The organism is Escherichia sp. MOD1-EC6300, from assembly GCF_002965045.1.
Classification (GTDB): domain Bacteria; phylum Pseudomonadota; class Gammaproteobacteria; order Enterobacterales; family Enterobacteriaceae; genus Escherichia; species Escherichia coli_F.
In genome coordinates, this window is record NZ_PTRH01000026.1 from 1 (window position 1) to 40,704 (window position 40,704).

Below are 40,704 nucleotides of genomic sequence, written 5' to 3' on the forward strand. Positions count from 1 at the left end.
CATCCGTAGCTCAGCTGGATAGAGTACTCGGCTACGAACCGAGCGGTCGGAGGTTCGAATCCTCCCGGATGCACCATATTCTCCGAAATCTTCAGCAATGAAGATATCGAAGAGGTAGCGGAATTAACCGCAGGCACCAGGAAGGATAACGTTGCTTTAGCAACGGCCCGAAGGGCGAGCCGCAAGGCGAGTAATCCTCCCGGATGCACCATCTCTTATTTGATATGGCTTTAGTAGCGGTATCAATATCAGCAGTAAAGTAATTTCTCCCGATGCATCCGTAGCTCAGCTGGATAGAGTACTCGGCTACGAACCGAGCGGTCGGAGGTTCGAATCCTCCCGGATGCACCATATTCTCCGTAATCTTCAGCGATGATGGTATGGAAGAGGCGATGGTAATCACCGTCTGCTCCAGGGAGGATAACGTTGCGGCAGCAACGGCCCGAAGGGCGAACGCCAGTGAGTCATCCTCCCGGATGCACCATCTTCTGCAAAAAATCCCCTTCAAAAATATTTCATTTCTAAATAACTATTTTATCCATTTCCTGAATATTCTTCTCCTTCGCCATCAGCGACAAAATCAAGCAATTACGCTAAAGTAGCGTCATATTTTTCGACTTGCGAGAAGACCATGTACGAGCGTTATGCAGGTTTAATTTTTGATATGGATGGCACAATCCTGGATACGGAGCCTACGCACCGTAAAGCGTGGCGCGAAGTATTAGGGCACTACGGTCTTCAGTACGATGTTCAGGCGATGATTGCGCTTAATGGCTCGCCCACGTGGCGCATTGCTCAGGCGATTATTGAACTGAATCAGGCCGATCTCGACCCGCATGCGCTGGCGCGTGAAAAAACAGAAGCAGTCAGAAGCATGTTACTCGATAGCGTCGAACCACTCCCCCTTGTTGAAGTGGTGAAAAGCTGGCACGGACGTCGACCAATGGCTGTAGGAACGGGGAGTGAAAGCGCCATCGCTGAGGCACTGCTAACGCACCTGGGATTACGCCGTTATTTTGACGCCGTCGTTGCTGCCGATCACGTCAAACATCATAAACCTGCGCCAGACACATTTTTATTGTGCGCGCAGCGTATGGGCGTGCAACCAACGCAGTGTGTGGTCTTTGAAGATGCCGATTTCGGTATTCAGGCGGCCCGTGCTGCAGGCATGGACGCTGTGGATGTTCGCTTGCTGTGAGTGAAGCTTTATCGCTTTTCTCGTTGTTTGCCAGTAGTTTCCTCAGCGCTACACTATTACCCGGTAATTCCGAAGTCGTGCTGGTTGCAATGTTGCTTTCCGGGGTAAGTCATCCCTGGGTTTTAGTTTTAACAGCAACAATGGGTAATAGCCTTGGAGGGTTAACTAACGTTATCCTTGGGCGTTTCTTTCCATTGCGTAAAACATCGCGCTGGCAAGAGAAAGCTACCGGCTGGCTGAAACGCTATGGTGCAGTCACGCTATTATTAAGCTGGATGCCCGTGGTTGGCGATTTACTGTGTCTGTTAGCGGGATGGATGCGCATCTCCTGGGGGCCAGTAATCTTTTTTTTGTGCCTTGGTAAAGCGTTACGCTATGTTGCAGTTGCAGCAGCGACCGTTCAGGGCATGATGTGGTGGCACTAATTGTAGGCCTGCACACATGGTCACCATTACAGTTATGCTAATTAAAACGATTTTGACAGGCGGGAGGTCAATTTGATCCCGGACGTATCACAGGCGCTGGCCTGGCTGGAAAAACATCCTCAGGCGTTAAAGGGGATACAGCGTGGGCTGGAACGCGAAACTTTGCGTGTTAATGCTGATGGAACACTGGCAACAACAGGTCATCCTGAAGCATTAGGTTCCGCACTGACGCACAAATGGATTACTACCGATTTTGCGGAAGCATTGCTGGAATTCATTACACCAGTGGATGGTGATATTGAACATATGTTGACCTTTATGCGCGATCTGCATCGTTATACGGCGCGCAATATGGGAGATGAGCGGATGTGGCCGTTAAGTATGCCATGCTACATCGCAGAAGGTCAGGACATCGAACTGGCACAGTACGGCACTTCTAACACTGGACGCTTTAAAACGCTGTACCGTGAAGGGCTGAAAAATCGCTACGGCGCGCTGATGCAAACCATTTCCGGCGTGCACTACAATTTCTCTTTGCCAATGGCATTCTGGCAAGCGAAGTGTGGTGATATCTCGGGCGCTGATGCCAAAGAGAAAATTTCTGCGGGCTATTTCCGCGTTATCCGCAATTACTATCGTTTCGGTTGGGTCATTCCTTATCTGTTTGGCGCGTCTCCGGCGATTTGTTCTTCTTTCCTGCAAGGAAAACCAACGTCGCTGCCGTTTGAGAAAACTGAGTGCGGTATGTATTACCTGCCGTATGCGACCTCTCTTCGTTTGAGCGATCTTGGCTATACCAACAAATCGCAAAGCAATCTTGGTATCACCTTTAACGATCTCTACGAGTACGTAGCGGGCCTTAAACAGGCAATCAAAACGCCATCGGAAGAGTACGCAAAGATTGGTATTGAGAAAGACGGTAAGCGGTTGCAAATCAACAGCAATGTGCTGCAGATTGAAAACGAACTGTACGCGCCGATTCGTCCAAAACGTGTGACCCACAGCGGCGAGTCGCCTTCTGATGCGTTGTTACGTGGCGGCATTGAATATATTGAAGTGCGTTCGCTGGACATCAACCCGTTCTCGCCGATTGGTGTAGATGAACAACAGGTGCGATTCCTCGATCTGTTTATGGTCTGGTGTGCGCTGGCTGATGCACCGGAAATGAGCAGTAGCGAACTTGCCTGTACACGCGTTAACTGGAACCGGGTGATCCTCGAAGGTCGCAAACCGGGCCTGACGCTGGGTATCGGCTGCGAAACCGCGCAGTTCCCGTTGCCGCAGGTGGGGAAAGATTTGTTCCGCGATCTGAAACGCGTGGCGCAAACGCTGGATAGCATTAACGGCGGCGAAGCGTACCAGAAAGTGTGTGATGAACTGGTCGCCTGCTTCGATAATCCCGATCTGACTTTCTCTGCCCGTATCTTAAGGTCTATGATTGATACTGGTATTGGCGGAACAGGTAAAGCGTTTGCTGAAGCGTACCGTAATCTGCTGCGTGAAGAGCCGCTGGAAATTCTGCGTGAAGAGGATTTTGTAGCCGAGCGCGAGGCGTCTGTACGCCGTCAGCAGGAAATGGAAGCCGCTGATACCGAACCGTTTGCGGTGTGGCTGGAAAAACACGCCTGACAGAAAAGAAAAAGGCCACTCGTGAGTGGCCAAAATTTCATCTCTGAATTCAGGGATGATGATAACAAATGCGCGTCTTTCATATACTCAGACTCGCCTGGGAAGAAAGAGTTCAGAAAATTTTTAAAAAAATTACCGGAGGTGGCTAAATGCCGTTGTTAGATAGCTTCACAGTCGATCATACCCGGATGGAAGCGCCTGCAGTTCGGGTGGCGAAAACAATGAACACCCCGCATGGCGACGCAATCACCGTGTTCGATCTGCGCTTCTGCGTGCCGAACAAAGAAGTGATGCCAGAAAGAGGGATCCATACCCTGGAGCACCTGTTTGCTGGTTTTATGCGTAACCATCTTAACGGTAATGGCGTTGAGATTATCGATATCTCGCCAATGGGCTGCCGCACCGGTTTTTATATGAGTCTGATTGGTACGCCAGATGAGCAGCGTGTTGCTGATGCCTGGAAAGCGGCAATGGAAGACGTGCTGAAAGTGCAGGATCAGAATCAGATCCCGGAACTGAACGTCTACCAGTGTGGTACTTATCAGATGCATTCGTTGCAGGAAGCGCAGGATATTGCGCGTAATATCCTGGAACGTGACGTACGCATCAACAGCAACGAAGAGTTGGCGCTGCCGAAAGAAAAGTTGCAGGAATTGCACATCTAGTCAATTGAAGAGGCCGGGCAGGTGATATCACCGCCCGGTTTTTATTACCTGTCAGTCACCCGATATTCCACGCTATGTGCTTCATCAGGTTGAGGAACTTCCAGCCTTGAGGCCATCCGCATCACGACCGCTTCAGGAACGGCATACTCGCGCCTGGCATTTTGCTGCTTCCATTGCGCCCACGGTACTTCCAGATAAACGATTTTTACTCGTGCACCGTAAGCCGTAAACAGACTGATGAGCTGGCTACGCAACTGGCGGGTAATGTTCGTTGCATTCCAGATGAACGGCTTCTTCTGGCGTAAAAAAACGCGCGCTTCTTCTTTTGCCTGTTGCACAATACGCCCGGTGGCGGTTTTGTCGTCCGGACTGGCATTGATTCGCCGCCGCATATCATCAAGGCTGATAACGTTCACTCTCTGGCACTGTTCACTGATAAAGCGATCTTTGCCCATACCCGGTAAACCACACAGCAAAATAACCTCAAAAGATTCAGCCTCCCAGGGAACAAAATCAGGAGAACTTTGTTCATGGGTCAGGTAATGCCAGCGTGCGGAATCCGAAGCGAATGAACGCACTTTTCCCCAGCATTGTTGCTCCTGGCAAAATAGCTTGAACAGATCGATGCGTTCCAGCATTGATTGCTGATCATGACAATGGCGACCAAGCAGATCGGCACGAGCAAGCAAAGCGAGCAGACGCGTGTCGATACGCATTGCAGCCGTGAGCAGCAAACGCTCCGGTTCCGGACGTTCCAGTAACCATAGCGGTAACCCATGCAGACGCACCAGTGCAACAATTTGCTCGCGTAGCACGAACGGTGTCGGGATATCGCGCCATAAAATTTGTCGGGCCGTCAATTCACCCCGACGAGCATGACCAGGGGACTGAATACGTCCGTTTTCCTGCACGGTAGTACTGCGCTTTTCAACGTCATGCAATAACGCCGCCGCCCATAAAATTTCCTGCTGCTGAGCGGGGAGTTGCTGAAACTCAGCCATCGCAACGAGTGCGTTCAGCACCATTTCAGTATGCACACCAACGTCGCCTTCACCATGATGCTCCGGGTCTTGCGGCGTGTTATGCATATCCTCAACCCAGCTAAAACGCTGGCGTAGCGTCGACCAGCGTTTGTCGTCGGTAAGTTGCCAAATCATGACTGTTCTCCATAAGCGAACTCATGGGCCATCCGCGCCCGTCGCCAGTGGCGTTTCCAGTGCTCGGTGGTTTTGACATGATTTTTGCGTACATACTTGAAGACGTTATGCGAAAAGTCAGCGACGGAAAACGCATCACTATTCCGGCTGACAATGCCTTCCAGCGTACAGGGTTGCCCGGTTTGCGTATCCCAGGGATCGAACGCGCCGCGCGCATTGGTCAGCGCCAGAAAATCACGTTGCCAGCTTTTTTCATCATTCCCCGGCTGCGGGCCGGAGATTTCGGGAACGCAGGGGAAATCAAACAGAGCGGCGTAAAACTGCACCTCTTCCCAGCTCAGCCACATATCCTGGCAGCGAACGGCAAACAGATAAAAATCCTGCTCCAGGGCGCGATATTCAATCGAATGAACGGCATAAAGATTTTCACCAAACAACTCCAGATCGCCGAGATCGTTTTTCAGCGATTGCCAGCGTTGGCGAATTTTATAGGTCCATGCCGATTCCGTTGGCGCGGCATGGGAACGGGCAAACACGCCGAAGCGATTAAGACAGTTATTTTCGCCGTCGAGTTTTTCAGTATGTACCAACTGCGAAATTGCCTGCATATCTTGCCAGTAACTGGCGTTAATGCGGTCATCGCTGGTGGTGCCAGGGGAGAAGGGATAATGCCAGGTTCTCCCGTATTTACGTTGGATAATCATAATAATCCATTATTTTGTGTGTAATAAATGTACGCCCGCGTGGGTGCGAGTTATGGGGTTAAAAGAAAAATGTGAGTATCACCCGCGAAAGCGAGGGCGAAGAAAAAAGAGAGTTAACAACCTGAGCGAATGCTCAGAACCGATTAATGGTGAATGGAAGAGTTTGGGGCGGCGAAAAGATACACCGTTTGAGATGATAAAACAACCGTTTACAGAATGAGCAAATAAAAAGGGAGCCGCAGCTCCCTTTGACAACCTTAGTGCGCACCGCCTCCGCCGCCACCTGCGCCAAATGGCGGTTTAGCAAACCACACCAGCCCCAGCAGGACGAGGAATATCCCGGCTGACATCCAGAAGATCTCATTGGCGGAAATAATCAGCCCCTGATTAGTGATCTGCTGGGCAATCCAGCCTGATGCCTGTTGTTGCGTCATCCCCAGCCCTTCCAGTTGGCTGTACATCGCCTGAGCGTTCGGGTTAAACGGGTTTACCGACTCGGTTAACTGTGCGTGGTGCATCGACTCGCGGTTGGTCCACATAGTCGTCGTAATGGACGTGCCGATAGATCCCGCCAGCGTTCGCGTAAAGTTGGAGAGACTCGATGCCGCCGCCAGTCGTTCCGGTGGCAAACCGGACAGCGTAATGGTGGTCAGCGGCATAAAGAAGCAGGCCACCGCGAAGCCCTGGATAAACTGCGGCCAGGCCGACGCACCAAAATCCATACCCGGTTCAAAGGTATAGGCACGCCAGTAGAAGCAGACGGCATACATAATAAAGCTGAAGGTTACCAGCCGCCGCATATCCAGTTTATGCGCGAAGCGGCCGATAATCGGCGACAGGATCACCGGAATAATCCCTACCGGCGCAGAGGCAAGCCCCGCCCAGGTTGCTGTATAGCCGTAGACTTCTTGCAATAACTGCGGCAGCAGAACAATCGCGCCGAAGTAGAGCATATACGCGAGGCTGATACACAAGCAGCCGATGGTGAAGTTGCGCGACTTAAACAACGACAGATCGACTATAGGGTTATCGTCGGTCAGCTCCCAGACAATCAGGAAGCTGATAGCCACCACCGCCACCACGGTGAGGATGATAATTTCCTGTGATGAAAACCAGTCCAGCTCTTTACCCCGGTCGAGCATAATCTGCAGGCTGCCGATACCAATCACCAGCAGTGCCAGCCCCACGGCATCAATCCGCCGCCGTTCGGTGCGGGTTTCGCGTCCGCGCAGGGTTTGCAGTGTCATCAACACCACCGCCACGCCAATCGGCACGTTGATGAAGAATATCCAGCCCCAGTGGTAATTATCGCTGATATAACCGCCGAGGATCGGGCCGCAAATTGGCGCGACAATCACCGTCATCGACCACAACGCCAGCGCGATCGAGCGTTTGGCTGGCGGGTAGTTATTCAGCAATAGACTTTGCGAAAGCGGGATCAACGGCCCGGCGACAATTCCCTGAATCACGCGGAAGAAGATCAGCATATTCAGGCTGCTGGAGACACCACATGCCCACGATGCAATAGCGAAGGCGATGGTCGACCAGAGGAACAGCTTCACTTCCCCAACACGTTTTGCCAGCCAGCCGGTAAGCGGGATCGAGATGGCATTCGCCACCCCGAAAGAAGTGATTACCCACGTTCCCTGGCTGAGCGATGAGCCCAGGTTTCCGGCGATAGTGGGGATCGCTACGTTAGCAATGGTGGAGTCCAGCACCTGCATGAATGTCGCCAGTGACAGCGCAATTGTCATAATGACCAGTTGCGCGCCTTCCAGCGGTTTTTGCTGTTGCATCACACGCACCTCTGGATTAGCCAGCGTTAGCTTTTACGATATCGTCGATCAGTTTATTGACAGGTGCCAGGCTGATTTCACGCGCGGTACTTACCGCAACCGGTGTGGAACGTACTTTATTTGCCAGTACCTGACCGTCACGGTTAGTGGTATTGACGCTCACCAGCGTGGATAAACCGATACGCAGCGGGTATTGCTCCAGCTGTTTCTGGTCCAGTTCAATACGAACAGGCAGACGCTGAACGACTTTGATCCAGTTACCGGTAGCATTTTGCGCCGGAAGCAGTGAGAACGCGCTACCTGTGCCCATATCCAGACCAACCACTTTACCGGTGTATTTCACATCATCGCCGTAAATATCGGTGGTGATAGTGACCGGCTGACCGATACGCATATTGGCAATCTGCGTCTCTTTAAAGTTGGCATCCACCCACATATTGGTGGCTGGAACGACCGCCATCAGCGGCGTCGTTGGGCTAATTTGTGCCCCAGGCTGTACCGCGCGGCGGGAGACATAACCGGTCATCGGACTGACAATACGGGTACGCTCCAGCGCCAGCCAGGCGTTACGTACTTCGGTGGCAGCCTGTTGCACGGCAGGCTGATCTTCCAGTTTAGTCCCCAGAATCATCGCCTGATTGGCATTGTATTGTTGAATAGCGACGTCCAGTTGCGCCTGGGCACTGGTGACGGCGTCGCGGGCGTGTTGCAGCTCTTCGCGACCAATCAGGTTGGCATTGCCCAGCGGCACACGGCGGTTGTAGTCGCTTTGTGCTTTCGCGAGGGCGATTTTCTGCACCTCAATATTCGCCTGCAACTGCTTGCTGTTAATCATCAGCTGGTGGGTTTGGCGAACGCTGGAAGCCAGTGCCGTTTTGGCTTTTTCAAACGCCTGGCGAGCATCTGTCGGGTCGAGAGTGACCAGAACATCGCCTTCTTTTACAAAATCGGTGTTATCGGCCCAGACTTTCGTCACGCTGCCAGACACCTGAGACATAATTTGAATCTGATTCCCTGCCACGTATGCGTCATCGGTTTCTTCGAAATGACGCAGTACCAAAAACCAATAAATCCCTATCGCTACGGCAATAATTATAAAGAGCAAGGTGAGAAGGAGGAGCAGACGCTTACGTTTGCCGCTCTTCTTTACCGGTTGCTGCGGGGTTTGAGTCTCCGCATTTGCGCTCATATTGTTCTCCACGATCTTCTTAACTCATCGGCTGAGCCGACCTGCTTGCCAAAAAGGCCAGCATGTTGCGATGCTGGCCAGTCATTTTTTCTTTTATAAATCTGGATTTTTGAGCGAGATGACGCGTTAGCTCATCGCTTCGAGAACCACACCGTCTTGTTCCATCTGGTCGAGACGGGAGAGCAATTTGCGGGTGATTTGCTCGAGCTGATCTTTTTCTGTTGTGCTGAGCGCGGACCAGAGTTGATGCAGGCAATTATGCTGCGGTGGTAAAACCTCGCGCAAAAACTCGTGACCTTTTTCCGTTAATTGCAGATGCAGGCAGCGGCGATCGTTATCGCTTTCACGACGTTCGATCCAACCGCGTTTTTCCAGTTCATCGGCAATACGCGTCGCGTTGGTACGGGATGATCCAAGAGCACAACTCAATTCAGAAGGCTGAATACTGTGGTTTTCCTGAGACTCCAGCGTAATCAACGCCATAAACAACGTCTCGTTAATCCCCTGAGCCTTCAGCATTTTATTGCGGTTCTCCAGCAGCTTGCTTTGCATATGCATGCAAAGACGGGTCAGAAGGATCTCCTGATAAGGAAAATCTTCGTGGCGGCTGGCGCGAAATTTTAGCATTTGTTCAATGGGCGTAAACGAACTATCCATTTGGGTATGACCTCATTAATTTCAGCCGATATAGTAACGACAGTGACAAATAAAGTAAATGTATTGTTTTAGAAAAATGATTCTTGTGGGTTATATAATCGCCATCACTTTCCAGGCGAGCCCATAGGCCAGCGCACTAAGCAGTGTTGGGATGATAATGCTGCGTGTTTTATAGAAACTGGCACCCAGTACCGCGAAGCCGACCAGAGTGGGCACGAAACGGCGTGTATCGTGCATCACTTCTGGTGCGGTAGAGACAACCAGCAGAGCGCATATCGAGGCGATGCCAATGGTGTCGAGCAAAATACCTACCGCGCCACGTTTGGTTGGGCGGGCATTACCCACACGCAGGCGCAGCGGCAAATAGCGGAAGCAATAATTCGCCGCGCCAACCAGTAACCCAAGCAGCAGAACCTCATAGCTCATCGGGCGCTCCTTGCCAGAATGCCTGGATTAACGCAGTGAGGCAGCCACAGACAATGCCTGCCAGAATGGCGACGGGAATAGAAAATAGCGTTACGCCTGCAAGGGCACCAACTAACGCTGCGGTAACGCAAAGAGATTGTTTGCGCTGGAAAGAGGCGAGCAGGAAACTCATAAAGAGTGCCGGAAGCATAAAACCTAATGCTGCTTCAACGGCGGGATATCCTTGCAGCAAGCCGCTGCCGGAGAATGCCCCTATTACCGTACCAAATACCCACGATGACCATGAACTGAAGGCAATGCCGATCATCCAGTTCTCGCTCCAGCGGCGATTATTGCGTACCAGTTTTGCGGTTGCGGCGGCAAAAACCTCATCCGTCAGGCCAAACGCCCACAGGGCAGTTTTCGATTTTTGCAGACGCTGAATAATACGGCTACGCAGTGACGGGCCATACAAAACATGGCGAACATCCATTGCCATGACGGTCAGTGCAGCAACCCACAAACTACTCCCGGCTGCCAGCATCGCGGTAATGACGAACTGGCTCGCGCCTGCATAAATGATGCAGGAGAAAAAAACGCTTTCGAGAGGAGAGAATCCCAGACGGGTCGCATTCAGACCGAACGCAAAGGCCACCGGAATATAACTAATAACAATCGGTAAACTGTCTTTGCATCCTTCCATGAAGGTCGCCGAACCAGGAGCAGGCTGTGGAGTAGGGCTTTCCATAGAGTGTACGCTTAACGATTGTTAATATTATAAATAGACTGAATGAATATCTTAACCTTATCAGACTGATGGGCTTCTTAACACCCTTATAAGTGTAAAGCCACGAAAACGGTTGCTGATTGCTTAAATTGCGGCTTCCTGACGATGAAAACCTCGCCACCAGACCAGTAAGTTAACCAGGGCAATCGTCGCGCCAGCCAGACAAACGCCAGCCCAACCGCCATGTTGCCAGGCTGAGGCTGAAATTAGCGAACCGGCGGCACCGCCAATAAAGTAGCTGGTCATGTAACCTGCAGTCAGGCGATTACGCGCATCAGGGTGTATTCGATAAATTACCGTCTGGTTAGTGATATGCACGCCCTGCACGGTGAGATCCAGCACCAGGATGCCGATAATCAAGGCCAGTACGGAAGTGTGACCAAACCAGATCGCCAGCCATGAAAGTAACAGCAGCAGCAGACCGAAAGTTGTGGTGTGGTGCGATTTGCCCTTATCGGCAAAACCGCCCGCCGGACGAGCGCCCAACGCTCCGGCAGCTCCCGCGAGTCCAAACAGACCAATTACGCCATCGCTGTAATTAAAAGGCGGAGCGGCGAGCAAAAAGGCCATTGAGGTCCAGAGAATGCTGAAGTTGGCAAAGGTCAGGCAGCCCAGCAACGCGCGGGTGCGCAGAATTTTATCGCTGATAAACATGCTGAAAACGGAACCAAGCAACTGTGGGTAGTTGAGGTGGGTTTCTGATTTCATTTGTGGCAGACCACGCCATAATGCCAGCGCCATCAGTGCCATTAACACCGAGGCAACCCAAAAGACGGTGCGCCAGCCGCCGAGGTTTGCCAGCAACCCGGCAACGGTTCGTGCCAGCAAGATCCCCAACAGCAGCCCGCTCATAATGGTGCCGACCACTTTGCCGCGTTTGTCCGGTGAAGCCAGCGTCGCTGCCAGCGGAACCAGAATTTGTGCCACGACCGAGAATAAACCGGTTAATGCCGTACCGAGGATCATCATCGCCAGCGACTGACTGCTGGCGGTAATCAACATACCGCCCGCTGCCAGTAAGGTCATCGAGACAATCAGGCGGCGGCGTTCAAACACATCACCGAGGGGAACAAGAAACAGCAGACCTGCGGCATAGCCCAACTGCGCGGCGGTAACAATAAAGCCCGCCGAACTGGCGGAAAGGGAAAAGTTACGCGCGATGGTGTCGAGTAATGGCTGGGCGTAATAGTTACTGGCTACCGCCAGACCGGTGGCGATAGACATCAGCACGATCAGTGCCGGGCTAAGCTCATGATTAGGTTTAGTCATTATTTTTGTTCATCAGGTGATGATTAAGCTGGAAATCAATAATAGCGGATGTTGATGAATATGGGATGAAAGATAGATTGTTGAAATGTGCGGTGTGGTTTGTAGGCATGATAAGACGCGGCCGCATCGCATCAGGCATTGTGTACAGAGTGGCGGATGAGGCAAAAGCGCCTTATCCGCCCGAATAAAAATTACTTCTGCGCTGCCAGCGCCTCATTCACCCAGCCATCGAACTGCTGCTGGTGGGCTTTGATCCAGCCATCAACGTGTCCCTGAATATCGCCTTCTGAGGCTTTGCCGTCATGCATGATGGCGTTCTGGGCGTTAATGTCTGCCACCGGCAACTGCATAATGGCAAACAGTTTCGCTGCTGCCGGGTTTTTCTCGGCCCAGGCTTTGTTGGCAACGATATGCATGGTACTGACCGGGAAGCCGTAATTCGCGCCATTCGGCAGTTTGGTATCGGCATTTTTATCGCCCGGCAGTGCGGAGAACGGCACCTGCAACCAGACCACATCTTTCCCCGGTTTCAGTTCGTTACTCACCCAGTACGGCGTCCAGGTGTAGTAAAACACCGGCTTACCCTCTTTGTAACGACTGATGGTGTCAGCCATCATCGCTGCGTAGTTCCCCTGATTATGGGTTACGGTATTGGTCAGTCCATACGCGGCAAGCTGGTGGTTGATCGCACCTTCGCAGCCCCAGCCTGGGTTACAGCCGGTTAAATCCGCTTTACCGTCGCCGTTGGTATCGAACAGTTTGGCGATCTTCGGATCTTTCAGTTGCGCGATGTTGGTGATTTTGTACTGGTCGGCGGTTTTCTTATCGATCAGGTAACCCTGTGCCGCGCCGTTAACGAATACCCCTTCACGATAAAATTTCTTATCGCCACCGGCAGCTTCGTACATGTTGTCATGCAGCGGCGTCCAGTTCACGGCGGTGAAGGTTGCATCGCCGGAAGCAAGTGAGGTGTAGCCAACGTTGTAATCCACTTCGCTGGGTTTATTGACGGTATAACCTAATTTCTCCAGTGCACGACTGACCAGCAGCGTCTGGAAGGTTTCTTCAGTGATGGTGCTCTGAACTGGATTAACAGTAATACCTTTGCCCGGCAGATCGGCAGCAAAAGTTTGTGTAGAGATAAGCGTGGCAAACGCTGTCGCAAAAAGTACGCTATGTCGCATTGTTATTCCTTTTTTTGGCAGGGTGAAAATGCCCGGCGTCACCGGGCAAGTGCAGAGTTACTTAATGAATGGGCGGGTCAGCAGACCGACAGGGCCAGTGGTGTACCAGCGACGGTTGCCGCGACTGCGTGAGTCGCGCCCAACGGCCTGCGTCAGGCGGTCGAGGATAATGGCGAGGATCACAATCCCGACGCCGCCAACGGTGGCAAGCCCCATATCCAGACGACCGATACCGCGAAGTACCATCTGACCCAGCCCGCCGACGGCAATCATCGAGGCGATGACCACCATAGAAAGGGCCAGCATCAGCGTCTGGTTAACGCCCGCCATTATGGTCGGCATCGCCAGCGGTAACTGAACTTTGAACAGCATTTGACGCGGGCTGGCACCGAATGAGCGCGAGGCTTCAATTAAATCCGCCGGAACCTGATTAATACCAAGAATCGTCAGACGGATAATCGGCGGCAGAGCAAAGATTATAGTCACCACTACGCCCGGCACGTTGCCGATACCAAACAGCATGACGATTGGCACCAGATAAACAAACGCTGGCGTGGTCTGCATGGCATCAAGCAGTGGACGAATAATTTTCGCCGCTCGCGGACTTCTCGCCAGCCAGATCCCCAACGGCAAACCTATGACGATACAGAACAGCAGGGCGGTTAACACCAGCGCCAGGGTAACCATGGCCTGCGACCAGGCACCGATTGCGCCGATGGCAATCAGCGAAACCAGAGTCGCCACGCCCATTCCGACCCCGGAAATCTGCCAGGCGATGAGAGCGAAAACGATAATCGCCACCGGCGCGGGCATACCCAGCAGCAATTGCTGGAAACCGTTGAGGATGTAATCAACCGGAACGCGCACGCCCTGAAAGACGGGACGAAAATGGGTAACGACCCAGTCGATCCCTTCAGTGACCCAACTGTCGAGCGGGATTAGCGTTTTATGGAACGGATCGAGAATATTAAAATGCTCGACGTTTGGCGCAGGCGTACTGGTCAGCCAGTCAGCGCCACCGCCGTCAGTCGGTGCAGTCGCCGGTGTACCCCAGGCGTCTGCAGATTGTGCAGCACTGTCCGCCGCTGGCGTGGTATCCCACGGATTATTTTGATCAGCCATTATTTACCCCCTCACGATCTAAAGCGCGCAGCAGCATTCCTTTCGAAATGATGCCGACATACTGTTGGTCCTCGTCGACCACGGGCACCGCACAGGGCGCTTGTCCGACATGAGAGAGCAACTCGCTAAGAGGCGTTTGCGCATCGACTGCTAATGGCGCATCAATCAGCGCCGCATCAAGACCTTGCTGCTGCGTTAACGCGGTTTTAAGCGAATCGATAGACACAGCGCCGACAAACTTATTACCGCGTTCGATAACGTAGCCATATTCGCGGTCTTCATCCTGCAATAATTTCAATGCCGAACGTGGGCCGAAGCCAGGGGTTTTACGAATTAAGCCATTCGGTGTCCGACGGGCAATATCTTTCGCACTGAATACCTGACTAATATCAACGCCACGGAAGAAGGTACGGACATAATCATTCGCCGGATTATTGAGAATTTCATCCGGTGTGCCAACCTGCACCACTTCACCATTTTGCATAATGGCAATTCGGTCGCCAATACGCATCGCTTCGTCGAGATCGTGAGAAATAAAGACAATGGTACGTTGATGTTTCGCCTGTAATTTTACCAGCTCATCCTGCATCTCAGTGCGAATTAATGGATCAAGCGCCGAGAAGGCTTCGTCCATTAATAATATATCCGGATTAATTGCTAATGCGCGGGCTAATCCGACGCGTTGACGCATCCCACCAGAGAGTTCGTCCGGGTAGCTATGGGCATAATTTTCCAGCCCGACCTGACGCAGTGCATCAAGGGCTTTTTCCCGGCGTTCTTCGGCATTAATTCCGGCCAATTCCATACCGAATGCAGTATTGTCCAGCACGGTCATATGCGGCATTAAGGCAAAGGACTGGAAGACCATCGCAATCTTTTTTCTGCGCACCTCACGGAGTTCGGCGTCGGATATTTTGGCAATATCCACACCATCAATCAGCACTTGCCCGCGGGTGGGTTCAATCAGGCGATTGAGAAGGCGTACCATTGTGGATTTACCCGAACCGGATAATCCCATGATGACAAATATCTCGCCTTCTTCAATGGCCAGACTGGCGTCTTTTACGCCAAGCGATAGCCCGGTTTTTTCCAGAATTTGTTCTTTTGAAAGTCCTTGTTCGATATATTTGAACGCTCGCTGAGGATGCTCGCCAAATATTTTATAGAGATTTTTAATTTCTAATTTAATTGCCATGCAATAGAAAGATTCCTGTTATTTGTTTATGTCGATACATTACCCAATGGAAATAGTCACTTTTTTCTACCCTAACATACTGAGAATCTGAGGCAACCCCTGATGGCAAATGTGGCATGAATATTGATGCGAGCAAATCGCCGGAATTTCCCATGATATAAGGGCTGAGAGCAAATCGAGAAAGTTGATATTTTTTTGTCATAGATAGCGAAAAAACGCCTGAATATTGTGGTTTCAGGCGAATAATGCAACAGAGTATCAGTGTAGATCACCACAAAATATTTGCGTGATAAAAAGCTATTTGGCAGGAATTATTTCCCTACTGTGGTTGGTGATATTTTTGAAAATAACACACTCAGAAATTCCAGTCTTCATCTTCTGTTTCGACCGCTTTTCCCATCACATATGAAGAGCCTGAACCGGAAAAGAAATCGTGATTTTCATCGGCATTCGGCGAAAGCGCGGCGAGGATTGCCGGATTCACTTCCGCCATTTCTGCCGGGAAAAGCGGTTCGTAGCCCAGATTCATCAACGCCTTATTGGCGTTGTAACAGAGAAACGCTTTCACATCGTCAGCCCATGTGGTTTCGGCGTACAATTCATCGGTGTATTGCAACTCGTTGTCGTAAAGTTCCAGTAGCAAATCGAAGGCGAAACTCTTCAACTCTTCACGTTGCGCCAGGGAGATCTTTTCAAGGTTTTTCTGATATTTATAGCCGATGTAATAACCGTGCACTGCTTCATCGCGGATAATCAGACGGATCAGGTCTGCGGTATTAGTTAGCTTTCCGCGACTGGAAAAATACATAGGCAGCCAGAAACCGGAATAGAACAAAAAAGATTCAAGAAACACACTGGCGATTTTCTTTTTCAGCGGATTATCACCGCGATAATGTTGCTGAATAATCTGTGCTTTTCGCTGCAACGGCGCGTTTTCTTCACTCCAGGCGTAGGCGGCATCGACATCTTTGGTCTGGCACAGCGTCGAGAAAATCGAACTGTAAGAGCGGGCATGAACCGCTTCCATAAAGCTGATATTTGATAATACCGCCTCTTCATGGGGCGTGAGTGCATCGGGCATCAGCGAAGGCGCGCCGATAACATTTTGCAGCGTGTCGAGCAGCGTCAGGCCAGTAAAAACGCGCATCGTCAGTTGTTGTTCTACGACACTTAATGTCTGCCATGCAGGAATATCGTTCGACAGCGGCACCTTTTCTGGTAGCCAGAAATTGCTGGTCAGGCGATTCCACACCTCCAGATCTTTATCGTCTGTTATCTTGTTCCAGTTGATGGCGCTGATACGTGAGAGTTTCATAGATATTCCTTAAAGTGCACAGGAGACGCAGCCTTCAATTTCAGTGCCTTCCAGCGCCATCTGACGCAGGCGGATGTAGTAGAGCGTTTTGATACCTTTGCGCCAGGCGTAAATCTGCGCTTTGTTGATATCGCGAGTGGTGGCGGTATCGGGGAAAAACAGTGTCAGCGACAGCCCCTGATCGACATGGCGAGTCGCTTCGGCGTAGGTGTCGATGATCTTTTCTGCGCCGATTTCGTAAGCGTCCTGATACAGCGCCAGATTCTCGTTAGTCATAAATGGGGCAGGGTAGTAAACGCGTCCTGTTTTGCCTTCTTTGCGTATCTCTACTTTCGCCACAATCGGATGAATACTCGACGTGGCATGGTTGATATAAGAGATGGAGCCGGTTGGCGGCACTGCCTGGAGATTCTGGTTGTAAATGCCATAGCGCATCACGTCGTCGCGCAGTTGCGCCCACATTTCGCGGGTAGGTAACGTGATGCTGCTACGAGCAAACAACTCGCCAACTTTCGCCGTTTTCGGTTGCCAGTTACCTTGCAGATATTGGCTAAAATATTCACCGCTGGCATAGCGTGACTGTTTGAACCCGGCGAAGGTTTCACCGCGTTCGCGCGCCAGCAACATTGAGGTACGCAGCGCGTGCCAGGTGATGGTGTAGAAATAGAGATTGGTGAAATCCAGTGCTTCCGGCGAACCATAGGCGATGCCTTCTCGCGCCAGATAACCGTGTAAATTCATCTGCCCCAGACCGATAGCGTGTGAGGCGGCATTTCCGGCTTCGATGGACGGCACGCTGCGAATATGACTCATATCTGACACCGCAGTTAAACCGCGTACGGCGATCTCTACCGTGCGGGCAAAATCGGGGGAATCCATGGTGTGGGCAATATTCAACGAACCTAAATTGCAGGAAATATCATGGCCTGTGCGGGCATAGTCGAGATTCTCGTCATACTCTGAGGCGCTGTTAACCTGCAAAATTTCTGAGCAGAGATTGCTCATATTTATACGCCCGGCAATAGGGTTAGCACGGTTAACCGTGTCTTCATACATGATGTAGGGATAGCCGGACTCAAACTGGATCTCCGCCAGTCGCTGGAAGAAATCACGGGCGTTGATGTATTTTTTGCGGATTCGCTCATCGGCAACCAGTTCGTCATAGTGTTCACTGATGGCGATATCGGCAAACGGCTTGCCATAAACACGCTCAACGTCATAGGGCGAAAACAGTGCCATCTGCGCATTCTCTTTTGCCAGATGGAAGGTGATATCCGGGATAACCACGCCCAGCGACAGTGTTTTAATGCGGATTTTCTCGTCGGCATTTTCCCGCTTTGTATCGAGAAAACGCAGTATATCGGGATGATGGGCATGTAAATAGACTGCGCCAGCACCCTGACGCGCGCCGAGCTGGTTGGCATAGGAAAATGCGTCTTCCAGCATTTTCATCACCGGAATCACGCCAGAAGATTGATTTTCAATACGTTTAATTGGCGCGCCCGCTTCCCGCAGATTCGACAGCAAAAATGCCACGCCGCCGCCGCGTTTCGACAGTTGTAGTGCGGAATTTACCGCCCGGCCAATCGACTCCATATTGTCTTCAATACGCAGCAAAAAACAGGAAACCAGTTCGCCGCGCTGCTGCTTACCACAGTTGAGGAATGTCGGTGTTGCAGGCTGAAAGCGTCCTGACAGCATCTCATCGGTCAGTTGCGTCGCCAGTGTTTTATCGCCTTGTGCCAGCGTCAGCGCCACCATCGTGACTCGATCGGCAAAATCTTCCAGATAACGCTTACCGTCGAATGTCTTCAACGTATAGCTGGTGTAAAACTTCCATGCTCCGAGGAATGTCTGAAAACGAAAACCGCTGGCGTGTGCGTGGGCAAATAGCGTAATGACAAATTCGCGAGAGTAACGGTTGAGGACGCTTTCATCATAGTAACCCTCGTTGACCAGCCAGTTCAGGCGCTGCTGTTGGCTGCTGAAGGTCACGCTATTCGGGCGTACATGCGTCGCCAAAAATGCATCTACTGCCTGGCGGTCTTTATCGAACTGAATGCGACCCGCGTTATCGTAAATATTAAGCATCGCATTCAGAGCGTGGTAATCCATCGTTTCCTGCGTCAGGCGTTCTGCGGTTGTCGTTGCCAAAATTCGGTTACTCCTTTACGAACGTTTTCGATATCGCTTTGCGTACCCATGAGTTCAAAGCGGTACAGCCACGGCACGCCGCATTTCCGGGCAATCACATCTCCGGCGCGGCCATACGCCTCACCAAAGTTGCGATTACCCGAAGCAATAACGCCGCGAAGCAACGCCCGGTTGTGCTCGTCGTTTAAAAAGCGAATGACCTGCCGTGGCACCGCGCCAGCCGTACCGCCGCCGCCGTAAGAGGGCACGATCAGGATGTAAGGCTCGTCTACCTGAATCCGTTCCCGCTCATTGAGCGGGATGCGCACCGCGGGCAGTCCTAAACGTTCGATAAAACGCTGCGTATTTTCGGAGCTGCTGGAAAAGTAGACGAGTTGGCTCATGCACTGGCCGCGTGTGGCGCTGGATGCAGACGATTGATCATGTCCGGGCGGAAACCAGACCAGCTAAGATCTCCTGCAATCACTACCGGCAACTGACGAAAGCCCTGAGCACGTAACGCTTCCGCCGCTTCAGGAACGCGATCGACATTAATCATTTCAAAATCAAAGCCCCGGTTTTCCATCGCCCGTTTGGTGGCGTGGCACTGAACGCAATCGTTACGAGTGTAAATAGTAATGCGCATGATTCGTATTTCCGTTTAAAATGAAGATACGGCGCGATGATACGCGTCGGGTTGTCTCTCTGTTGATACAGAGATACTAGATGTAGTTGAAAAAAGATTCAACCATACAAGATATGGGAATTTTAGATTGATTACACCACCGATGAATGGCTCAACGGGGTAGGGGATTTTGTGTTTTTTTGCCGGGCGATTGCCCGGCATCAGGAAGTTACATCCGCATGGAAACGGCCAGGCGGTTAAAGCAATTCATCAGCCCGATGGCAAATGTTAAGTCGCTGATTTCTGCTGCGCTGAAATGCTCAAGCAAAGGCTGATAAACGTCGTCTTCCGCATGGGTTCGGGCAATATCGGTCACCGATTCCGCCCATGCCAGCGCCGCCCGCTCGCGATCGTCAAAATGATGGCTTACGCGCCAGCCTGCCAGGGCATCCAGCTTATGCTGCGGCACACCGGATTTGCGTAATGCTTTGCTGTGCATCTCCAGACAAAATGCGCAACCATTGATTTGCGAGACGCGCAAATAAACTAACTCCATCAGCGTAGTTTCCAGCGTGCTATTTTCCAGCGCCGTTTTGGCCTGCACCAGCGCGTTATATACCGTTGGGCTAAGTTCGTAGTAAGGCTGACGTAATGTAGTCATACAGTTTCTCCTCTTATTAACGCCCGCAATGTAGCACTATAATGGACTGCTAAAGAGAGCCATAAATTACCTAAAAAAGCAGACCATATGCCGCGCTATCAGGATATCGCCCGTCAGTTAAAAACGGCTATTGAGCAAGGGGAACTGAAACCCGGCGCAAGGCTACCTTCAAGTCGTACCTGGTCGCAGGAACTGGGGGTGTCTCGATCCACTGTCGAAAATGCGTATGCTGAGCTGGTGGCGCAAGGATGGCTGATCAGGCGGGGACAGGCTGGCACATTTGTCAGTGAGCAGATATATCCGCAACAATCTACTGTACAAGTTGTGTCTTTTGCCGGTGAAAGTCAGCAACCGTTGCCATTTCAAATGGGATTACCCGCACTCGATCTCTTTCCGCGAGAGCTGTGGGCGCGGGTGATGGGGCGTCGCCTTCGTACCCAGACGCGCTTTGATTTGGCGTTAGGCGATGTCTGCGGTGAGGCGGCGTTGCGTGAGGCAATAGTTGATTACTTACGCGTTTCACGTGGGATTGATTGTCAGCCAGAGCAGGTCTTTATCACTCACGGTTATGCGGCCTCAATGGCTTTAATTCTGCACGCGCTGGCGAAACCGGGAAACGGGATGTGGATGGAAGATCCCGGCTTTCCACTGATTCGCCCGATTGTCACTCGCCACGGTGTGGAAATTTTGCCTGTGCCGGTTGATGACAACGGACTGGATATCACAAGCGGAATACAAAATTATCCTGATGCGTGTTTTGCCCTGATAACACCAGCACACCAAAGCCCGCTGGGTGTGGCGCTCTCTTTAGCGCGCAGGCATCAGATACTGGAATGGGCAGAGCGTAGTCAGGCATGGATTATTGAAGATGATTATGACAGTGAGTTTCGCTATCACGGTAAGCCGTTACCGGCGTTAAAAAGTCTCGATGCACCGCAGCGGGTAATTTATGCCGGAACATTCAGCAAAGCACTATTTCCTGCATTGCGCTGTGCGTGGCTGGTGGTGCCGGTGAAGCAAATTGCACAATTCCGCCACCAGGCGTCACTGGCTCCATGTGCGGTACCTGTTCTATGGCAGAACACACTGGCAGACTTTCTTCGCGAGGGGCATTTCTGGCGGCATCTGAAGAAAATGCGTCAGCATTATGCTCAACGTCGGCAATGGATTGAGCAAGCGTTGACGCAGCAGGGATTTCAGGTTGTGCCGCAGAAAGGTGGTATCCAGATGGTGATCAGAATGATGGGCGATGATATTGCCCATGCGCGTAAAGCCAATGCTGCAGGCCTTGCGGTGCAGGCACTTAGCGACTGGCGTATCCGCTCAAGTGGGGAAGGTGGATTACTTCTCTCGTTTACCAATATCGTTAACGAAGGTATGGCGCGACAGGTAGCACAACAATTACGTAAAGCCTTAAGCTAAAAAACCCCGAAATCAGGTTCCGGGGTCAAGACGCGTATTTATTATCATTGTTGCACTACGATTTGCGCATGCTTAACAGTGCGCCGATAAAAATACCAACCGCAGCTGCTGTACCCACGCTACACCAGGGTCTTTCACGAACAAAAGAATCCGCGCAGCCAACGGCATCGCGCGCGGCTTGCTGAACGCGAGTACGACCATGCATTCGCGCTCTGGTTTCTTTCAGTAGAGCCTGCGCTTTACTACGAGCGGCTTCGGCTTCCCCTTTGGCGTCGCTGCCCCAGGACTTCAATACAGATTCGAGGCTGTCAGCTAATTGATTGACATCATTCTGGATATCCTGCACGCCATCATCAACGTCGTTGCGGTTCGGTCGGTTAAACATATGATCCCCCATTAGAATTCGATGTAATTTTCAGTGTAGACCATAATTTTCTTAACTGAGGTTCATCGCGGCTTTATGGACTTTTCTGAAAGCGTTGTGAATGCGCAATCAGGTAAGGTAGGCCCGCGGTTGATAATAACGAGGATCAAATATGTATTTACGACCAGACGAGGTGGCGCGCGTACTTGAAAAAGTCGGTTTTACTGTCGATGTGGTAACTCAGAAAGCGTATGGTTACCGCCGTGGGGAAAATTATGTCTATGTTAATCGCGAAGCGCGAATGGGACGTACCGCTCTGGTAATTCATCCAACATTAAAAGAACGCAGTTCAACACTGGCTGAACCCGCTTCCGATATTAAAACGTGCGACCATTACCAGCAATTTCCGCTCTATTTAGCGGGTGAACGTCATGAGCATTACGGTATCCCACATGGCTTTAGTTCGCGTGTTGCGCTTGAACGTTATTTGAATGGTTTATTTGGCGAAGCCAGTTAAAGACGCGACTGGCGATGCCAGTCGCGAAAAGAAGGGTCAGGCTTTTACCTGCTGGTAACGGCTGACTTTAAACAGTCGGCGGCAATAATCGAGGAAGTAGCCATAAACCGCCCCCATCAACATCGAAACAACGATGTTTGAACTGACCGCAGCCATAATCTGATGCCAGTCTGCGCCCACCACTAACAAGATCGCCACATACACCGGTGACTGGAACGTCACATACGCCAGGATATCCGCCAGATTTTTTACCCAGCCCGACGGACTAACTTTGCGTGCCGCGCGCATAAACAGATCGCGGTACATACCGTATGGCCATGCAATTAAGATGTTCACCGGAATCGCTACCAATCTGGAATAAAGAGACTGTTCGAAGCTCATTCCGGAGAGGAAAACTTCAATACACATGTTCACGACAGAACAGTAAACAACCATCGCGAACGTATCTGCAACTGCATGACGCAAGCGTGACTGCGGTGAGAACATGCTAATGCTCCTTAATAAAAGCGTAATGGGACGTTAATAGAGATGAAAGCAGTGGATCTCATTGCCATCTGCATTTTCGCATAGCGTATATCGCTGGCTATGACTAATCAATTAGTGAAAAATTTTTATTTAATCTGTTTTTGTAGATAAAATATTCCGTAGCGGCGCGTTTTTTGTACATTGTGGATTTTTACATGCTGATATGATTTATTTTTAATTAAATCAATTAGATATGGGCGTATCTTTATTTTCACTAATGAAAGTTTGGGGGTGAGGTAACGCTATAAGCGTAGAGAATTCGGTGTATGCAGTGACTGGGTCATTTTCAGCATTTTTTATGCCAGACAATGTACATTAACAGCAGAAAGCACCAGTGAGTGATGTTTATTTTTATTCGTATATATTGCATTTTTATTCGATTTGGTTTTATCAGGCTTGCGGAATTAGCGAGCAGAGAGCGCCGCTCTGTTCACCAATAACCGAAATTACTCATCAAATTGGCTAATATATAATCTTGAAATTATTCTGAGAGTTTCAGAAAATAACAGCTGAAATAATCTCGTGCAGGACTGTAAATAGATTAAATTTTGTGGAAATATAATAAGTGATCGCTTACACTACGCGACGAAATACTTTTTGTTTTGGCGTTAAAAGGTTTCCTTTATTATGTCCGTAATGTTACAAAGTCTAAATAACATTCGCACTCTCCGTGCGATGGCTCGCGAATTCTCCATTGACGTTCTTGAAGAAATGCTCGAAAAATTCAGGGTTGTCACTAAAGAAAGACGTGAAGAAGAAGAACAGCAGCAGCGTGAACTGGCAGAGCGCCAGGAAAAAATTAGTACCTGGCTGGAGCTGATGAAAGCTGACGGAATTAACCCGGAAGAGTTATTGGGTAATAGCTCTGCTGCCGCACCACGCGCTGGTAAAAAACGCCAGCCGCGTCCGGCAAAATATAAATTCACCGATGTTAACGGTGAAACTAAAACCTGGACCGGTCAGGGCCGTACACCGAAGCCAATCGCTCAGGCGCTGGCAGAAGGTAAATCTCTCGACGATTTCCTGATCTAATTACTGAGGCCGGATGTCGCTGCTATGGCGCGTCCGGCGTCGCTTCTCAAGCTTGTTGGTTCCACGGCATCTTATCTAACAACCTTGCCATCCCACAAAAACCGCTAATTCCTGCAAACAGTAACCCGGCACCAACAAAGCCGCTTAATAAGAAGAAACCGCTATTTACGGTATAACCCAGTACAACACCGATTAATATTAAACCACCCGCGGCGATCTGCACCTGGCGCATTAACGGCAAGGGTTGAGATTTATTTACCGCTACTGGCAATCCTGCTTTTTTCCAGCCATCAATCCCATCTTCGAGTAAAAAGATTTCTGCGGGTGCGGCAATCGCTGCTAATTTATCGGCGTTATTACTGGTGCGTTTACCTGCCTGGCAGTGGAAGATAATTTGCTCACGACGTAATTTAGCCGGAAGACCTGACTGTTCGAGCACAGATAATGGAGCCAGATCTGCTTCAGGAATATGTTCACGAAGATATTCATCAGCATCACGAATATCGATTAACTTTGCGCCGCGTGCGATTAATTCTTGTGCATCATGCGGCGAAATGGTTGTCAAAGCCATAGTGACTCCTTACGGACAATAGACATTTTTCAGGGTGGCGATAATGGCATTTACCGCCTCATTTTTAATGGAATATAGAATGCGTTGGGCATCCCGTTGGCTGTCGATAAGCCCTTCGTCTCGCATACGCGCGAGATGCTGTGATGTCGCAGAGGCACTCAATCCGGTAATGCGCGTCAGCTCTCCCGCGCTGGTACCGGGGGAACCGCTAAGCATGCACAGAATCAGCAACCGTTTGGGGTGGCTCATTGCTTTCAATAAGGCTGCTGCCTGTTCGGCACTGGCCTGTAATTGCGCGAGTTCAGTCATAGTTATTTAAGTATTTTCTAAATTAAGTAAACTCTAAACTAAAAATACAACATATGCCAGCATCAGCAGCGTAAATGAGAGTAAAAGCGTAAGCTGAAACTGGCAGGCTCCGCTAAAATTACTACGCTTAAGAGATAAAATCTCTTTTTAAACAATGAGTAATTTTCTTATAGGGAGTACATATGGGTTTCTGGAGAATCGTCATCACCATCATTCTGCCGCCGCTCGGCGTGCTGCTCGGTAAAGGGTTCGGTTGGGCGTTCATTATTAATATTCTGCTGACACTGCTTGGGTATATCCCCGGTTTGATTCACGCGTTCTGGGTGCAAACCCGCGATTAAACCTGTCCTCACCCCCGCGGCGTTAACGCGCCGCGTTCCTCTGCTACACTTTCTGAGTGTTTCCGTTAACGAATGAGGTAGCTATGGGTCTGTTCAATTTTGTGAAAGATGCTGGAGAAAAACTCTGGGACGCGGTTACAGGTCAGCACGATAAAGACGATCAGGCGAAGAAGGTGCAGGAGCATTTGAACAAAACCGGTATACCTGATGCCGATAAAGTGAATATTCAAATTGCCGACGGCAAAGCGACGGTCACTGGTGACGGCTTAAGTCAGGAGGCGAAGGAGAAAATCCTTGTTGCGGTGGGGAATATTTCCGGTATTGCCAGTGTCGATGATCAGGTGAAAACGGCGACACCAGCCACTGCCAGCCAGTTTTATACCGTTAAGTCTGGCGACACTCTGAGTGCCATTTCCAAACAGGTCTACGGTAATGCCAATCTGTACAATAAAATCTTCGAAGCGAATAAACCGATGCTAAAAAGCCCGGATAAAATTTACCCGGGGCAAGTGTTGCGTATTCCTGAAGAGTAGTTAATTGCCAGCCATTGCTTGCTGGATAATGGGAATTGGCGTCAGTAAATGCTGGCGCATTAACTCACTGGCGCGCGCGGTATCTCGCGCCAGTACCGCCGCAGTCAGGGTCTGGTGCTGATCGCGTTTATCCTCCAGCATTTCCACCGAAAGCACTGTTCGCCGCAGCCAGATAAATCGATAGCGCGCCGCCAGATCAAACAACCGTTCACGCATTTGCAGCAAATAGTGAGAACCACAGCCCGCCACAATTGCCGTATGAAACGCCTGATGACGCAGATCCCACTCATCAAGCATTTTCTCACTGGCGTCACAGGCCTCCAGCTTACTCAGCAGATGCGCTTTTGCGAGAACGTCTGCCTCCCATTCATCGCCACCGCGGGCAATCGCCAGACTGACCAGCATCGCTTCCATATTGGCGCGGGCGTCGAAAATATCGAGCAGCTCCTGCTCTGACATAGACGCCACCCGATACCCTTTTTGATTCACCACCGTGACCAGTCGTTCTGCTACCAGTTGCGAAAGCGCTTCCCGCAACGGCCCAACGCCAAGTGCATAACGCGATGTCAGCAAACTCATCCGTAATTTTTCATCCGGTTGAAAATTACCGCGAATAATATCGTTCTTCAGCCAGCGATAGCCATCCAGAGACGTAATGGTCATGGTGTGACTCCTGATCATTATTAGCGCGTATTATGAACGGGTGTTTTTTGCCACAATACCAGTTTTTTCCAGCGCGCCATAATCGGCACGGTACAGATTATCCCTATCGCTAATAAACCGGTGGAGATCACTTCTAACTGTTGCGCCGGGCGGAATAGCATCACTACCAACACAAAGGTAATAAAGCCGATTACCAGCCAGGTGAGCCACGGGTAAAGCCACATTCGCAGGCGAATTTCGCTTCCTTCTGCTCGCAGGATTTTGCGCATTCGTAATTGCGAAACGGCGATGACTAAATAAACCAGCAGGGCGATAGCGCCGGAGCTGTCGATCAGAAATTTAAACACTTTCGCCGGTGCGTAATAGTTAACCACCACCGTTAAAAACGCCGCGCCGGTGGAGAGTAACACCGCCACGTACGGGGTTTTACTGCGGTTAATTTTGCCCATTACCGCGGGTGCATCACCGCGACGGCTTAAGGAGTAGAGCATCCTTGACGCGGTATACAGCGCCGAGTTCAGGCAACTGGTTACGGAAAGTAATATCACGCAGTCCATGATTAATTTCGCATGAGGAATATTGAGCAATTCCAGAACCGAGCGATAAGATCCAACGGCTTTCAGTCCCGGCATATTCCACGGTATTAATGCCACGACGACAAAAATAGAGCACAAATAGAAGATAGAAATACGCCAGATAACCGAGTTGGTGGCGCGGACAATATGTTTTCCCGGCGTGTCGGATTCCGCGGCGGCAATGGTGACAATTTCTGCGCCCATAAACGAGAACATGGTGATCAACATCGCGCTTAATACCGCACCGAAGCCATTGGGCATAAAGCCGCCGCTATCCCACAATCTTGAGATCCCGCTCACTTCGGCATACGGGTAAAAACCGCTAATTGCGACTGCACCAAGGAATATAAATGCCAGAATGGCAATGACTTTGCACAGCGCCAGCCAGAACTCAAATTCGCCGTAGTTTTTAACGCTTAATAAATTACTGCCAGTTAAGGCGAGGGTAATGACGAGGGAAAACAACCAGATAGGAATGCCTGGAACCCACGAGTGCAGGATCATGGCGGCGATATTGGCTTCCAGCGGGATAACCAGTACCCAAAACCACCAGTACAGCCAGCCGATGGTATAACCCGCCCAACGACCAATAGCTTTATCGGCATAGGTGGAAAACGAACCCGTGTCGGGCGTGGCAACCGCCATTTCCGCCAGCATTCGCATAATCATAACCACCAGTAATCCGGCGAACAGATAGGCCAGTAATACCGCTGGACCCGCTTCGGCGATGGCGACGCTGGAACCGACAAACAGACTTGCGCCGATAACACCGGCAATAGACAACATGGTGACGTGGCGTGACTTCAGCCCGCCGCCTAACTCATGTGGTTGCGATGATTGCCCCATCCTGAATCCTCTCGAAAGTGTGTCACTTGGGAGAGCGCCCCGACATTTCCCGCGTCGGGTCACGCGTGTAATTGTTATTGGTTCTTTTTGCCGGAGAGCGGCTCCGCCTTATCCGGCCGACATAGATTTATTCCTGTTCACGTACAGATTGTCGGATGCGGCGTAAACGCCTTATCCGACTTGGATTCTCGTAGGCCGGACAAGACGCGAAGCGTCGCCTCCGGCATGGTGCGCCGAATGTCGGATGCGGCGTAAACGCCTTATCCGACCTACATTTCCGTAGGCCGGACAAGACGCAAAGCGTCGCCTCCGGCATGGGTGCGGTGCTACTGCTTCGCCTCATCAAAACACTGGCTGATGATCTCCAGACCCTGACGGATCTGAGCATCTTCAATAGTGAGCGGGACAAGGATGCGCAGCACGTTGTAATACGGGCCGCAGGAGAGAAGAATCAGGCCTTTATCGCGGGCGCGCGCCACGATGTCGGCGGTGAGTTTGGCGTCCGGTTTACTGTGATCGCCACCTTCAAACAGCTCGATAGCAATCATCGCCCCCAGCCCGCGAACGTCGCCTACCTCAGTGTGTTTTTCGGCGATCGCCAGCAATCCGTCTTTCAGCTTTTGCCCCAGATCGTTGGCTTTTTGCAGCAGATTTTCCTGTTCAAACACCTTCAACACTTCCAGCGCCGCGACGCAGGCAATCGGGTTACCCGCATAAGTGCCGCCTAAGCCGCCCGGAGCGACAGCGTCCATCACTTCGGCGCGCCCGGTGACGCCCGCCAGCGGGAAACCGCCTGCGATCGATTTCGCAAAGGTGGTGAGATCAGGTGCCACGCCCATTTGTTCCATCGCAAACAGCGTGCCGGTACGCCCCGCGCCGCTTTGCACTTCATCGGCAATCAACATGATCCCGTGCTCGTCACACAGCGCACGTAAACGCTGCATAAAGGCTGGCGTCGCGGCGTAGAAACCGCCTTCGCCCTGAACCGGCTCAATCACGATGGCGGCGATATCTTCCGGCGCCGCGTCATTTTTAAAAATTCGGTGAATACTTGCGATAGCGTCATCTTCACTGATCCCGTGGAGCGGGCAAGGATAAAGCGCGCGATAAACATGGCCCGGCATCAGGCCCATCCCAGCAGAGTACGGATTCACCTTGCCAGTCAGCGCCAGCGTATAGTGCGTGCGCCCGTGATACGCGCCGCTAAAGGCGATGGTGCCGCTACGTTTGGTGGCGGCGCGGGCGATTTTCACCGCGTTTTCCACCGCTTCGGAACCAGTCGTCACCAGCAGCGTTTTTTTGGCAAAATCGCCTGGCACCTTCTGATTCATAATCTCGCACAGCTCCAGATACGGCTCGTAGGCCAGCACCTGGAAGCAGGTGTGCGACAGTTTTTTCAACTGCGCTTCCACCGCCGCAACCACTTTCGGATGCAGGTGCCCGGTATTGAGCACCGCAATCCCGCCCGCGAAATCAAGATACTCACGGCCTTCAACGTCCCACACCCGGCAGTTTTCCGCGCGGTCAGCGAAAATCGGGTGAATTTGCCCAACGCCACGGGGAATCGCCTGACTGCGGCGTTGCATTAACTCTTTATTGCTGCTCATTCGCGTTCTCCAGTTAAAGACCGATGCACATGTATTTGATTTCTAAATAATCTTCGATGCCATACTTCGAACCTTCACGACCCAGCCCCGAGGCTTTTATGCCGCCGAACGGGGCCACTTCATTGGAAATAATGCCGGTATTGATACCGACGATGCCGTATTCCAGCGCCTCGCCCACGCGGAAGACGCGGCTTAAATCACGGGCGTAAAAATAGGCGGCAAGGCCAAACTCGGTGTCATTGGCCTGCGCAATCACATCGGTTTCATCTTTAAAGCGGAACAGCGGGGCGAGGGGGCCGAACGTCTCTTCTTTCGACACTTTGGCGTTGGCCGGAACATCCACCAGAATGGTCGGCTGGAAGAAGTTGCCGCCGCGTTCATGCGCTTTGCCTCCGCAAACCACGCGCGCGCCTTTCTCCAGCGCATCGGCGATATGCTCTTCCACTTTTGCTACCGCTTTTTCATCGATCAGTGGCCCAATGGTGACGCCTTTTTCCAGCCCATCACCGATGTGCAGTTTGCTCACCGCCTGCTGCAATTTTTCGGCAAAGCGGTCATACACGCCGTCCTGCACATACAGGCGGTTGGCGCAGACGCAGGTTTGCCCGGCGTTACGGAATTTCGAGGCCAGCGCGCCTTCCACGGCTTTATCGAGATCGGCATCGTCAAAGACAATAAACGGTGCGTTGCCGCCCAGCTCCAGCGACACTTTTTTGATGTCTTTCGCGCACTGTTCCATTAACTGACGGCCAATTTCGGTCGAGCCGGTAAACGACAGCTTGCGCACCAGCGGATTGCTGGTCAGTTCGTTACCGACCGCGCCCGCCGAACCGGTGACCACGTTAAATACGCCAGCCGGAATGCCCGCGCGAATCGCCAGCTCTGCCAGCGCCAGCGCAGAGAACGGCGTCTGACTGGCGGGCTTCAGCACCATCGTGCAGCCTGCCGCCAACGCCGGACCGGCTTTACGGGTAATCATCGCCGCCGGGAAGTTCCACGGCGTGATAGCGGCGGTAACGCCAATCGGCTGCTTGATAACAATCAGGCGTTTATCGGCCTGATGACCGGGAATGGTGTCGCCATAAATACGCTTGCCTTCTTCGGCAAACCACTCAATAAAGGAGGCGGCGTAGCTGATTTCGCCTTTCGCTTCAGCCAGCGGTTTACCCTGTTCGAGGGTCATCAGGCGCGCTAAATCGTCCTGGTGCTCCATCATCAAATTGAACCAGTTACGCAGAATGTTGGCGCGCTCTTTGGCGGTAAGGGCACGCCAGGCGGGCAGGGCGCGGTTGGCGGCGTCGATAGCGGCGCGGGTTTCATCTGCGCCCATTTTGGGTACGCTACCCAGCTTGTCGCCGTTTGCCGGATTAGTGACCTCGATGACTTCGCCATTGTTGGCGTCCAGCCACTCCCCGTTAATTAACGCCTGCTGGCGGAATAAGTTACTGTCGTTCAGTTTCATCGCTACATCCTGTTTTCAAAGGTTATTGATTAAAGGCGGCGTGTAAGGCATCCACACTACGTGCCGCTCGCAGCGTGCGTCCGGGGTTACTCTGGCTTGCCAACAGCGTTTGTACCTTGCTGACAATATGCGCACCAATAGGAATTGCTGATGTCGCTGCCGGGGAGGGCGCATTGCAGGTGTGGATCGTGCGCGGGGTAGTGACAAACAGAAAATCGTCAATCAGCTTACCGTCCGGCGATACTGCCTGCGCACGCACACCGGCGGGCCAGGGCTGGAGATCGCTTAACGAAAGCCCGGGACAATACTTTTGCACCAGCCGCAGATAGCCGCTTTTGCACAGCGAGTTTTTCATCTCGCCCAGTCCTGAGCGTAGATGGTTTTGCAGCACCCGGCGAATCCCCGACGAGCCCAAAATCTCCAGCGTGTCGCTAAATGAGAAGTCGCGCTTGCGATAGCCTTCGCGTTTGAACGCCAGCACCGCGTTTGGCCCGACGGTCACGCTGCCGTCGATCATACGAGTGAGATGAACGCCCAAAAATGGCATTGTCGGGTCGGGTATGGGGTAAATCAGGTGGTTAACAATCTGGTTATGCTCCGGCGCAAGGCGGAAATATTCGCCACGGAACGGGCAAATGATAAAGCCCGGCTTGAGGCCGAGCATTTTCACCAGCCGGTCAGCCATCAGCCCGGAACAGCTAATCAGCGTCGATGCTTCATATTCGCCGCCCTGACGGGTCCGTATTACCACGCCCTTTTTATGCTCATTGAGAGCGCTGACTTCGGCGTTATAAATAATCTCGCCGCCTCTGGCCTGGAAGATTTTTGCCATCGCCGCTGTCACTTCGCGGTAGCTGACAATACCGCTGGACGGCACAAAAATGCCGCCCAGTCCGGTGATATTCGGTTCGTGCTCGCGTAGCTCCTCGGCGTTTAACCACTCGCGCTCGATCCCGTTCGCCGCCGTGCGTTCCCATAAGCCGCGCATCCGTTCCATTTCGAGTTCAGACGTGGCGACCAGCATCTTGCCGCAGTTGTCGTAGCGAATGCCGTTTTGCTCGCAAAAGGCTTTGGTGGCGCGGTTTCCCGCCAGGCAAAACTGCGCCTTCAGGCTGCCGGGTGTGTAATAGACCCCGGCATGGATCACGCCGCTGTTGTGGCCCGTCTGGTGACAGGCCGGGCCGGACTCTTTTTCCAGCAACGCAATGCGGGCATCCGGATAGACATCAATCAGTTGCATGGCGGTCGACATGCCAATGATGCCGCCGCCAATAATCACAAAATCATACATCCGCTCGATTCCTTTGCGCTTACTGATGCGTCTGGTAGTGGTGAGTGGCGTAAGCGAAATAGCCGCGCTGGCGCATCAGTTCGCGACGCAGATCCGGATGCGGAGTAAAGCGGTCGCGTCCATGTAGCCAGAACAGATTGTTTATCAACAGGAATTTGCCAACGGGAACGGGTACAGACAAAATGCCTTTGCTGGTTTCAATGGCGTCTGAAAGCTCGCTCAACCACACGCCTTCCTCGAAATCCTTCGGCTGGACGAACTGGTCGATATAGCGCATCACCGGGCGGCCCTGCTGATCGACGTCGAACACCGGATGGAAAACATCTTTGCTGACGTTTTTGCTCGGCGGCGCAGCAAAGCGCATCGGACGGCGCGCCAGCGGGTGACGGAAATAGTGCTCCAGATGTTCCCAGTCATCGAGATGCAGCAGCAGCGAATTTCCGCCCTGCATGTTTTGCTCGTCGATTTTCATCATCAGCACGTAATCAGTGATTTCTTCGACGTAGGTGCCGTCGTTGTGCAGCTCCATCACACGATGCGGCTGACGCAGATAGCTGTCTGAGTTATCGACATTTTTCACCACAAAACGCGCGTAATACTGACCACTCATGGCGTCGAAATTTGAGCGACCAATCAGATGCGCCACCGCCGTTGCCAGCTTCACCATCTCATCTGCCTGCGCGACATCATCGATACCTACCGCATTAATTAACAGCGCACCTTCAGCGCGGTTTAGCAGCGTTTTCAACAGTAGCGGTTGCAACTGATTCGCACACAGATCGTCAAGAATTTTACCCACCCGAAAGCGCAGAAACGATTTGTACTCCAGCGCCTGCACGGGCCATTCGGCAACCTGCTCGAGAAACTGTTTGGTCGTCTGTTCGGTGAAGGTGAGTTCCAGCAGACGCGGGGATTGCGCCGACGGGATGAGAGTGAATCCGCTATAGTCCTTGCCTGAATCGACAGCGTTATTTTGTACGGCGGTCAGTGCATTCATCAGAAGCGATCCTCTTATGAGATGTAGGGTGACATGGCGATGCTCATTTCGTAGCCATAATCTAAAAATATCTACATTTCTGAAAAATGCGCACAAAAGCGACATATTGTTTTCTTATTGTGATCAAAAGCAACAAATTAGTAACATTTAATGTAGGGTATTAAGGCAAAGGAGACAGGAAATGAATAACTAAAGCAACAGGTTAGGGAGAGCTACCATCAGAGAACAGATTATCTGGTCGATAAAAAACAGTAAATGGCTTCACTGCAAAATGACCGTTAGTAAACTAAACATATCATCTGCCCCGTTTTAGCGGGGCAGATATAACATTAAATTACAAATAGAAATAGTTCGGCGGTTCTCCTGTTTTCCCTAAAAGAAGAGCGCTGCGCCCAGGAATATTGATATTTAGAGCTCCGCCTCTAAGCGTAAATACTTTACCAGGGGGAATACTTTTGCGTGTATTATTATTATTAATGGTAATGCTATTACTCCCCATGTTTTTATATATTCCTGGTTGCAATTTGTTAGGCCAGGTACCTTCAACTTCTTCGTTTCCTTTATTTATTATAACTAGTCCATCATGAGGAGAGTGATTAATGTTCACAGAATCCCCACGACTAAAGGCCAGAACATTTTTAGTTGCAAATACACCCTCAAATGCGCTCCATATTCCTTCTTTATCTATATATAATGCGTGGAATTCATTGTAGAGCTGCTGATAGGTAGAGCAACCTTTATTAAGCCACGCCTCACCGCCGACACGAGTGGACCCATCATCATTTTTAATCTCAGTCGTTGATTTTAATACCTGACCATCCCAGTAAACTAAAGGCCTGCTGAACGGGAGAGCGGCCATATATGCCATTGCTAATTGTTCATCTTGCTGATGGTTAAATAAAAAGTCATTGAAAAGATTACCATTGTTAGGGAAATCGTGGTTGATGTTAATCAATATCCGTCTTTCTGATGGGATGCTTGAGATTGCGGAACCCGGTTTTGATGCAAGGGTTTGGAGATCTCCACCGAATGAAAAGGCTTTTATCGTCTTCATGAGCAATGAAAAATCAATGGCGCTTAAATCATCTCTTTCATAAAGCAGCGATGACATTTGTTGTTCATCTAACGGACAAGTTACCAGGTATTCCATGTAATTCATAACAGCTTTTTTTTGATATTTTGGATTAAATAAATTTGTATTGTGCAACCGCTCATTATAATTTTTAAGCGGTGGGGTTATCGACCTCTCTATTTGTTCATGTTTTGAGTGTTTTGCTGCATCATAACGTAAACCTCGTACGCCATATTTTCGCATTTCACGAACGTATTGATTTTGCAACATAATAACCTGGTCACTTTTGGGTGTTGTTTTAGGCATTCCATTTAAACGCTTTTCTTTTAATGCATGGAGGTTTTCCCATTCATCCTTAGAAATATTATCTTTACTTGCTTCGAAGTCTTTTGCAGTGAGATGTATATCTTCTGGATGGATTTGGTCACGTTCTTTTGTTACTGGATCTATAATAAAGGGAATCAAGACCTGACCTTGCCAATAGCCAGGGATACCACTTTCTATATCTTTACTAATCTTCGCTCGTATATCGGCAGAGGGATAATCCAGATCATTTTTACCACTTCCTCCGATCCCCATAAAGTTAAATGTATAATCAGGAATGATATCGATGCCAAATTTTTTGGCATCTTTAACCAATGCGATAAAATCCTGCAAATCTCCCATTGGATTATGAATGGTACAAAGATCTTCGGGTTGATAAGCGTGATACCAGTAACCTTTTTCTTCTTCAGGTGTTTCTGGTCCGTCGGCGCGGAAAGTTGTTACGGGAGGGATTTGTATATAACCATAATGGCAACGTGCAAACTCCGCCATATTTTTCCTGATTTGCTGGTAGGTGGCATTAAAAGCATGAAGAATCGCCTCGCCAGGTTTTTTGGGTGTGATGATTTCACATTGTGATTTCTGATCAGCAGTAAGAGATTTACGCTCAAGTGTTTGCCGTAGATGTTCTGGATTGATTAATATTTTAAATGTTTCTTGCTGGCCGGAAGGTGACGTTACGTTAATATTATATACATCAGCTGCCAGTTCATAGTCAGGAATGTTAATAGCATATGCAACATACTTATCTTTTGGAGACGGTTTGTCAGATATAATGTGAGTGAAATGTTCAGCTGGACCATACTGATGAACACCGCTGTTATCACCTCTTTCAATCATTGTATCTCGTTGATAAACCCATGTTTTTCCTTCTCCTATCCTGTCTGGCGCTGTAATGCTACGCTGTGCTGCTTTATTCAACTCTCGGTAAGTTGTATCTGGAAAAAGGGAAATTTTATAATCGTTTTTTAACAGATCATTAATGACTTTTTCTGCGTGAAAAGTTGATATAATTTCTCTGTCTTTTAAATCCTGAGGATAAACTCCACAAGAATTAATAATATTTGTTATACAGTTTAGATATTCTAATGTATTTAATTTGGAATTTAGATTCCCGTCAGTAATGTTCCATGATAACAATGTGGGGTTGTCGATAGGTAAATTTCTTGGTCCTGGTTTTATAGAAAACATAATAAAGTTCCTCTAATGGTAGAGTAATATGGTGTATACGGAAACATAAAAATGTTTAATTGTTGTGAAAGTAATTGCAAACAGATGTCCTACTTTTATCCAATATTTATATGGAAAAGGATAATGCTTAAATCTGTTTTTTTAATTATCGATGTGGTCTGGAGAGGCAACTGTCAAAAATCGCTCATACGAAACTAATGATTAGCAGAATAAGATCTATGAAAGAATATATTGCTATATGAAGTTTATTTTTATGGGGTGAAAAGTAACAGATATCATAATGATGCGAAAACTCTTCAGTTAATGTAATAAACTTATATTATTAGATACAAAATCATTACAAAGTATCATTGAATCGATGATAACTATAGATTGTGCTAATTATTAACATTTGCTTGTTGACTGCGAGTATCGACTTTGCGAATGGAGGTGGTGTCGGGTTTTATGTCGCATGTATTGACGACCCAGGATGGATGAGAACGCATAAAAAATCTGTTATTTACATCATAAGATCATCATGTTTATTGCGTGGTTTATAAGTATTGTTATTGCATACTCAAGGCCCTTTAGCTCAGTGGTTAGAGCAGACGACTCATAATCGCCTGGTCGCTGGTTCAAGTCCAGCAAGGGCCACCAAATCAGCATTCTTGTATCAGGAAGAGTTAAGGGTACAAGGGGTACTCGATGGCGGTCTATATTTCACGACTAACGCCATTTCAAGGAAGAAGTGTGGTGGGTGGTTTCGAATGAGGGCTGGTGTTTTGGTACGTGGCACGCCACTGCAATGTATTTATCCATCAGTACTCATTCAAAAGTACCTGGAAAAAATGCCCGCTATGCCAAGCGGGCAAATTGCTTACATGTGGAATTAAGTAATTAACGATAAAGCCAGAGTATTATCATTTATTATACCCCTTCATTTAATCAGGTTAATTACTCAAATCACTGAACTATTCTCTGTTCGCTCACTTATGCTGAGTGAGTACCACGACCAATGTATGTAGAACAATGCCGTAGAGTAAGGATGAAATGTCTCTGCCACGCCTTAAACATCTACTACTGACTAGAACCGCCGTCGCATGCAGAAGAGTCTTGTGAGCGTTACAGGAGTCTGGCTTTGCTCATTAATCAACGCTATTTAGATATAAATTTCTAATACTCGAAAAACGATTTTCACAAATAAATTATAACGGATGGTTTTTATCATACAGCGAAATAACCTTTTGTTTATTAAATTTAACATTCCTGTGCTAAATTAATTAAAAGTACCATGTATAGCATATGAATCTGTTAATGCCAGCAATTGTCTCAAATGAGCGATTTTTTATAGTGACTAACAATAATAACATTAAAAATAGTCATGTAGACATTAACTGAGGAAAAGACAATGTTAGTTAGTAAAAGCAACGAAATTAACACTAGCACATTTATAAATAGTGGAAATTGTAATGAAAGAAAATCTTCTAAATCCATGGAGTTACTAGCTTATAGTATTATAAAATTAATTTGAAAAGAAGCTGCCTCAGGGACGTATAACGGTGCTCTTGAAATTTTACAAAAAATGATGTCTGAATGTAAATATCATGAAGGCAATGCTTTTGTCATTATGGGAGCCGGAGAACAATTAAAACGTATTAAATATGATGCTAATGAAAATAAATTAAAAGTATACAACGTACACTTTGATAATAATCAAGAGTTAGTTGCTGATGGTGAGCCTGACGTAGTATTTTTAAAAAAAACGGTGTGGGAAGACCTTCTCGTTAAACTAAATCTGGAGAACAAAGAAAATGCGGTTTCTGAAATTAACCTGTCATCTAATAAAAATAATGTTGATCAGTTTATTGAATGCGCTAAGAGAAATGAACAGACCCTATTCGACAATATAAGAAAAAGTGATTTTCATGTTGCTTCACTTCAGCCAGGTAGAACGCGTAGTGTTATTTCAGAAACGCCGCCAAATGACTGTATGGAATCACCTAATTTATATGAAAACCACACAGATAAGGTTTCAACTGTAACTAAAAATTCTCAGCAAGTTAAAGGTCACTATGGAGATAAGTTGAAAGAAATGCAGTTGTTCCTCAACCAGATGAGCAATGCACTTCAACAGGATTCATCTTTGTTAGAGTCAAAGGAACACACCATAGATATTCAAGAAAAAACGAATAAGTTTGTGCAGCATTTTCAGCGGGTATTATTTGATAAAAATGGAAGGTCATCAGAGTTTCTACTTAATTTTTATGAGTGTTGCTATAAGTTTTTACCAAGAGCGCAGCCTCAAGATAAAATCGATAGCTATAATTCAGCACTGCAAGCTTTTTCCATCTTTTGTTCATCTACGTTCACACATAATAATGTAGGGTTTAATTTCAAATTATTTCCAGAAGTCAAACTGTCTGGAGGAGATCTTGAAACGGTATTCAAATACAAAAATGGCAATTTTGTCTGGGAGATAGCCAGAATTAAAATTACTCTCCCAAAAGAAGAGGGTGGTTTATATAATTTAGGTGGATTGGACTTTAAGGGGTGCTTCTTTTCTGGACAGAACTTCAGTAACTATGATATTAAATATGTGAACTGGGGGACGTCATTGTTTGATGTTGATACTCCGTGTATTTTTAATACGCCTGCTAACAATGAGAGTTATGAAAAATCATTAAAGCCTGTGAGCGAAAACGGTTTAAATGGAGTCTTATCTGATCGTAATAAAAAAATAAAAATGATCACGGGCGTGGCACCATTCGATGGTATTTCATCTATGGATGATGACTTTGATGATAGTTCCTCTGAGGATGAGCCCGTTGAGAATAGTCCTGTTGTGACTAGGCCCCTTGTATAAAGTTCTAAAAGCAGTTTTCAATGATAAATAAATGGCGATTTTTACAAAGAGATAATAACGTAGATTGAAATAATATGTATTATTGATTGAGTAAACGGGATTATTCTTCACACTACATCCATTTTGCTGTCACTACCAAAGTAAAAGGGGCTACGCTTTCACGTAACCCCTTGATTTATTTGATGAGTTGGCGGTGTCTGAACTGGTGCTGTAATTGGTTGAAATATTTCATCTAATGTCTGGTTCAACTTTCCTTAGCTGCTTGAAAGTTTTTTGATCTTACCCAGCAATAATAGGGTGACGGTGCACCACGCCTGACTGAAGAACTGCGTGCTCAGAGTTACCACTTCAGCGCATAACCGTGGCAGCAGGCCCGGACAGAACAAACGGCTCAGGACATTATCGGTAGGGGACGCACTGCTAGTCTGTAAACTGAACCGACTGGGGCGCAGTATGCGGCATCTTGCCGTGCTGTTGGAGGAGCTGTGAGAACGTGGTATTAACTTTCGTGCTCTGACTCTACCAATATTTGCCCAACAATGGGGGACGAAAGCTGTAAAAGTAAAACAATCTGCAATCTCAATATTATTGTGTGATTTTTATGTGAGCAGAAGATATTCATCAGAAACGATTATGTAAATCATTTTATTTTTCCGACGGCTTCAATGTCGAAAGAAAAGAATACGCCCGTATTTCCTGAATAGATTGACTTTTTTATCCAACCACACTTCAGCGCACTGTGTTTAAAAAATGCCTCTTTCTTATGCGGAATATCATCATTTCATCATGATGTCTTTGATGAGCGGTGAACACAATACACTTGCGCTGTCTCTTCAGGATGAATCCCCTTGGTCTGGTGCCTGTGGGCTGATGTTGCAGCAGAGCTAAGGTTGCTTACCCGCTACTCAGTATTCACTTTTCAGAGGATGAAATTTATGAACAGGACCAGTCGCTATTATTTTCGCCGTTCAGTACTTTCCTTATTGATATCTGCCTTGATATATGCTCCGCCCGGGATGGCGGCCTTTACCTCTAATGTTATTGGTGTGGTAAACGATGAGACTGTAGATGGTGTCCAAAAAGTAGATGAACGAGGTACAACAAATAATACTCATATTATCAACCATGGCCGGCAGGATGTTTATGGCGGGGTATCTAATAGAAGTCTTATTGAATCAGGTGGATATCAAGATGTAGGAGGTCATAACAATTTTGTGGGGCAGGCTAATAATACAACCATTAACGGGGGCAGACAGACAATTCATGACGGGGGTATTTCCACAGGTACGATAATCGAGAGTGGCAATCAGGACGTTTATACAGGTGGTATCAGCAATGGAACGACAATTAAGGGGGGTAATTCACACATAAGTGGGGGGACTGCGAATGGAACAATCATTGATGGTGGCAGCCAACGAGTAACAACTCAGGGGCATGTCGACAGTACAACGATAAATAAGTCTGGCTCTCAGGACATCACGCAAGGAAGTCTGGCAACGAACACAACCATAAATGGTGGTCGACAGTATGTTGAACAGAGCACAGTAGAAACAACCACCATTAAAAATGGCGGTGAGCAAAGAGTATATGAAAGCTATGCGCTGGACACGACGATTGAAGGTGGAACTCAGTCTTTGAATAATAAGTCAACGGCAAAATATACTCAGATCTATTCTGGAGGTACGCAAATTGTTGATTACACCAGCACCTCGGATGTTATTGAAATTTATTCCGGTGGCGTGCTTGATGTTAGTGGTGGTACGGCAACAAATGTTACCCAGCACGATGGTGCAATTTTAAAAACAAACACTAACGGTACGACGGTGAGCGGTACGAATAGTGAAGGTGCATTCTCCATCCACAATCACGTGGCAGACAATGTGTTGCTGGAAAATGGTGGTCATTTAGACATAAATGCATATGGTTCGGCAAACAAGACAATTATTAAAGATAAAGGAACAATGTCAGTTTTAACGAATGCTAAAGCTGATGCGACCCGAATAGATAATGGCGGCGTTATGGATGTTGCCGGAAACGCGACAAATACCATAATTAATGGTGGCACACAGAATATAAATAATCATGGTATTGCCACGGGAACCAA

At 49.2% G+C, this 40,704-nt stretch carries 38 protein-coding genes, 2 tRNA genes and 2 pseudogenes; 15 read left to right on the forward strand and 27 right to left on the reverse strand.

Annotation, left to right across the window (positions count from 1 at the left end):
• Positions 1-274 precede the first annotated feature (274 nt).
• The 5 genes from BGE37_RS23355 (at position 275) to luxS (ending at position 3,917) form a co-directional block, all read left to right on the forward strand.
• Positions 275-351: transfer RNA gene (locus tag BGE37_RS23355), tRNA-Arg, on the forward strand.
• Positions 352-631: 280 nt separating this feature from the next.
• Positions 632-1,198 carry a fructose-1-phosphate/6-phosphogluconate phosphatase gene (yqaB, locus tag BGE37_RS23365; protein WP_032184973.1) on the forward strand — a complete coding sequence of 189 codons (567 nt, stop codon included), beginning with the start codon at positions 632-634 and terminating at the stop codon, positions 1,196-1,198.
• Positions 1,195-1,623 carry a YqaA family protein gene (locus tag BGE37_RS23370; RefSeq protein WP_001287462.1) on the forward strand — a complete coding sequence of 143 codons (429 nt, stop codon included), beginning with the start codon at positions 1,195-1,197 and terminating at the stop codon, positions 1,621-1,623. The genes yqaB and BGE37_RS23370 overlap by 4 nt, the downstream gene beginning before the upstream one ends.
• A gap of 72 nt (positions 1,624-1,695) precedes the next feature.
• A complete protein-coding gene (gene gshA / locus BGE37_RS23375; RefSeq protein ID WP_000611789.1) occupies positions 1,696-3,252 on the forward strand; it encodes a glutamate--cysteine ligase in 1,557 nt (518 codons plus the stop codon).
• Between the two features lie 149 nt (positions 3,253-3,401).
• A complete protein-coding gene (gene luxS / locus BGE37_RS23380; RefSeq protein ID WP_001130208.1) occupies positions 3,402-3,917 on the forward strand; it encodes an S-ribosylhomocysteine lyase in 516 nt (171 codons plus the stop codon).
• A gap of 44 nt (positions 3,918-3,961) precedes the next feature.
• Here the strand turns inward: luxS and BGE37_RS23385 are convergent, their stop codons facing one another.
• From BGE37_RS23385 to BGE37_RS23470, 16 genes are all read right to left on the reverse strand, one after another.
• On the reverse strand, positions 3,962-5,074 hold the full coding sequence (locus BGE37_RS23385; RefSeq protein ID WP_105282297.1) for an AAA family ATPase: 1,113 nt from the start codon (positions 5,072-5,074) through the stop codon (positions 3,962-3,964).
• Positions 5,071-5,778: an RNA ligase family protein gene (locus BGE37_RS23390; protein WP_088542227.1), complete on the reverse strand. Its 708-nt coding sequence runs from the start codon at positions 5,776-5,778 to the stop codon at positions 5,071-5,073. Before BGE37_RS23390 ends, BGE37_RS23385 begins: the two co-directional genes overlap by 4 nt.
• Before the next feature lie 257 nt (positions 5,779-6,035).
• Positions 6,036-7,574 (reverse strand): multidrug efflux MFS transporter permease subunit EmrB, encoded by a 1,539-nt coding sequence (gene emrB / locus BGE37_RS23395; protein ID WP_012599898.1) that lies wholly within the window; start codon positions 7,572-7,574, stop codon positions 6,036-6,038.
• Positions 7,575-7,590: 16 nt separating this feature from the next.
• Positions 7,591-8,763, reverse strand: coding sequence for a multidrug efflux MFS transporter periplasmic adaptor subunit EmrA (gene emrA / locus BGE37_RS23400; RefSeq protein WP_001295175.1), 1,173 nt, complete (start codon positions 8,761-8,763; stop codon positions 7,591-7,593).
• Positions 8,764-8,889: 126 nt separating this feature from the next.
• Positions 8,890-9,420, reverse strand: coding sequence for a multidrug efflux transporter EmrAB transcriptional repressor EmrR (gene emrR / locus BGE37_RS23405; RefSeq protein WP_000378442.1), 531 nt, complete (start codon positions 9,418-9,420; stop codon positions 8,890-8,892).
• 90 nt (positions 9,421-9,510) lie between these two features.
• Positions 9,511-9,846, reverse strand: coding sequence for an L-valine transporter subunit YgaH (ygaH, locus tag BGE37_RS23410; protein WP_000119749.1), 336 nt, complete (start codon positions 9,844-9,846; stop codon positions 9,511-9,513).
• Positions 9,836-10,573, reverse strand: a complete 738-nt coding sequence (gene ygaZ, locus BGE37_RS23415; RefSeq protein WP_000445658.1) for an L-valine exporter subunit YgaZ — start codon at positions 10,571-10,573, stop codon at positions 9,836-9,838. The genes ygaH and ygaZ overlap by 11 nt, the downstream gene beginning before the upstream one ends.
• Positions 10,574-10,696: 123 nt before the next feature.
• On the reverse strand, positions 10,697-11,881 hold the full coding sequence (locus BGE37_RS23420) for an MFS transporter (RefSeq protein ID WP_105288506.1): 1,185 nt from the start codon (positions 11,879-11,881) through the stop codon (positions 10,697-10,699).
• A gap of 191 nt (positions 11,882-12,072) precedes the next feature.
• On the reverse strand, positions 12,073-13,065 hold the full coding sequence (gene proX / locus BGE37_RS23425) for a glycine betaine/L-proline ABC transporter substrate-binding protein ProX (RefSeq protein WP_001216531.1): 993 nt from the start codon (positions 13,063-13,065) through the stop codon (positions 12,073-12,075).
• A gap of 57 nt (positions 13,066-13,122) precedes the next feature.
• Complete coding sequence (proW, locus tag BGE37_RS23430) at positions 13,123-14,187, reverse strand: glycine betaine/L-proline ABC transporter permease ProW (RefSeq protein WP_000774978.1); 1,065 nt, start codon at positions 14,185-14,187, stop codon at positions 13,123-13,125.
• On the reverse strand, positions 14,180-15,382 hold the full coding sequence (gene proV / locus BGE37_RS23435) for a glycine betaine/L-proline ABC transporter ATP-binding protein ProV (protein ID WP_000985494.1): 1,203 nt from the start codon (positions 15,380-15,382) through the stop codon (positions 14,180-14,182). Before proV ends, proW begins: the two co-directional genes overlap by 8 nt.
• 355 nt (positions 15,383-15,737) lie before the next feature.
• Positions 15,738-16,697 carry a class 1b ribonucleoside-diphosphate reductase subunit beta gene (gene nrdF, locus BGE37_RS23445; protein ID WP_105288507.1) on the reverse strand — a complete coding sequence of 320 codons (960 nt, stop codon included), beginning with the start codon at positions 16,695-16,697 and terminating at the stop codon, positions 15,738-15,740.
• A 9-nt stretch (positions 16,698-16,706) separates the two neighbouring features.
• Positions 16,707-18,851, reverse strand: a complete 2,145-nt coding sequence (gene nrdE / locus BGE37_RS23450) for a class 1b ribonucleoside-diphosphate reductase subunit alpha (RefSeq protein ID WP_105288508.1) — start codon at positions 18,849-18,851, stop codon at positions 16,707-16,709.
• Positions 18,824-19,234 carry a class Ib ribonucleoside-diphosphate reductase assembly flavoprotein NrdI gene (gene nrdI / locus BGE37_RS23455; RefSeq protein ID WP_000080947.1) on the reverse strand — a complete coding sequence of 137 codons (411 nt, stop codon included), beginning with the start codon at positions 19,232-19,234 and terminating at the stop codon, positions 18,824-18,826. The genes nrdE and nrdI overlap by 28 nt, the downstream gene beginning before the upstream one ends.
• Complete coding sequence (gene nrdH, locus BGE37_RS23460) at positions 19,231-19,476, reverse strand: glutaredoxin-like protein NrdH (RefSeq protein ID WP_001223227.1); 246 nt, start codon at positions 19,474-19,476, stop codon at positions 19,231-19,233. The genes nrdI and nrdH overlap by 4 nt, the downstream gene beginning before the upstream one ends.
• Before the next feature lie 208 nt (positions 19,477-19,684).
• Positions 19,685-20,116 (reverse strand): carboxymuconolactone decarboxylase family protein, encoded by a 432-nt coding sequence (locus BGE37_RS23470; protein WP_000209820.1) that lies wholly within the window; start codon positions 20,114-20,116, stop codon positions 19,685-19,687.
• Positions 20,117-20,203: 87 nt separating this feature from the next.
• Here BGE37_RS23470 and pdxR point away from each other — a divergent pair, with 87 nt between their 5' ends.
• Positions 20,204-21,538 carry a MocR-like pyridoxine biosynthesis transcription factor PdxR gene (gene pdxR, locus BGE37_RS23475; protein ID WP_105282299.1) on the forward strand — a complete coding sequence of 445 codons (1,335 nt, stop codon included), beginning with the start codon at positions 20,204-20,206 and terminating at the stop codon, positions 21,536-21,538.
• Between the two features lie 55 nt (positions 21,539-21,593).
• Here pdxR and BGE37_RS23480 read toward each other — a convergent pair whose 3' ends face one another.
• Entirely contained in the window at positions 21,594-21,923 is a 330-nt protein-coding gene (locus BGE37_RS23480; protein WP_001295174.1) for a DUF883 domain-containing protein, read from the reverse strand.
• Positions 21,924-22,074: 151 nt separating this feature from the next.
• Between BGE37_RS23480 and BGE37_RS23485 the strand changes: the two genes are divergently transcribed.
• Positions 22,075-22,419 (forward strand): DUF2002 family protein, encoded by a 345-nt coding sequence (locus BGE37_RS23485; RefSeq protein ID WP_000281320.1) that lies wholly within the window; start codon positions 22,075-22,077, stop codon positions 22,417-22,419.
• Between the two features lie 36 nt (positions 22,420-22,455).
• On the opposite strand, the gene alaE is transcribed toward BGE37_RS23485, so the two are convergent.
• On the reverse strand, positions 22,456-22,905 hold the full coding sequence (gene alaE / locus BGE37_RS23490) for an L-alanine exporter AlaE (RefSeq protein WP_000492661.1): 450 nt from the start codon (positions 22,903-22,905) through the stop codon (positions 22,456-22,458).
• A gap of 666 nt (positions 22,906-23,571) precedes the next feature.
• On the opposite strand from alaE, the gene stpA reads away from it, so the two are divergent.
• The gene (gene stpA / locus BGE37_RS23495; RefSeq protein ID WP_000115383.1) at positions 23,572-23,976 is read left to right on the forward strand and encodes a DNA-binding protein StpA; all 405 of its coding nucleotides are present in this window, start codon (positions 23,572-23,574) and stop codon (positions 23,974-23,976) included.
• Positions 23,977-24,022: 46 nt separating this feature from the next.
• Here stpA and ygaP read toward each other — a convergent pair whose 3' ends face one another.
• Both ygaP and BGE37_RS23505 read right to left on the reverse strand, forming a co-directional pair.
• Positions 24,023-24,547: a thiosulfate sulfurtransferase YgaP gene (gene ygaP / locus BGE37_RS23500; protein WP_001229453.1), complete on the reverse strand. Its 525-nt coding sequence runs from the start codon at positions 24,545-24,547 to the stop codon at positions 24,023-24,025.
• A gap of 9 nt (positions 24,548-24,556) precedes the next feature.
• The gene (locus BGE37_RS23505) at positions 24,557-24,856 is read right to left on the reverse strand and encodes an ArsR/SmtB family transcription factor (protein ID WP_000137280.1); all 300 of its coding nucleotides are present in this window, start codon (positions 24,854-24,856) and stop codon (positions 24,557-24,559) included.
• Positions 24,857-25,038: 182 nt separating this feature from the next.
• Between BGE37_RS23505 and BGE37_RS23510 the strand changes: the two genes are divergently transcribed.
• Positions 25,039-25,197 carry a YqaE/Pmp3 family membrane protein gene (locus BGE37_RS23510; RefSeq protein WP_000508177.1) on the forward strand — a complete coding sequence of 53 codons (159 nt, stop codon included), beginning with the start codon at positions 25,039-25,041 and terminating at the stop codon, positions 25,195-25,197.
• Between the two features lie 83 nt (positions 25,198-25,280).
• Positions 25,281-25,730 (forward strand): potassium binding protein Kbp, encoded by a 450-nt coding sequence (gene kbp, locus BGE37_RS23515; protein WP_000522415.1) that lies wholly within the window; start codon positions 25,281-25,283, stop codon positions 25,728-25,730.
• On the opposite strand, the gene csiR is transcribed toward kbp, so the two are convergent.
• The 7 genes from csiR to BGE37_RS23550 all read right to left on the reverse strand — a co-directional run bounded on the left by csiR (position 25,731) and on the right by BGE37_RS23550 (position 35,758).
• Positions 25,731-26,393 carry a DNA-binding transcriptional regulator CsiR gene (gene csiR / locus BGE37_RS23520; RefSeq protein WP_000156814.1) on the reverse strand — a complete coding sequence of 221 codons (663 nt, stop codon included), beginning with the start codon at positions 26,391-26,393 and terminating at the stop codon, positions 25,731-25,733.
• Positions 26,394-26,413: 20 nt separating this feature from the next.
• Positions 26,414-27,814 carry a GABA permease gene (gene gabP / locus BGE37_RS23525; RefSeq protein WP_105288509.1) on the reverse strand — a complete coding sequence of 467 codons (1,401 nt, stop codon included), beginning with the start codon at positions 27,812-27,814 and terminating at the stop codon, positions 26,414-26,416.
• Positions 27,815-28,140: 326 nt separating this feature from the next.
• Complete coding sequence (gabT, locus tag BGE37_RS23530; protein WP_105277767.1) at positions 28,141-29,421, reverse strand: 4-aminobutyrate--2-oxoglutarate transaminase; 1,281 nt, start codon at positions 29,419-29,421, stop codon at positions 28,141-28,143.
• A gap of 13 nt (positions 29,422-29,434) precedes the next feature.
• Positions 29,435-30,883 carry an NADP-dependent succinate-semialdehyde dehydrogenase gene (gabD, locus tag BGE37_RS23535; RefSeq protein ID WP_046081156.1) on the reverse strand — a complete coding sequence of 483 codons (1,449 nt, stop codon included), beginning with the start codon at positions 30,881-30,883 and terminating at the stop codon, positions 29,435-29,437.
• Between the two features lie 22 nt (positions 30,884-30,905).
• Positions 30,906-32,174, reverse strand: a complete 1,269-nt coding sequence (lhgO, locus tag BGE37_RS23540; protein ID WP_105288510.1) for an L-2-hydroxyglutarate oxidase — start codon at positions 32,172-32,174, stop codon at positions 30,906-30,908.
• 19 nt (positions 32,175-32,193) lie between these two features.
• Positions 32,194-33,171, reverse strand: coding sequence for a glutarate dioxygenase GlaH (gene glaH / locus BGE37_RS23545; RefSeq protein ID WP_105288511.1), 978 nt, complete (start codon positions 33,169-33,171; stop codon positions 32,194-32,196).
• 334 nt (positions 33,172-33,505) lie between these two features.
• Complete coding sequence (locus BGE37_RS23550) at positions 33,506-35,758, reverse strand: alpha amylase C-terminal domain-containing protein (RefSeq protein WP_105288512.1); 2,253 nt, start codon at positions 35,756-35,758, stop codon at positions 33,506-33,508.
• A 560-nt stretch (positions 35,759-36,318) separates the two neighbouring features.
• On the opposite strand from BGE37_RS23550, the gene BGE37_RS23555 reads away from it, so the two are divergent.
• The 5 genes and pseudogenes from BGE37_RS23555 to BGE37_RS23570 all read left to right on the forward strand — a co-directional run.
• A tRNA-Ile gene (locus BGE37_RS23555) sits at positions 36,319-36,394 on the forward strand.
• A gap of 928 nt (positions 36,395-37,322) precedes the next feature.
• Positions 37,323-38,600 carry a YpjCB family protein gene (ypjCB, locus tag BGE37_RS23560; RefSeq protein ID WP_446718709.1) on the forward strand — a complete coding sequence of 426 codons (1,278 nt, stop codon included), beginning with the start codon at positions 37,323-37,325 and terminating at the stop codon, positions 38,598-38,600.
• Positions 38,601-38,960: 360 nt separating this feature from the next.
• Positions 38,961-39,086, forward strand: a pseudogene (locus BGE37_RS23565) (recombinase family protein); the annotation flags it as partial.
• A gap of 264 nt (positions 39,087-39,350) precedes the next feature.
• Positions 39,351-39,471 (forward strand): annotated as a pseudogene (locus BGE37_RS25275) (ATPase).
• A gap of 64 nt (positions 39,472-39,535) precedes the next feature.
• The coding region (locus BGE37_RS23570; RefSeq protein ID WP_198598475.1) for an AIDA repeat-containing protein at positions 39,536-40,704 on the forward strand (1,169 nt) is incomplete at its 3' end.

Bases quoted from the DNA above. Each gene is read 5' to 3' on its own strand.
- nrdF (WP_105288507.1), bottom strand. From the start codon at position 16,697: ATGAAACTCTCACGTATCAGCGCCATCAACTGGAACAAGATAACAGAC.
- alaE (WP_000492661.1), bottom strand. From the start codon at position 22,905: ATGTTCTCACCGCAGTCACGCTTGCGTCATGCAGTTGCAGATACGTTC.
- proV (WP_000985494.1), bottom strand. From the start codon at position 15,382: ATGGCAATTAAATTAGAAATTAAAAATCTCTATAAAATATTTGGCGAG.
- BGE37_RS23420 (WP_105288506.1), bottom strand. From the start codon at position 11,881: ATGACTAAACCTAATCATGAGCTTAGCCCGGCACTGATCGTGCTGATG.
- BGE37_RS23510 (WP_000508177.1), top strand. From the start codon at position 25,039: ATGGGTTTCTGGAGAATCGTCATCACCATCATTCTGCCGCCGCTCGGC.
- lhgO (WP_105288510.1), bottom strand. From the start codon at position 32,174: ATGTATGATTTTGTGATTATTGGCGGCGGCATCATTGGCATGTCGACC.
- gabD (WP_046081156.1), bottom strand. From the start codon at position 30,883: ATGAAACTGAACGACAGTAACTTATTCCGCCAGCAGGCGTTAATTAAC.
- ygaZ (WP_000445658.1), bottom strand. From the start codon at position 10,573: ATGGAAAGCCCTACTCCACAGCCTGCTCCTGGTTCGGCGACCTTCATG.
- csiR (WP_000156814.1), bottom strand. From the start codon at position 26,393: ATGACCATTACGTCTCTGGATGGCTATCGCTGGCTGAAGAACGATATT.
- nrdI (WP_000080947.1), bottom strand. From the start codon at position 19,234: ATGAGCCAACTCGTCTACTTTTCCAGCAGCTCCGAAAATACGCAGCGT.
- glaH (WP_105288511.1), bottom strand. From the start codon at position 33,171: ATGAATGCACTGACCGCCGTACAAAATAACGCTGTCGATTCAGGCAAG.
- emrR (WP_000378442.1), bottom strand. From the start codon at position 9,420: ATGGATAGTTCGTTTACGCCCATTGAACAAATGCTAAAATTTCGCGCC.
- BGE37_RS23470 (WP_000209820.1), bottom strand. From the start codon at position 20,116: ATGACTACATTACGTCAGCCTTACTACGAACTTAGCCCAACGGTATAT.
- gabT (WP_105277767.1), bottom strand. From the start codon at position 29,421: ATGAGCAGCAATAAAGAGTTAATGCAACGCCGCAGTCAGGCGATTCCC.
- proW (WP_000774978.1), bottom strand. From the start codon at position 14,187: ATGGCTGATCAAAATAATCCGTGGGATACCACGCCAGCGGCGGACAGT.
- BGE37_RS23480 (WP_001295174.1), bottom strand. From the start codon at position 21,923: ATGTTTAACCGACCGAACCGCAACGACGTTGATGATGGCGTGCAGGAT.
- BGE37_RS23485 (WP_000281320.1), top strand. From the start codon at position 22,075: ATGTATTTACGACCAGACGAGGTGGCGCGCGTACTTGAAAAAGTCGGT.
- stpA (WP_000115383.1), top strand. From the start codon at position 23,572: ATGTCCGTAATGTTACAAAGTCTAAATAACATTCGCACTCTCCGTGCG.
- emrA (WP_001295175.1), bottom strand. From the start codon at position 8,763: ATGAGCGCAAATGCGGAGACTCAAACCCCGCAGCAACCGGTAAAGAAG.
- ygaH (WP_000119749.1), bottom strand. From the start codon at position 9,846: ATGAGCTATGAGGTTCTGCTGCTTGGGTTACTGGTTGGCGCGGCGAAT.
- luxS (WP_001130208.1), top strand. From the start codon at position 3,402: ATGCCGTTGTTAGATAGCTTCACAGTCGATCATACCCGGATGGAAGCG.
- BGE37_RS23505 (WP_000137280.1), bottom strand. From the start codon at position 24,856: ATGACTGAACTCGCGCAATTACAGGCCAGTGCCGAACAGGCAGCAGCC.
- ypjCB (WP_446718709.1), top strand. From the start codon at position 37,323: ATGTCTGAATGTAAATATCATGAAGGCAATGCTTTTGTCATTATGGGA.
- BGE37_RS23390 (WP_088542227.1), bottom strand. From the start codon at position 5,778: ATGATTATCCAACGTAAATACGGGAGAACCTGGCATTATCCCTTCTCC.
- nrdH (WP_001223227.1), bottom strand. From the start codon at position 19,476: ATGCGCATTACTATTTACACTCGTAACGATTGCGTTCAGTGCCACGCC.
- BGE37_RS23550 (WP_105288512.1), bottom strand. From the start codon at position 35,758: ATGTTTTCTATAAAACCAGGACCAAGAAATTTACCTATCGACAACCCC.
- ygaP (WP_001229453.1), bottom strand. From the start codon at position 24,547: ATGGCTTTGACAACCATTTCGCCGCATGATGCACAAGAATTAATCGCA.
- pdxR (WP_105282299.1), top strand. From the start codon at position 20,204: ATGCCGCGCTATCAGGATATCGCCCGTCAGTTAAAAACGGCTATTGAG.
- kbp (WP_000522415.1), top strand. From the start codon at position 25,281: ATGGGTCTGTTCAATTTTGTGAAAGATGCTGGAGAAAAACTCTGGGAC.
- emrB (WP_012599898.1), bottom strand. From the start codon at position 7,574: ATGCAACAGCAAAAACCGCTGGAAGGCGCGCAACTGGTCATTATGACA.
- gabP (WP_105288509.1), bottom strand. From the start codon at position 27,814: ATGGGGCAATCATCGCAACCACATGAGTTAGGCGGCGGGCTGAAGTCA.
- yqaB (WP_032184973.1), top strand. From the start codon at position 632: ATGTACGAGCGTTATGCAGGTTTAATTTTTGATATGGATGGCACAATC.
- proX (WP_001216531.1), bottom strand. From the start codon at position 13,065: ATGCGACATAGCGTACTTTTTGCGACAGCGTTTGCCACGCTTATCTCT.
- BGE37_RS23385 (WP_105282297.1), bottom strand. From the start codon at position 5,074: ATGATTTGGCAACTTACCGACGACAAACGCTGGTCGACGCTACGCCAG.